We start from the raw sequence: 52,676 nt of genomic DNA, 5'->3' as shown, positions 1-52,676 counted from the left end.
TGTTCAAATGTGGAGCCACATTCCAGGACAAACCCTGCGACACCGAGATCCAGAAAAAGTATTCCTCCTTAACTGGCTCCTTTAGCAAGGAACAGGTCAATGCCGCTGCCGACACGCAGTGCGCAGATTTGGGAGCCCGTGCCATGCCCATTATTCAGGCCAGAGCCCACAAGGAAACCCTTGAGGGCTTGCATGCCCAAATTGATGCCAAAACTATTGGTCGGTTGGAAAAAATTCAGCAAAAAGAACTGGTTTCTTCCGTGTTTGCCAAGAAAGGCAATCCTGCAGAGATTAGGGGAGCCATTGAGGCCGAGTGCATGGACAGCAAACGGACAAGCAAAGCTCGTCTTGCTATATCGACACCGAGCGTCTATCCAGAAAATTCCCGACTTACAGGTGTCGATGCCGGAGCTGAAGCACATACAGCAAGAAGAATCACAGTAACTGTAAGTACGTCAAGCCGGCGCTAGGCTCCGTCGCGGATAACCACTAACAATATCTACCTCACAGGGATTTCATGAAGTCAGCCTATCTGGTTCTGGGAGTACCCGGAAACGCCAACAAAGAAGACATTGAAGTGGCCTTTAACAAGGCAAATATCCATTACTCCCCGGCCAGGCTGGCGGCTGACCCACAAGCCGTTGACAGATTCCTGGAAGTCAAAACCGCCTACCAGGTACTGCGAGACGACGAGTCCAGGGCTGCGCATGATCGCAAGCTCAGCAGTACGCTAACGAGGCCCGCGGCCGCACGTCTGGACAGAACAATCAAAGTCGAGCAGGAATCGTCGGGACTCACACGTGTTGTGGTCATTCTGGCTGTGGGAGTTGCAATGCTGTTCGCAGGGAGTTTTTACATCAGCTCCAAGCGTGAAGCTGCGCGCAAGGAACAGGCCGCACAAGAACTTCGGCTGAAGGTACAAGCGGAAGAGGATGCCAGGAAGGAAGAACTCCGTCTGGCTGCGGAAGAAGCGAACAGACAGCAGATTGCCAAGCAGGCAGCACAGCAAGAGCGGCAATTCCGCCAGGAAAGCGAGCGCGCAATCAACAATGTCCGTTCAGCGGAAGCGCAGCGCAGCTATCTGGAATCACAAAGAGCCAGTGCTGAACAGCGTGAAGCGCAGCGCAAGGAGTACGAAGCCCAATCACGTGAACAAAACAAGGTAAGGGAAGCGCAAAACCAGCTGGCCAGAGACAAAGCCCGTATTCGCGAGTTGTGCTACCAGAACTACCGGCGCTGGGACTGCTAAAAGACCGCGCTGCCTTTTGTGGCTGCCCGGTCAGGCACTTCGTGTCGGATGCCTGATGGCCGGCGCGAAGCCAGCACCTCGGTTCGAGCCTTAAGTCTAATATGCGCTTATCGCTCAAGCGCATGACATGCCAAATGCTTTGCTATTGATTTAGGAGCTGCTTGCGCTTGTCTCCAAAGGGCTGCAGGCCATTTTCGTTCAAATTTACTGATCAAGGGCCCAGGCCACATGTTCCCGCACCAGCTCGCTGGGAGAAGCGGCATGCATTTGCAGGGCCTCGCGCAGGGGCTGTCCCGCCTCAGGATCGAGCACCCGCAGGGCATTGCCCATGGCCACCGCAAGGTTGCGCAGCCAGCGCTCATGGCCAATACGGCGTATCGGGCTGCCTTCAGTGAATCGCAAAAACGCCGCTTCCGTCCAGCCAAGCAGGGTGACGAGCTGCTGCCCCGTCAAGCCGCTGCGCTCGTCAAAATCGGGCAAGGCACTGCGCTGGGCGAATTTATTCCACGGGCAGACCAGCTGGCAGTCGTCGCAACCATAAATCCGGTTACCCATCAGCGGGCGAAGCTCCAGGGGAATCGGGCCCGCGTGTTCGATGGTGAGGTAAGAGATGCAACGCCGTGCATCGAGCTTGTGGGGTGCGATGATCGCCCGCGTCGGGCACACGTCAATGCAGGCCTGGCAGGTGCCGCAGTGCGGCGTCACCGGCTCGCTGGGCGGCAGGGCAATGTCAACGTAGATTTCCCCCAGGAAGAACATGGAGCCCGCTTCCCGGTTGAGCAGCAAGGTGTGTTTGCCGCGCCAGCCCTGGCCGCTGCGGGCTGCCAGTTCGGCCTCCAGCACGGGCGCGGAGTCGGTGAAAGCCCGATGGCCGAGCTGGCCGACGTGGCCGGAGATGCGTTCGCTGAGCTTTTGCAGGCGGGTGCGCATGATCTTGTGATAGTCGCGGCCACGTGCATACACCGACACGATCCCTTCCGCAGGCCGCTCGAGCCGGCTGAACTCCAGGGCCTGCCATTCGCCTGGGACGGCAGCCGTCGATGCGGGCAGATAGTCCATGCGTGCCGTGATGACGCTGACGGTGCCCGGAATCAGTTCGGCCGGCCGGGCCCGTTTGAGCCCGTGCGCTGCCATGTAATGCATGTCACCATGGAAGCCTGCGGCCAGCCAGGCTGATAATCCAGGCTCGGCCGAGGATAAATCCACACCGGCCACGCCAATTTGCGAAAATCCAAGCTCGCGCGCCCAAGTTTGAATTTGAGAAACGAATTGATGACTGTTCAAAGAATTGCTGGCGGGCACCCGCTGATTGTAAAAAACATTGCCTGGCAGGACGAAGCGGCCACGGCAGCCTTCGCGCAGGCACTGGCGGGTCATCCCGCCATTGGCCGCGCGCTCATTGAGCTTCAGGGCGACCTTGGCGCCGGCAAGACCACCTTTGTGCGCCACCTGCTCAAGAGTTTGGGCGTCGAAGGCCGCATCAAAAGTCCCACGTATGCGGTGGTCGAGCCCTACACTTTGCCGAAGATGAATATCTGGCATTTTGACTTCTACCGCTTTAACGATCCGCGCGAGTGGGAAGAGGCGGGGTTACGCGACATCTTTGCCAGCACCGGGCTCAAGCTGGTCGAATGGCCGGAAAAAGCAGGACCGCATCTGCCGCAACCTGATCTGCTGCTCCACCTGGAAGTCCTGCCGGACGATACCCGCACAGTTACCCTGACGGCTCACACGCCCACAGGCGCGGAATTGCTGGCATGAAGCGGCAGCCCGTCACCCGCCGCAGCGCCCTGCAACTGGGCAGCGTGGTGCTTCTGCTGGGCGTGCAGCACATCGCGCGCGGCGCGACCATCGTGGCCGTGCGTGTCTGGCCGTCCAAAGACTACACGCGGCTCACCATCGAATCCGACGGCGAGATCAAGGCAAAACAATTTTTCATCGCCGACCCGCCGCGCCTTGCCGTCGACATGGAAGGCATAGACCTGATTCCCGCGCTGCGCGAACTGGTCGCCAAGGTGAAATCCGACGACCCGAATATCTCGGGCATACGCGTGGGGCAAAACGCCCCTGGCGTGGTGCGGCTCGTAATAGACCTCAAGCAGCCCATCCAGCCGCAGGTATTCACCCTGCCGCCTGTAGCGGCTTACCAGTACCGGCTGGTGTTCGACTTGTACCCGACGCAGGTCGCCGACCCGCTCGAAGCCCTGATTGCCGAGAAGCTCGCCGACAGGCAACCGGGCGCCACACCCGCCCCCGCCAATGACCCTATCGCCGACCTGATCGCGCGGCAGTCGGGCAAGCAGGCCGACGGCAAGCCACCGCCGGCAGTCGTCGCGGAAAAAGACAAGGACAAGGCCCACGGGCCAACGACCGGCCCTGCCACCCCCGGCGGCGCCAAGACCTCGCCCGAAGCGGCCGTCATTGCGAAGAACAAGACCGACCGTCTCGTCATCGTCGCGCTGGACCCGGGCCATGGAGGGGAAGATCCCGGCGCCGTCGGCCCCGGCGGCACGCGCGAGAAAGACGTGGTGCTGCAGATCGCGCACCGCCTGCGCGACCGTATCAACCAGCAGCCCAATATGCGCGCCTACCTCACGCGCGATGCCGACTTCTTTGTGCCGCTGCATGTGCGCGTGCAAAAAGCGCGGCGCGTGCAGGCCGACCTTTTCATCAGCATCCATGCCGACGCATTTTTTACGGCACGACCGCAAGGCGCCAGCGTCTTCGCGCTCAGCGAAAAAGGGGCCTCCAGCAGCGCCGCGCGCTGGATCGCCGATAAAGAAAACTCCGCCGACCTGGTGGGTGGCATCAACGTCAAGGCCAAGGACGCCCAGGTACAGAAAGCCCTGCTCGACATGAGCACCACGGCGCAGATCAACGACAGCCTCAAGCTCGGCAGTGCCATGCTGGGCGAGATCGGCAATGTCGGCAAGCTGCACAAACCGAAGGTCGAGCAAGCCGGCTTCGCTGTCCTCAAAGCGCCCGACATCCCCAGCGTGCTGGTGGAGACCGCCTTCATCAGCAACCCCGACGAAGAAGCCAAACTGCGCAGCGACGAATACCAGGTACAGCTGGCCGACGCCTTGATGCGCGGCATCACGCGCTACTTCGCGCGCAACCCGCCGCTGGCGCGCAACCGCGCTGTTTAAGTACCGCATCGGCGCGCATTGATGCGCCGAAAATTACCACCAAAGACCGCAGCAAGCCGACACGCCGCGGCAACCTTCTCCTACAACCTCCACATACCCGTCCCCCTACAGTGAAATTACAGGCAAGGTCAGGACTTCACGATGTGAATACCCCAGCAAGAGCCTGAAACTCTGAGCAAAGGTGGACAAGATGAATACGAAATTGATGATGTCAGCGGTAGCAGCGGCGGCACTGATCGGCCTGGGTGGTTGCAGCACCAGCCCGACCAATGCACAGATAGGCACCGGTGTTGGTGCCGTGGCCGGTGGCCTGGTCGGTAATGCCGTATTCGGCAGCACCCTGGGCACCGTGGGCGGCGCGGCAGCCGGAGCGGTGATCGGTAACGAAGTCGGTAAAAGGCGCTAAAAGAAACGCCAGGCAACGCGGCCCCGGCACCTGCCGGGTTGGTGCTGCCTGCACCAGTATCCCTGCTACACCGGATAGATCAGCGAGTTGAGGATCATCTCGCTGTCATACACACAAAGACGGCTCCTGAATTTCAGGACGCCGTCTTTTTTGATGAGCTCGTCGATATAACGCCCGACGTTGTAGACCTCGCTCACGCCGCCCGGCTTGGTGCGGAACACCGCGTAGTTGGCCTCGGCCTTGACGACATCGCCTTCCTCCGAGAGGATGCGCGCCGGGCTGACGATGTGGCGCATGTAATAAGGCCCGTGATAAATCGTCTGCGTGACGCCATACACCCGATCCTTCATCATGCCCCGGCTTTCCAGCGCCATGAGGGCCAGCGGCAGGCCGCGGTCAAAATTCTCGCGGGCCTGCACCTTGTAGTTGCCCTCTTCCACAAAGAATTCCGGCCACGCATCAAACCGCTTTTCGTCCAGCGCCGCCGCGTAGGCTGCGTTGAGCTGGTCCACCTCCAGTTGCAGCATCAGGCGCTGCAGTCCCTGTTCACTCGCCGTCATAGACCCATGACTTTCTTCCAGTAGGCATACATGCTGCGGATCAGGGTTTCGGTGACCATGTGCTCCGTCATCTCGGTGCCGGTGCCACCCAGCTCGCACAGTGTTGAGCCGGTGTCGCCAGCCTGTGCAAAGCCGGCCTGGCTGAACTCGATCACTTCACCGTCATCCGCACTGACAAAACCGGCCGGGCCGAACAGGTTGGCCTGGCGCAGGCGGCGCTGCGTCATTTCGGGTGTGTCGTCGGCAAAGCCGAAGTGCGTCCAGATGAAATCAAACTCACCCTGCCCACGCGGCACGATATGGCGTGTGCTCAGCGAATTGACCTGCTGCTGGATGATCAGGCTGGGAAACAGCGTGATCATGGTCACGGTGGGCGTGATGTCGCTGCCCGGGCTGGATGGGTCGGGCATCTTCCACCAGGGCTCGGGCACCACGTCCAGCAGGCGGTCGTCATGCAGGGCCATGTTGGCCTTGAACGAGGTCACGCCTTCGGTCACAGCGTCGTTCTGCCCACCCTCGTTGCGGCGGGAAATCATCACGGCATGGCGGCCCTCGCCGTCCATCACCATGCGGCTTTTCTGGTCGGCACGCCAAAGGCCGAAGGTCACAAACCACGTGTGCAGCAAGCCGGGATGGTAAGGGTCCTTGATGTTTTCCATCATCAGCTTCCAGTTGCCCGGAATGCGCTGGCGGTTGTAGCCCAGCAGCGTCAGCTTGCGCGCTCCGTCAGGGCCTTTGAAGATGCGGTCCAGCCACGGCATGATCTGCGGGCCGAGGTAGTCTTCCAGCGGTTCGGTGTCGTCGCTGAAAGTGGCAAACACCAGGCCGTGCAGCACTGCAACACGCAACTTGGTCAGCCCATGATCCTTGAGATCGAACCCTTCGGGCATGCCGCCGTTGACGCAATCACCCTCTTTCACGCCGTCCTTGAAGGGCAACCCCGCCAGGTCGCCGTTGAGTTTGTAGGTCCACTGGTGATACGGGCAGACAAAGCTGCGCGCATTGCCCTGCGGGTTCTGGCAAAAGCGCACACCACGGTGGGCGCAACGGTTTTCAACAACGCGTATGCCGTGGTCGGTGGCACGGTCTTTGGGCGCGATACGGTCCCGCACCATCAGCACCTGGCGTTCGCCGACATGGCTGAGTTTGTAGTCGCCCACATTGGGAATCTCGGCTTCCAGGCCCACATAGCACCAGTGCGCGCCGTAAAAGATTTTCTCCAGCTCGCGCTGGTATAGCTGCGCATCGGTGTAGGCCCAGAAGGGCACGCGACTGGAGCCGGGGTCGCTCCAGCGTGACAGGGTATGGGGTGCGTTCATCTGAGTGTCTCCGGGTCCTGCAGCGTACCTGCGCACAGGATTTCGGACAGATAATACGCTTACTTACGATCTCTGACTTCTTTCCCTGATCTTTTCAGTAAGGCATCGGTAGCGGCCGTCAGTCAAATACGCAGGTTGCCTGTTCAATCCTGGCCTGCACTTGCGCCCCGGTCGGAGGCACACAGCCACGCTGCATGACACACAAGCTGGCGCTGGCCACAGCATGGGCCAGCAAACTGCGCCCCGCGTCATCGCCGACCAACGCCACCAAAGCGCCAGTACCGCTCGCAGCGGTTTTCCGCGCGAGCAAGGCAACCATGAAGCCGGCGAGGAAACAGTCACCCGCCCCCACGGTATCCACCACCGCCAACGGCCGGGATTCGCGGGCGCGCCACTGCCGGCCATCGCGTGTCAACAGACAGGCTCCGTGCGGCCCCAGGGTCAGAACCAGCAAGCCGGCACCGCTCGTGCCGAGCAGATGCTGCGCCCGCGCAAATACATCGGTGCCAGGTATCTCCAGGCTTTCCAGGTCTTCATCGCTGACCTTGACGACGTCGGCGTGTTGCAGCGCAGCGTGCACATTGCGCCTGTAGGCCTGCAGGTCCGGCATGACCGACGGCCGCAGGTTGGCATCCACCACCACCACGCTGCCCGCCTGATGCTGGGCTCGCAGCCATGGCAGGTAGCGGCCCGCATCCTCGGGCGCGAGCGCCAGGGCGCCGGTGTACACCATCTCGAGCCCGGGGACGCGCTGACACGACTGGATCAGGCTGTCCGCCGTGACTGCACGGTCCGCCACTTCCTGCCGGTAAAAAACATAGTCAGGATGGCCTGCGTCATCCAGCCCCACCACGGCCAGTGAGGTGCTTTGTGCCACGGGCTGTGGACAGGCCAGCCGCACACCATCTCCGGTCAGCGCTGCGGCCAGCTGGCGGCCAAAGCGATCGCGCGACAGAGGGTTGAGGTACAGGGTGTTGACGCCCTGCCGGGCCAGCGCGCGCGTCAGGTTGAAAACAGCGCCACCCGGGCAGGGTTCATAACGTCCGTCCGATTGAACGATCAGGTCAATCAACGCTTCACCAGCGGTTGCAACTTGCAGCACTTTTTCAGGGTTTTTCTCAGGGTAATCCATAACTAAAACAACTTGATTTAATAACTCAAGCGCCACTATAGTTCACCAACGCCCAGCACTCATGGGTATTTTCCCGCGAACTCCAGTGCCTGGCGGCCTGGAATGTCGATTCAACAAGGAGACAATTTGATGAAAAAGACCACCACTCTCTTGACACTGTCCAGCCTCGCGCTGGCCGCCACATCGGCCTTTGCAGCGGGCGAACCTGTGATCGGCCTGATTACCAAAACCGAAACCAACCCCTTCTTCGTCAAGATGAAGGAAGGCGCTGAAGCCGAGGCCAAAAAACTCGGCGCCAAGCTGCTGACCGCCGCCGGCAAATCGGACGGCGACACCGCTGGACAGATCACGGCCCTCGAAAACATGGCTGCCGCCGGCGCCAAGACCATTTTGATCACCGCCAGCGGAGATGCCATCGCACCCACCGTCAAAAAACTGCAGGCCAAGGGCGTGCAGGTCATTGCACTGGACAGCCCTTTTGCGGGAGCTGACGCGCTGTTTGCCACCGACAACTACAAGGCCGGTGTGCTGATTGGCCAGTACGCCAAAGCGGCCATGGCCGGCAAGCCAGCCAAAATCGCCACGCTCGATTTGTTCCCCGGTCACCCCGTGGGCGCACAGCGTCACAACGGTTTCATGAAGGGTTTCGGCCTGGCAGCGGCAGACGCGAAATCCAACGAGCTGTCCAAAGACCCAGCCGTGGTCTGCATGGCTGACAGTTTTGGTGACCAGGCCAAAGGCCAGACCGCCATGGAAAACTGCCTGCAAAAAAATCCCGATATCAACGTGGTCTACACCATCAACGAACCGGCCGCCGCCGGCGCATTCAATGCACTGAAAAAGGCCGGCAAGGAAAAAGGCGTGACCATCCTCTCGGTCGACGGCGGCTGCCAGGGCATCAAGGACACGGGAGCCGGCGTCATCACCGCGACTTCACAGCAATACCCCCTGACCATGGCGGCACTGGGCGTGGCAGCAGGCGTCAGTTACGCCAAGGGCGGCAAAAAAGCGTCGGGTTACACCGACACCGGCGTGACCCTGATCTCGGCCAAAGCTCTCCCGGGCGTAGACAGCAAAGACGTCAAAACCGGCATGGACCTTTGCTGGGGCACCAAGTAATCGACCTGCTGCTTGCCAGCTGTCATCCCGGACCGAACCCGGTGCGGGATGACAAAATCATTTTCCTCATCCTGGGCCCTTACCGATGAACCTGTCTTCGCGCCACATCCCGTGGGGGGCCCTCGGCCCCTGGCTGGCCCTGCTGGCCACTTGCATCTTTTTTACCACCCAGTCAGACCGCTTCCTGACGGGCGCAAACCTGTCCCTGGTGCTGCAGCAGGTGATGGTCGTCGGCGTGCTGGCCATTGGGCAGACCCTGATCATCCTGACGGCCGGCATCGACCTGTCCTGCGGCATGGTGATGGCATTGGGCGGCATGGTGATGACCAAGTTCGCCGTGAATTACGGCATCGACCCCTACCTGGCCATTGCTTGCGGCCTGGCGGTCACGACCGGCTTCGGCCTCCTCAATGGCCTGCTGGTCACCCGCATCAAATTGCCCCCTTTCATCGTGACGCTGGGCACACTGAACATCGCATTTGCGATCACCCAGATTTACTCCAACGCGCAAATCGTTCCCAACCTCCCGACGGAATTGACGGCGCTGGGCAACACCTTCGATCTGGGCAGTACGGAGGTCAGCCTGGGCACCGTCGCCATGATCGGCCTCTACCTGCTGGCGTGGTTTGTCTTGCGTGACACCGCACCGGGCCGGCACCTGTATGCAGTGGGCAATAACGCCGAAGCCGCACGGCTGACCGGCATCCGGGTCGACCGCGTGCTGGTGGCCGTCTATGCACTGGCCGGCCTCTTTTACGGCATCGCCGCGCTCCTGTCGGTGGCGCGCACCGGCGTCGGCGATCCGAATGCCGGGCAAACCGAAAACCTGGATGCCATCACCGCCGTGGTGCTGGGTGGCACCAGCCTGTTTGGCGGACGCGGCATCATTCTGGGCACACTCGTCGGCGCGGTGATTGTGGGCGTGTTTCGCAACGGTCTCACCCTGATGGGCGTTGCCTCCGTCTACCAGACACTGATTACCGGCATTCTGGTGATCCTGGCGGTCGCGGCCGACCAGATGTCGCGCAAAGGGCCTCGCTGATGAACACCCCAACGCCCCTCCAAACTCCTGCGCCTTTGATCATGCAGGCCAAAGGGCTGGTCAAACGCTACGGTCAGGTCACCGCACTGGACGGTACCGACTTCGAACTACGCGCCGGCGAAATCCTGGCCGTGATCGGTGACAACGGCGCCGGCAAATCCTCGCTGATCAAGGCACTGTCGGGCGCCACTGTGCCCGACGAAGGTGAATTGCTGCTCGACGGCAAGCCGATGCGTTTCAAGTCCCCCATCGATGCGCGCCGTGCCGGGATCGAAACCGTCTACCAGGACCTGGCCGTGGCCCCTGCCATGAGCATTGCGGAGAACCTGTTCCTGGGCCGCGAACTCCTCAGGCCCGGTCCCCTGGGCCGCTGGCTGCGTGTGCTCGACAAGAAGAAGATGCTGGAGCAGGCCATTGCCCGCATGCAGGAGCTCAAGGTCGGGATTCGTTCGATGACGCAGGCCGTGGAAACACTCTCCGGCGGCCAGCGCCAGTGCGTGGCCGTGGCGCGCGCCGCTGCCTTTGCGCAGCATGTGGTCATCATGGATGAACCCACGGCCGCCCTGGGCGTGAAAGAAGGCAACATGGTGCTGGAGCTGATTCGCCGGGTGCGCGACAAAGGCCTGCCCGTCATTTTGATCAGCCACAACATGCCGCATGTGTTTGAAATCGCCGACCGCATCCACATCCAGCGCCTGGGCCGCCGTGCGGCGGTCGTCAATCCCAAGACCATCAGCATGAGCGACACCGTGGCCGTGATGACAGGCGCCAAGACGGCCGAAGAACTTCCGGAGTCTGCGCTTGCCTGAAACAGCCCCCACGCTCGGCACTGACGTGTCCTCGCTGCCCCCCGAGGGGGCGCTGCGCCTGCGGCCCGGCGAAGCCGGTTCCGCGGCCCCGGCTGGTGAAGAAGAAGCTTCCACGCTTGTCACACCGCAACGCATGAGGCCCGCTCATGCTTAAAGGCATTGACCCCCTGCTCACGCCCGAGTTGCTCAAGGTATTGGCCGAGATGGGTCATGACGACGCGCTGCTGCTGGCCGATGCCAATTTCACGGCCATGAGTGTGGGCGCGGGCAAACCCGTGCTGCGCCTGCCTGGCCACGGCATGGCGCGAACAGCACGGGCCGTGGCTTCGCTGCTGCCTCTGGCTGAAGATGTGGATCACCCGGTGGCTTACATGCAGGTCAGCGGTACCGAGGCACCCTACCGTTCGGAGCTACAGCGCGAGGTACTGGCGCTGCTGGCCCCGGGGTGGCTGCCGCATCAGCAGGCCGAGGCCGTTGAGCGCTACGCGTTTTATGAGCGGGTACGCCAGGCCTATGCGATTGTGGTGACGGGTGAATTGCAGCCTTTTGGCAACTTCATCCTGCGCAAAGGGGTCATCGGCGAAAATCTGCGTCCATGACCGAATCTCCTGTCACTGCGGCCACTCCCGCTACCCCCGCGGAATCCGAAGCAGCCACGCCTGTGTGGCTGCGCCAGCGCGGCTCCAACCACGTGGGCATGCGCCAGTTCAATGAACGCGTGGTGCTGCAGGCCATCCGCCTGCACGGTAGCGTACCCAAAGCCGAACTGGCCCGCCTGACCAACCTGACCGCACAGACCATCGGGCTGATCACTGCCCGGCTGGAAGAAGACGACCTGCTGATCCGGCACGACCGCGTGCGCGGGCGCATTGGCCAACCCTCGGTGCCGCTGGCGCTGAACCCCGACGGCGCCTTCTCAGTGGGCATCAAGATTGGCCGGCGCAGCACCGACTGGTTGCTGGTCGACTTCACCGGGCAGGTCCGCCAACGCCTGTCGCTGGCCTATGCCTTCCCCGATGCCGACACCCTGCTCCCCGTGATCGGCCAGAACCTGCGCACCCTGCGTGAGCAACTCGGTGCACTGGCTCCGCGGCTGGTCGGTGTGGGGGTGGCCGCGCCCTTCCAGCTCGGTGGCTGGCACCGGATGCTGGGGCTGTCGGCGCAGCAGTCGGACCGTTGGAACCACATCGACCTCAGCGCCGAAGTGCAAGCCATGACCGACCTGCCCGTGAGTTTTGCCAAAGACACCTCGGCGGCCTGCGTGGCCGAACTGGTGTCGGGCCGCGGACGCGACCTCAAGAGCTTTCTCTACTTGTTTGTCGACACCTTTGTGGGCGGCGGCCTGGTCATCAATTCACAACTTCACGCAGGCATCCACAACAACGCCGGCGCCGTGGCGTCGCTGCCATTGCAGGCGGCCCAGCCACCCGGCGCGCCGCCACAGCTGGTCAGCCAGGCTTCGCTGTGGGAACTGGAGCAGTGTTTCAAGGCGCGCGGGCTTGACCCGGCTGCAGCCTACGACGAACGCGCCCTGCAGCCGCCGTTCGAGTCCGACACCCAGGCCTGGGTGGCCAGCGCCGCCAATGCACTGGCCCACAGCGTGGTCAGCGCAACGGCCCTGCTGGATATCGATGCCGTGGTGATGGATGGCTCCTTTTGCCGCCCGCTGCTGCAGCGCCTGATTGAAGCCACGGGCGCAGCACTCGGCCGCTACAACTGGGAAGGTCTCTGGCCCGCCCAGGTGATGGCCGGCAGCATTGGCTCCGACGCTCGCGCACTGGGCGGTGCCATGCTGCCTCTGCATGCCAACTTCGCACCCGACCGCGACCTGTTTCTCAAGGGTGGCCGCTGATCCGCGCTTCGGGACGGTACATCGCCTCGATTTCGCGCGCATAACGAGCCATCAGGTTGTTGCGCTTGAGCTTGAGCGTCGGCGTCATCAGGGTGTTTTCGGGCGTCCACGGCTCCCGCGTGAGGTACACGGCACGCGGCGTCGCGTAGCGTGCGAAGTCCTTCGCCTGGGCGGCCATGCGCTCCAGCGCGAGCTTGTGCACAGCCGGCAGGTGCAGGCTGGCCGGGTCCTCGGGGTCCACCGCCAGCGCCGCAGCCACACGCCGCCATTCCGCCGGGTTGACCACTGCCACACAGGCGATGAAGGGGCGGTTTTCACCGACCACAAAGACCTGGTCGAACAGGGAGTCGGCGGCAATCGCCACCTCGAGGTCGCCCGGCGGTACTTTTTCGCCGGTCGACGTCACGATGATTTCCTTCAGGCGTCCCATGATGCGGATACGCCCGCCATCGATCACGGCCTGGTCTCCGGTACACAGCCAGCCGTCGTCCGTCAGCACGCGGGCCGTGTCTTCGGGGCGTTTCCAGTAGCCCTTCATTACCAGCGGGCCGCGCACCTGCAGTTCCTGGTTGGCGCTGATGCGCACCTCGACACCCGGCAAGGCCCTGCCCACTGTGGCCGGGTCGTTGTCGTCCACACCATTGCCCGACACCACGGGCGATGTCTCCGTCATGCCGTAGCCCTGCAGCAGCGGCAGGCCTAGCCCGAGGAAACAGCGTGCCACCGCATGCGACAAGGGCGCACCACCGCTCACCGCCACCCGCACGCGTCCACCAAACTGCGCCCGCAAGGTTCCGGCCACCAGCCGCTCCAGCAGGGGCCAAACCAGGGGATCCAGCCATGCCCACGGACTTTTTTCGCTTTCCGCCAAAAGCAATCCCTGTGCGCGGCAAAACCGCCGCCAGCCGACAGACTGCGCCGTCAGAAACAGGCGTGTTTTAAGCGGCGACTGCGTCAGTGTCTCCTGCAGTTTGGCAAATACGCGCTCGTAAATACGCGGCACCGAAATCAGCACGGTGGGACGCACGGTTTTCAGGTCCTCGGCCAGCAAGGGCACGGAACGCGCATAAGCCACGCAGCTTCCGGCGGCAATGGGCAGGTAATAACCGGCGGTCCGTTCAAACGTGTGCGACAGCGGCAGGAACGACAGGAACACATCGTCCACCATCGGTACCACCAGCGACAGGATGGCCCGTACATTGGACACGATGTTTCGGTGCGTCAGCATCACACCCTTGGGTTTGCCCGTGGTGCCTGAGGTATAGACGATGGCCGCAAGGTCGTCCTCCTGCGGTGCGGGCAGCAAGCCGGCGTACCCTTCCCCCGCCGCCAGCCAGTCGGCCAGGGGCACAACTGCCACCGCCCCACCCGCCCCGCTCAACGGCGCTTCAGGCACGGCGACCACCACGCAGCGCAGCGCCGGCAAGGGCGTTCCGACAGCCTCAACGGCCTGCCACTGTGAAAGCGACGACACCATCAGCAGGGAAGCTTCGCAGTCCGCCAGGATGTAGGCAATGCTGCCGGCATTGTCAATGGCATGCAACGGTACAGGCACCAGCGCCAACGACAGGGCCGCCTGGTCGATGCTCACGGCATTGAGGCCGTTGGGCAGCAGGATCGCAACACTCGCATGGGCCGGCAGCTGCGTGGCCGCCAGCGCGCGCCGCCACTGCGCGACCCGCTCGCTGGCCTCAGCCCAGCAGGTGCTGTGCCATTGCCCGGTGAGGGCATCAAATTCACGGTAAGCCTCAGCCTCGGGACTGTGTGCCACGCGAAAGGCCAGTAATTCCGGCAGCGTGTGCACTGCGGCAATATCCAGGGGAGTGATGTTCATTCAGGTTTTCCTGCCAGCCAGAAAGGCGGCACTGTCATTTTTTATCACGTGCGCAGTTGCGCGTGACTGCGTTGCATCAAGCCCGTTCAACAACAGGCCTCTTGGGCGGATGCGTATCAGCGCACCTTCAGGCGCCGGCGTTGCCTGCTTTGCGCCTGGCCTTCCAGGCGCCGAAAATAACAATCAGGCCGGGAATAAAAATCATGGCCCAGATGATCTTGTCGAGATGGGTTTTGACGAACGGGATGTTGCCGAAAAAATAACCAGCCGTCACGATGCCGCCGACCCACAGTGCACCGCCCACAAGGTTGTACAGCGTGAACTTGCTGCGCGTCATGTCCGACACGCCCGCCACAAAGGGGGCAAAAGTACGAAGAAACGGCATGAAACGCGCCGCGATGATGGTGATACCGCCGTACCGCTCGTAAAACGCATGGGCCTGGTCAAAAGCCTTTTTGTTGAACCAACGCGAGTTTTCCCACTGAAACACCTTGGGACCCAACGCTCGCCCTATGCCGTAGTTGCACTGGTCGCCCAGCACAGCTGCCACAAACAGCAACGCCACCGCCACCGGAAAACTCATGAGGCCGACGCCGCACATCGCGCCCACCACAAACAGCAGTGAATCACCCGGCAAAAATGGCATGACGACCACGCCGGTTTCCACAAAAATAATCAGGAATAACAGGGCATACACCCACGCGCCGTAGCTGGTGACAAAGGCTTCCAGGTGCTTGTCGACATGAAGAATGAAATCAATGAGAAAGGTGGCAAATTCCATACCGGTGATTTTGACAGGTATGAAACCCGCGCCCGCCGCGTACCGGCCTCAGCGGCCACTGTTGCCGCTGACCCGCGTCATGACATGTACCAGACCCTTGCCAGGCGCATAGATATAGCCGTAGCTCGTCCCCGAACCGGTTTTCCAGCCATACTGCACGGCACCGGGTGTGCCGTCATACACGCATGAAAGCTTTTCAATCTCGACGGACGTCACTTCGTTGCGCGTGCCTCTCGGTGAAAAATAAGTGGTGTTGTAGCGGCGTACCTGGCCCTGCGACCACATGCCCACCGGAAACTTCCCCTCGTTGGTCGCGTTGCCAAAACGCTGGTCATACACCCGGCCAATGGCGGTACGGTCGGGCGTCAGCGCAAAACGCTCGTGCGCACGCGGGACCTTGCGTTCGTAGATTTCGTAGACAGTACCGCCCTGGCCTTCCCACTGCATGGGTCCTTTGAGTGTCACGTCTGCCTTGCCCACAGAACCATCGGGTAACTCGTCGACAAACGGATACACCCGATCAACCGCTGCAAATACCAGTTCCCGGCTATCTGTCATGGGGTTGCCGGTGAGAAGTTCGACTGGCAAAAACCGCTCCTTGATGCTTTCATCCTGTATGCACACGGGCACCTTGGGTGTTTGCACCTGCGCTTGCGCCATACCGGCAAGAAAAAGGGCGAAGATCAAGGAAGAAGCTTGGGCTTTCAATCGCATGGGATTCCCTTACATCAATAAAATAAATCGGAACCATGATGGTTGTCGCAACAAAATCTTACAAGATCCGGAAAAGGGGCAGTTGCCGGACTTGTTGCTTCCTCACTCCAAAAAGCCCAACCCGTAAAATCAGTAGCAATGACCCCTCTTCCTGCCCGCCGCCCGATCCGCGAACTTCCCGATGAATTGATCAGCCAGATCGCGGCCGGCGAAGTGGTGGAGCGCCCAGCGTCCGTCGTGCGCGAGCTGGTGGACAACGCGCTGGACGCCGGCGCCACGCAAGTGACTGTGCGGCTGCTGGCCGGCGGCGTACGGCTCATCGTGGTCGAAGACGACGGCTTCGGCATCCCGCGCGAAGAACTTCCCGTCGCCCTGAGGCGCCATGCCACCAGCAAGATTGCCTCATTGCAAGACCTGGAAGCCGTCGGCACCATGGGTTTTCGGGGCGAGGCGCTGGCGGCGATCAATTCGATCGCCGACATGAGCCTGCTGTCCAGAACCGCCGCGGATGAACACGCATGGCAGCTTGACGGCCGCACCGGCGAACTGAAGCCCGCCGCGCGCAACCGTGGCACCAGCGTGGAAGTGCGGGAGCTGTTTTACGCCACGCCCGCGCGCCGCAAATTCCTGAAGACCGATGCCACCGAACTGGCCCACTGCATCGAAGCCGTACGCCGCCATGCACTGGTGCGGCCCGATGTGGGTTTTGCGATCTGGCACGAAGGCAAGCTGGTCGAACAATGGCGCGCGGCGACAGGCGACAACGCCCACCAGCAGCGCCTGGCCGATGTGCTGGGCAGCGAATTTGTCGAGCAGTCCGTGACCGTCAGCTATGAGAGTTCAGCGCGCCGCGCCGACGGCCTGCCCGCCGTGCGCGTCTGGGGCGTCGCCGGCATTCCGGATGCCGCCCGCTCGCGCGCCGACCAGCAGTTCGCGTATGTCAACGGCCGTTACGTACGCGACAAGGTGCTGACCCACGCCGCGCGCAGCGCCTATGAAGACGTGCTGCATGGCCACCGCCAGCCGGTCTATGCGCTGTATGTCGAGATCGATCCGTCCCGCGTGGACGTGAACGTGCACCCGACCAAGATCGAAGTGCGTTTTCGCGACAGCCGTGAGGTGCACCAGGCGGTGCGCCACGCCACCGAAAACGCGCTGGCCATCCCGCGCTCCACGGCAGCTGCCCAGGCAGGCGCGGAAGACGCTGCTGTCACGCCCACCGGATTTCTTGAGCAAAACAAGGCTTTTGCGCAACAGGGATGGGCGCAACCAGCTATCAATTTTGTAGCAAACGGCGGTCACAGGGCCTCCGACTTTGACGCCATGTGGCCGTCATCGCAAGCCGTCGCGCCCAGCCAGCGGGAATCTGGCGAGGATGCCCTGTACGTCACCATTCCCCCGGTCGGAAATGGCATGGCGGGCGTGCCTGAAGGCGCAAGCGCCCTGCCCTCCGGCGACTGGCCGCTGGGCCGCGCCATCGCCCAGCTGCAGGGCATCTACGTGCTGGCCGAAAACACCCAGGGCCTTGTCATTGTGGACATGCACGCTGCCCACGAGCGCATCGTCTATGAACGCCTGAAAACCCAGATGGACGGTGCCGATGGCGCCAGCATCATCAGCCAGCCGCTGCTGATTCCGGCCACCTTTGCCGCCAGCCCCCAGGAAGTGGCCACGGCCGAGGCCAACGCCCAGGCATTGGCAACGCTGGGCCTGGAAATCACGCCTTTTTCGCCCAAAACCCTGGCGGTGCGCGCCGTGCCCACCAGCCTGGCGCAGGGCGATGCGGTGGAACTGGCCCGCAGCGTGCTGGCCGAACTGGCCCAGCACGACGCCAGCACCGTCATACAGCGGGCCCGGAACGAGTTGCTGTCCACCATGGCCTGCCACGGCGCCGTGCGCGCCAACCGCAAGCTCACGCTCGACGAAATGAACGCCCTGCTGCGCCAGATGGAAGCCACTGAGCGCTCCGACCAGTGCAACCACGGGCGGCCCACCTGGCGGCAGGTCAGCATCCGGGAGCTTGACACGCTCTTCATGCGCGGACGCTGAACTTTCCGGCGCCCGGCGAATCATTCACTTGCATGAAACGCTGGCACCTCTTTACTTCCTTCCTGATGACGCTGGCGTTGCTGGCGGGCTGTGCCACCCTTGACGAAAAGCAGCGAGCCTGGATCTTTCAGCCCAGCGACCGCACCTGGGGCGGGGCTGCAGCCGCCGCGGTGGGAATGGAAGACGTCTGGATTGACTTCAACGCCGCCAGCGGCAGTGGCGGCGACCACCCCGTCCGCCTGCACGGCCTGTGGCTGCCGGCAGACGAGTCGGATGCCGCAAGCAAAACCCCCGTGCTGCTGTACCTGCATGGCGCGCGTTACAACGTCACCGGCTCCGCGCCGCGCATGCGCCGCATGCAGGAGCTCGGCTTCTCGGTCCTGGGGATCGACTACCGCGGTTTTGGTAAAAGCACCTACGAACTGCCGTCGGAAACATCGGCCTACGAAGACGCCCGCGCCGCCTGGGACTGGCTGGCCAAAAAGTACCCCGACCGTCCCCGTTACATCTTCGGACACTCGCTGGGCGGGCCGATTGCCATCAACCTGGCCACGGAGGTGGCCGATGAAAGCGGCACGATTGTCGAAAGCACATTCACTTCCATCGCCGATGTCGTGAGTACGTCCCAGTGGGGCTGGATGCCGGTGTCGCTGCTCATCACCCAGCGTTTCGAGGCCGTCCGAAAAGTCGGCAAGATCGGCTCCCCCCTGCTGGTGGTGCATGGCGGCGAAGACCGCCTGATCCTGCCGGACCTGGGGCGCAAGCTTTATGACGCTGCAGCGCAGCCCAAGCTCTTCTTGCTGGTGCCGGGTGGCTCGCACCACGACACCAACCTGGTCGGCCAGCCCCAGTACCGACAAGCGCTGGCACAGCTGTTTCGGATGGACAGGAGCCTTGCTGACGGTGCGCACAATGAGGCATTGCAGGTGGCTGGCGGCAAACGCGCCCCAAAACAAGCCGAAATGCTACAGAACAAGGAATAATGCCCAAAAACGGGTATTTTTTACTTACCCAATACATGTAGCCGGATGTAACATTCCCCGTACCGCATAGCAGCTGATAACAGCTGAAACAACGAGAGGGGAATGTATGAGCCAAGTCCTGGTTACCCGCAGGTCGTCTGCCTTCACTTTGCTGGCCCCTGCGCTGGCGCTGCTGGCATCTACCCCTCTCCACGCCCAGACCGCCGCCGCTGCCGCGGCGCCTGCCGTTGCGAAATTCAATGGCGCGGACACCGCCTGGATGCTCATCTCGACCGTGCTGGTGCTTTTGATGACCATTCCCGGCATCATGCTGTTCTACAGCGGCATGATGCGGGCCAAAAATGCGCTCTCCATCGTGGCGCACACTTTTGCGGCCACCACGGTTGTCACGCTGGTTTGGGCGGGCATTGCCTATTCACTGGCCTTCACGCCCGGCAACCCCTGGATCGGCGACATGAGCCGCGCGCTAAGCGAAGGACTATTGGGCGCAAAAGTCGGCGCGCACGTTTCAGCGCCTTCCGTGCCGGAATCCGCTTTCTTCCTGTTCCAGCTGGCATTCGCCATCATCACCTTCGCACTGATCATCGGCGCCACCGTGGAGCGCATGCGCCTGAGCGCCACCATTTTCTTTGCGGCCTTCTGGACCATCCTGGTATACGCCCCTGTGGCGCACTGGATCTGGCAACCCACCGGCTGGCTCGCCAGCATGGGGCATATGGACTTTGCGGGCGGCACGGTGGTGCACATCGCGGCCGGCTTCAGCGGCCTGGTGGCGGCCAAGGTCGTGGGTCCGCGCAAAGGCTTCGGAACCGAACCCATGGTGCCGCACAACCTCTTGATATCCATCATCGGCGCCGGGCTCTTGTGGGCGGGCTGGTTCGGCTTCAATGCCGGTTCGGCCTTTGAGGCGAGTTCACGCGCCGTGGGCGCCCTGCTGGCCACCCAGGTGGCAGCTTGCGTCGGCGCGTTCATGTGGGGCATTTGCGAATATGTCCAGCGCGGCAAGTTCAGCGTGCTGGGCATGGCAACAGGCGCCATTGCCGGCCTCGTCGCCATCACGCCGGCGTCCGGTTTTGTCGGCGTCATGGGCGCATCGGTCTTGGGCTTTGCGGGCGGCGTCGGCTGCTTCCTGGCCGTGACCCGCTTCAAGCGTGCCACAGGAATTGACGACTCGCTTGACGTATTTGCCCTGCATGGCGTGGGCGGCATCATCGGCACGGTCCTGACCCCGGTCTTTGCGCTCAAGGAAATTGCACCCGTGACCGCCACCGTGTTTACCAACCTCGTGGGAGCCTGCGCCGTTGCAGCTTACGCAGGCGTCGCGACCTGGCTGATTTTGCTGGTGGTCAAACCCCTGGCAGGCCTTCGCGTCACCGCGGCAGAGGAAGAACTGGGCCTTGACCTTGCCCAGCACGGCGAGATGATTTCAGGTGCTTGAGTTCCCACCCATCAAGACACGTAAACCATGCTGTTAACCATGACACCGCCTGACGACTCCGATCTCATGGCCTACGCGGTGCGGATGGTCATTCCCATGAAGCGGGAGTTCGGCCGTTCACTGAATGTCCATCAATTCCTGCACGACCTGCCGTACGCCACTGAGGTAATTCAGGAAGCGCTCAACAGCAAGGACGAGCGCCTGCGCAGCTACGCGGCCTATGCGCAGACCAAGATTTTCGGACCCCGCAGCGGCAGCGAACCGTTGCTGTCAGCGTCCGCAGCATCGCCCGCCGTAGTGGCTGCCGCTCCCGCCGCAAGCGAAACAGAAATCAGCGAAGACCTGCGGGCCAAGGCCATCGCCCGGTACAAGTCGGGCCTGCGCTGAACAGCCTGGCCGCCCCGACAGCGCCCTGATACCCCAGGCTTGATCAGCCGGCCCTCACCACGCGCACGCCGGCACGTCTGGCGCTGCTGATCCACGCTGCTTGCGTGCCCCTGTGAACCACCACCGCCGACACATCGGCCAACGCCATGATGCGGCAGGCCGAGGCCGCGCCAAGTTTTTCGCCCGATGCCAGCAGCACTGTCTCCGAGGCACAGCGGTGCAGTGCCCGCTTGACGGCGGCTTCTTCGGAATCTCCCGTGGTCACGCCCGCCGACGCATGCACGCCGGTCGCCCCCATGAAAAACACATCCGCCCGCAAGCGCGAGAGCTGCTCCATCAACTCGGCCCCCATGGCCACCATGGAGTGCCGGAAAAGCCGCCCGCCAAGCAGCTGAATCACGATGTGGGGACAACGCGCCAGTTCTAGGGCAACCGCCGGGCTGTGGGTAAACACCGTCGCATGGAGGTCTTCACTCAGGTGCCGCGCCATCTGCAACGCTGTGGTGCCGCCGTCAATGATCACCACCTGCCCGGGCAGGACCATGGCCGCCGCCACCTGGCCGATGGCCTGCTTGTCCAGCGGCGCAATCTGCTCACGCACAGCCACATTACCGACGGCCGGCGAAGCAGGCAAGGCCCCGCCATGGACACGCTGGAGCTTGCCTGCCTGGGCCAGCTCGCGAAGGTCGCGCCGGATGGTGTCTTCCGAAATACCCAATTCCTGGCTGACGGCTTTGGCAACCAGTTGCCCGTCACGGTCAAGGCGCGTCAGCAGCAGGTGTTTGCGTTGGCTGGTCAGCATCGGGTTTCGGCTCCGGTCTCTTGTGCGGTCTGGAACTGGACATTGCACGAAATTTCATGATAATGCACGATATTACACGAAATCAACCAACCCGAATGCGCCCTTCCTTCCTGACTCCACCGCCCGCACAACACGTGCGCGTGCTCGGCGATGAACGCCTGTCCGACAACTGGTATGTGTTGCGCAAACTCACCATCGAGTTGCGCCGCCGCGGCGGCACGTGGCAGCAGCAGACACGCGAGGTCTACGACCGCGGCAACGGCGCAGCGATCCTTCTTGTCAACGTCCGGCGGCAAACCGTGGTGCTGACAAGGCAGTTCCGGCTGCCGGCCTGGGTCAATGGTTGCGCCGACGGCATGCTCATTGAGGCCTGCGCCGGACTGCTCGATGGCGACGACCCCGAGACCTGCATCCGCCGCGAAGCAGCCGAAGAAACCGGGTTCCGCATCCAGGCACCGCACAAGGTGTTCGAGGCTTACATGAGCCCGGGCTCGGTCACTGAAAAGCTGCACTTCTTCGTGGTCTCCTACGAAAGCTCGGACCGCACCGGGGAAGGCGGCGGCATCGTCAATGAAGGCGAAGACATTGAGGTGATCGAGCTGTTGCTGGAAGACGCGCTGGCCATGGTGCGCAGCGGCGCCATTGAAGACGCCAAGACCATCATGCTGCTGCAGCATGCAAAAATCACCGGCCTGGACCGCCTGCTCCCCCTGCGCCCTCCGTTCTCTTCTTCCGGGTCCTGAGCCATTCTGGAGACGGCCGCTCCGCGGAGCCACGCCAGCGTTTGTCTGATACGCTCAGCTCAATGGATGTTCCTGTTTCGAAGACCGCGGCGCCTGCCATGTCGCCCGGCATGGTCGTGCTGGTGCTGTCGATGCTGCTGGGCATCCAGCCGGTCACGACCGACCTCTACCTGCCCGCCCTGCCCGCATTGACCGAAGGCTTCGGCGCGCCGATGTCGCAGGCCCAACTCACGCTCAGCGCCCTGCTGCTGGCCTTCGGCACCTCCCAGCTGATCTGGGGCCCGCTGTCTGACCGCTTCGGCCGCCGTCCCATCCTGCTCTGGGGTCTGTGCGCCTACACCCTCGCCTCCGTCGGCAGCACGCTCGCATCGTCGATGACGCTGCTGATCACCTGGCGCATCGTGCAGGGCGCCGCCATGGGCGCAGCAGTGATGTGCGCGCGCGCCATTGTGCGCGACCTGTACCAGCCGCTTGAAGGCGCCCGCGCCATGTCCAAGGGCTTGAGCGGCCTGGGCGTGCTGGCCTGCATCAGTGCACCGCTGGGTGGCTTGCTGTCGGAGCTTTTCGGCTGGCGCATGGCCCTGATGGCACTGGCCGTGTTCGGCGCGGCCACGCTGGCCCTCATCTCACTGCGGTTTGAAGAAACCCTGGCACAGAAAAACCCGCGTGCGCTGCAGCCGGCCACACTGCTGCGCACCTGGGTCCATATTCTTCGCAACCCCACGTTTCTGGCGTTTTCGGTGTTGACCGCGGCGTCCTACGGCGGCCTGTTTACCTTTCTGGCCACCTCGTCATTCGTGTTTATCAAGGTGCTGGGCCTGACCAAAACACATTACGGCCTCATCATGTTTTCGATGTGTTTTTGCTACCTCACCGGCACTTTCATCTGCCGTCGGCTGCTGCCACGCTTTGGCGTGCGGCGCTCGGTGGCTGTGGCCGCGTGCCTCACGCTGGTCGGCGGAACCTTGATGGGCGTGCTGGCCTGGGCCGGCATCCAGAACGTCTGGGCCATCATGCTGCCCTACTACCTGTTCATGCTGGGGCATGGCGTGCACCAGCCCTGCGGGCAGAGCGGCGCGGTAGGCCCCTTCCCCCAGGCGGCGGGCGCTGCCTCGGCCCTCAACGGTTTTCTGATGATGGTCGTAGCCTTCGGCATGGGCGGCTGGCTGGGAACCCACATGGACGGCACGGTGCGGCCGCTGACCAACGGCGTCTGGTTCTGGAGCGTACTGATCGCCGCCACGGCCTGGACCGTGATCCAGAAATACGGAGAGCCTGCCCATGAGGCCGCAGCCAGGGCCTGACATGCGCGGCATCGCGCTGGCCGGGCCGACGGCCTCCGGCAAAACCGCCGCCGCCATGGCCATCGCGCAGCGCCACGCAGTGGAAATCATCAGCGTCGATTCCGCCCTGGTCTATCGCGGCATGGACATCGGCACCGCCAAGCCCACACCGGCCGAGCTGGCCGCTGTGCCGCACCACCTGATCGACATCCGCGATCCGCTGCACGCCTACAGCGCGGCCGAGTTTGTGGCCGACGCCAACCGGCTGATGGAAGACATTCGCGGGCGCGGCAAACTGCCGCTGCTGGTGGGCGGCACCATGCTGTACTTCAAGGCGTTGTTCGACGGGCTGGACGACATGCCGAGGGCCGACCCCGCCACGCGCGCCCTGATTGCCGAAGAAGCAGCCGCCAAGGGCTGGCCGGCGCTGCATGCCGAACTTGCCCGCGTGGACCCGGTCACGGCCGCCCGGCTCGCACCGAACGATTCGCAGCGCATCTCGCGTGCGCTGGAGGTTTTCCGCGTGTCAGGCCAGCCGCTGTCATTCTTTCATCAGCAAACCGCTACAAAAAACATAGCTGCTGGCGCAAAGCCATCAACGGCTACAGCCCTTATTTCCCTTGAACCGCAAGACCGAAGCTGGCTGCACGAGCGCATTGCCCAACGCTTCGACGCCATGCTGGCCGGCGGGTTGATGGACGAAGTGAAAGCCCTGCGCGCACGCGGCGACCTCAACCCAGACTTGCCTTCGATGCGCTGCGTCGGCTACCGCCAGGCGTGGGAAGCAATGGATGGCAACTACCCGCTGGCCGAGCTGCGCGATAAAGGCATTTTCGCCACGCGCCAGCTGGCCAAGCGCCAGATCACCTGGCTGCGCTCCATGCCGCAGCGCCAGGTCGTGGCCTGCGATGCGGCCGATGCGTTGCAGCAGGTGCTTGCGCTGGTTGACGCTTCCGTGGGGCAGATAACGTGAGCCTTCAACTCAGGGACCTCGCCAAACGCTACGGCGCAACCGCCGTGTTCGGCCATGTCTCGCTGGATGTTGAGCCCGGCGAGTTCGTCGCCATCATCGGCGAGTCGGGTGTCGGTAAATCAACGCTGCTCAACTGCATGGCCGGGCTTGATACCTGGGACGAAGGCACGGTACTGCTGAACGGCCAGGACCTCGGTGCCATGACCGATGACCAGCGAGCACTGCTGCGGCGCCGCCATGTCGGTTTTGTGTTTCAGGCCTTTCATGTGTTGCCGCACCTGGATGTCGCGCAGAACGTGGCCCTGCCATTGCTGCTGCTCGGCGAGCCGGACGATGCGCGCGTTCAGTCGCTGCTGGATGCAGTCGGCCTGTCGGGCATGGGCGGCCGGCTGCCCCAGCAGCTCAGCGGCGGCCAGCTGCAGCGCGTGGCGATTGCCCGCGCCCTGGTGCACCGGCCCAGCCTGCTGCTGGCCGATGAACCCACCGGCAACCTGGACCCAACGACAGCGGCAAAAGTGATGGATGCGCTGATTGCCCAGACCCGTGAACACGGCGCCTCGCTGGTGTTGGTTACCCATTCGGAAGCCGCCGCAGCACGCGCCGACCGCCGGCTGCATCTGAGCGCCGACGGCATTCTTCCGTAAGCTGCGCCTCCTCGCAGGGGACGTAGGCTTCAGGCCTGGCCGAGCAGCTCCGCGTAGCGCTTCAAATCAACATTTCCGCCGCTGATGATCACGCCCATCTTTTCACCAGGTGCGGCAGGGTTGGCCTGCAGCGCGGCGCACGCCCCGGCAAACGCCAGGGAGCCTGTCGGCTCCACCACCATCTTCATGCGCTCGGCAAAAAAGCGCATGGACTCGACCAGCTGCGCATCGCTGACGGTGAGGATGTCGTCCACATCGCGCCGGATGATGCCGAAGGTGTAATCGCCCAGGTACTGGGTTTGTGCGCCGTCCGCAATGGTTTTTGGCGTTTCAATATGCACGATGCGGCCTGCGCGCAGCGACTGCTGGCCGTCGTTCCCCGCTTCAGGCTCTACGCCATAGACCTTGCACTGCGGCGACAGGGCGCGGGCTGCAAGCGCCGAGCCGCTGGTAAGCCCGCCACCGCCCAGACATATGTAGAGACGGTCCAGCGGGCCGGTTTCTTCGATCAGCTCTTTCGCTGCCGTACCCTGGCCGGCAATCACGTCTGGGTGGTCATAAGGCGGGATCAACGTCATGCCGCGTTCGGTGGCGAGCCGTTTCGTCAGCGCCTCGCGGTCTTCGGTGAAGCGGTCGTACAGCACCACTTCCGCGCCATAGCCCTGCGTGGCGGCCAGCTTGGCAGCGGGTGCATCTTTGGGCATCACGATGACCACGGGCATACCGAGCAGCCTCGCCGAAAGCGCCATCGCCTGCGCATGGTTGCCTGACGAAAACGCGATAGCACCGGCCCGGCGCTGCGCCGCGTCGAACTTTGACAGCGCATTGAAGGCGCCGCGAAACTTGAAAGCGCCCATGCGCTGGAAGTTTTCACATTTGAAAAAGAAATTCGCGCCCCAGCGGGCATCGGCCGTACTGGACCGCAACACGGGCGTGCGGTGCGCATGGCCTTCAAGCCGCGCGGCAGCGGCGGTGACGTCGTCGTAAGTAGGAAGTTGCATGGTGAATACGCTTTCATTCCGGGGTAGAAACTCAGAAAGATCCGGGGAGGCATCCAAAAGAGACTGCAAGCTTAAATGACGAGGCATTTTCTGGGCAGAGCCAGAAAGCCCGATTCTGTACCGATACAGATGGCTGATTCGTTCAATTGCTGCGAGCAGGTTTCGCCGCGGCGCTGAAAGGCACAATGAGCGCATGCGCGCCCTGCTTTCAAGTTTCTCCTGGCGGGAACTGCAACACCACCCCTGGCGCAACGCCGCCGCCGTGGTGGCTGTGATGCTGGGCGTGGCATTGGCGTTTTCCGTACAGCTCATCAATGCGTCGGCACTCAGTGAGTTCTCACAGGCGGTGCGCGCGGTCAACGGTCAACCCGACCTGGAGCTGCGTGCCGTGCAGGGCAGCTTTGACGAGGCGGTGTACGCGCGCGTGGCCAACCATCCGCAAGTCGCGCTGGCCAGCCCGGTGCTTGAAATCAGCACGTATGCGCTGGACGACACCTCCCCCACCGGCCGCCTGCCGCTGCGCATCATCGGCGTCGACGCGCTGGCGGTGGCCGCCATCGCGCCGTCGCTGATGCCGGTGCCGTCTTCCGACGCGGGACGCTTCGCCCTGTTTGCGCCTGGCAAGGTGTTCTTGAACCCCGCCGCGCAGCAAGCATTGCACTCGCCGGAGTTGCGCCTGCAAAGCGGCCTTGAACTGCGCAGGGTTTCTGTGGCCGGCAGCGTCGGCGCCGGTGGCGGGCCCCTGGCCGTGATGGACATTGCCGCCGCGCAAGAACTCTTCGGCAAGGCCGGACAACTCTCGCGCATCGACCTCAGGCTCAGCGCCGGCGCCGATGCGCGCCGTGTGATCGAGTCGCTGCAGCTGCCGTCCAACATCACCGCCACGGCGCCGGGCGATGCGGCCGAACGCGTCAGCAACCTGTCGCGCGCCTACCGCGTCAACCTGACGGTGCTGGCATTGGTGGCCTTGTTCACAGGCGCCTTCCTGGTGTTTTCGGTGCTCTCGCTGAGTGTGGCCAAACGCGCGCAGCAATTCGCGCTGCTGGGCGTGCTGGGCCTGACCGGCCGTGAACGCCTGCAGCTGGTGCTGGCCGAGTCGCTGCTGCTGGGCGTGGCCGGCAGCGTGCTGGGCATCGCGCTGGGCTCCGGCCTGGCTGCGCTGGCGCTGCGGCTGCTGGGCGGGGACCTGGGGGGCGGCTACTTTTCCGGCGTCGCACCTACCCTGCAATGGAACGGCTGGGCCGCACTCACTTACGGTGCGCTGGGAATTGCTGCCGCCGGGGTGGGAGGATGGTGGCCGGCTCGTGCGGCGCAAAAACTGCCGCCCGCGCAAACCCTCAAGGGCCTCGGCGCTGCGGCAGGCACCGGCGGCGGCCACTGGTTCAGTATCATTTTGATAGCTGCTGGCGCTCTACTGGCGCTGGTTCCACCGCTATTTGGCATTCCATTGGCGGCTTACGTGTCGGTAGGCCTGCTGCTGGTCGGCGGCATCACCGCCTTGCCCTGGCTGATTTCGCTGATCTACAACCGGCTCAGCCCCCGGGTGGCTCACCGGCTGCTACCGCTGCTGGCTGTGGAGCGCGCGCGCCGCGTGCGCGAAAGCGCCGCGGTGGCCGTGAGCGGCGTGGTGGCATCGCTGAGCCTGGCCGTGGCGCTCACGGTGATGGTGACCAGCTTTCGCGAGTCGGTCACGCACTGGCTGGACGTGGTGCTGCCGGCCGACCTGTATGTGCGCACGGCGCTGGGAACCTCCGCCAGCGACACGGCGTACTTCTCTCCGGAGTTTGTCGACGCGCTGGGCCGCCTGCCCGGCGTGGCGCGGGTGGGCAGCCTGCGCACCACGCAGCTGCTGCTGGATACCGCCAGGCCCAGCGTCACCCTGATCGCCCGCCCGCTGGACAACCCGGCCACCGCACTGCCGCTGGTGGGCCAGGCGCTGCCGGTGCCGCCCGGGCACATTGGCATCTATGTGAGCGAGCCGATGGTGGACCTGTACGGGGCACGCCCAGGCACCGTTTTTCGCCCACTTTCACAAGCTTTTATGGCTCTAGCCCAATCAGGACGAGCGCGAGCAGCTCCTGATTTGATAGCAAGCAAGGTGGGATCCGGGACGCCCGTGTTTTATGTGGCGGGCGTCTGGCGCGACTACGCACGCCAGTTCGGCGCCATCGCCATCGCCCACACGGACTTCGAACGCCTGACCGGCGACCAGCGCACCAACGACCTCGCGCTGTGGCTGACGGAGGGCGCCAGCGACAGCCAGGTGCAGCAGGCCGTGCGCGGCCTGGCCGAGCAGCAGTCCGGCGCCGGCGCGCTGCTGGAGCTGGCCTCCGTCAGCCAGCTGCGCGCCACATCGCTCCGGATTTTTGACCGCAGTTTTGCCGTCACCTACTGGCTGCAGGGCGTGGCAATCGCCATCGGCCTTTTCGGCGTGGCCGCCAGCTTCAGCGCCCAGGTGCTGGCACGCCGCAAGGAGTTTGGCCTGCTGGCGCACCTCGGGCTGACACGCCGGCAAATCCTGGCCGTGGTGGCCGGCGAAGGCGCGGCCTGGACGGTGATAGGCGCGCTTGCGGGGCTGGCCCTGGGACTCGCGGTGTCGACCGTGCTGGTGTACGTGGTGAACCCGCAAAGCTTTCACTGGACCATGGACCTGATGGTGCCCTGGTTGCGCCTGGCCCTGCTGTGCGCCGCGGTGGTGGTGGCCGGCACCGTGACGGCCTGGCTGGCGGGCCGCGCGGCCGCAGGCCGGGACGCCGTGCTGGCGGTGAAAGAAGACTGGTAAGCCTTGCCCCTTTGCGGCATTGCCGCGAAAGCATGCGCCGCGGGCAAGGGGCAGCCCCCCGTGCACCGTCCTACAGGCGTGGAGGCCGGTTTCCGACGCCATCCGGCCGCTCCCGGCATCACACTGTGACTCATGCGGTGGCGGTCAAGTGCGCAGGTGTTTTGCCAGCCCTTGTCACCCACGCCCTTTTTTCTCTTTCAAATGCCTGCGGAGAACGCGATGACCACCAACACCAGCCCCCTGACCGGCGCCAACGCGAACCCGACAGGCAAGTTCGCACGGCATGCCTCCTCCCGGCCGTCCCACGGCTTGCAGCTCACCCGCAATGACGACGGCAGCGTGACCCTGGCACTCAACCAGCCCCTGAGGCTGCAGGCCGAAGAACTCGAAGAACTCGTCGCCAGCCTTGCCGGCTTGCGCGCGGACATGGACCCGCCCTATCCGCTGGACTGCCCGCCATTGAGTGCGCTGGAGCCCAGCTACAGCCCGCGGCACTGGGTTGCCTGCGATCCGCTGACCGGCAAGATCCTGCTGTTCCTGCGCCACCACCTGTTCGGCTGGCTGGGCATTGTGCAAACCCCTGAAACCGCACTTGACATGCTGAAGTCCATAGCCGTCGAGATGAAAAACCTCGAGCTTTCAGAGCGCGATCCGCGGCACGAACTGCACTGAACATTTCTACCCGCCAGACAATGGCCGCGTCCCCGCGCGAGCCTCGTCTCATCGTCTTTATCGTGCTGTACATCTTGATACGAGGCGCTCCGCGGGTTGGCTAATGAATGCAGGGCCAGCGCGCTGCATGGTGCAGCTGCTGCTGCCTTCCCATCTTTAGCTTTTTCCAATGCACGCGGCCACGCCGAAAGGCGTTTTCGTTTGCTTACTCATGGTCACGTTTCTGACGCGCGATTGTCATCACAGCGCCGGGATGAACTCCTACCATGGAGGCATTCACCAGAGAGGTTGCATCATGAGACCTGCTAAAGCACCGCCGCACGACTACCGCATTGAAAACGTCGATCCGGCCGAGGGCAGCCTGCTGCCGTCGAGCTCGAATCACCTTTTTGCAGACTACTCGCTGGCTGTGGCGGTGGCCGTGAAAAGTGTGGCCGACCCCACGCGGCAGGAAGTGCGCGTCGTGCACATTCCCAGCGGGGAAGTCGTCTTCCGGACTTCAGCATTTTGAAGTCGAAGTCCATCGCATCAGTCCAGCCTGATGCTGTTTGCAAAGTGGTCATACACCACGGAAATTCTCCGCAGGTGGCGCGATTCCGCGTGCGCCAGCAGCCACAGGTCTGACTCGCAGTCGGCCAGGGTGTCCCCCAGCGGCACCAGCCCGGGCTCTCCCGCCAGCATGAAGCGCGGCACAATGCCCACCCCCAACCCCGCCTTGATCGCATCCATCACCGCCACAATGCCGTCCGCATAATGCCGCGGCGTGACCTTGGGCAGCTGCTTGCGCCGCCACAGCACCGAGGGATGCTCCGGAAGCGATTCGTCAGGCGCTATCCAGTCCAGTTTCGCCAGCGCATCAAGCAAAGGGATTTTTTTGGACGACACCGTCTTCGCTTGCGCTTTGGATCCGCACAGCACAAAGCGCACGGTGCCAAGCTTGCGACCCACCAGGTGGTCGGGCGGCTTGCGCGTTGCGCGCAGCGCCAGGTCCGCATCGCGCCGGCTCAGGCTCACGAGTTCATTGCCGGTGCGCATGTCCAGCTGCAGCAACGGATGCTGTGCCAGCAGCGGCTTGAGCGAAGGCAGCACCAGCCCGCGCAACACCGCGTCAGTCGTGGTCAGGCGCACCAGGCCTGAAACGCCTTCATGCGGCCGCTGCATGCTGGCGCGCACTGCTTCAAGCTCGGCCTCCACGCGCTCCGCATGCGGCACCAGGCCCAGCATGGGCTCTGTGGGCAGGTAGCCCAGGCGCGACCTTTCGAACAGCCGCTGGCCGAGGTTTTTTTCGATGCGCTGCACCGAGCGGAACACCGTGGACGCATCCGCGCCCAGCCGCCGCGCGGCCTCGGCCAGCGTCATGCCGCGCACCATGGCCAGCAAAATTTCCAGATCAGAGGCCGTCAGCGCGTATTGCGTTTTTGCAATAGATGTTTTCATGACTGCCAATTTACATTGTATTTTTGCAATCGTAAAGTGGCGACTCCTTCAACGCTACGCCCTTTGCCGGGCTTTACATCATGACCACCGACACTTCTGAAAACTTCAGCGCCAGCCATGGCGCCACCTTGCTGCGCCTGGCCCTTGGCACCATGTGGGTCACCCACGCGCTGCTCAAAATCTTCGTCTTCACCCTGCCCGGCACGGCACAGTTCTTTGAATCGGTCGGCCTGCCCGGCTTCATGGCTTACGTCGTCGTGGCGGTCGAATTGCTCGGCGGTGCGGCGCTGCTGCTGGGCTTTTATGGCCGCCAGGCATCGCTGCTGCTGGCGCCAGTGCTGCTGGTGGTCGTCTGGGTGCACTGGCCCAACGGCTGGGTGTTTACCAGTCCCAAGGGCGGCTGGGAATACCCGCTGTTCCTGTTGGTAGCCTCGCTCGCCCAATGGCTGCTGGGTGACGGCGCCTGGGCCGCGCGCCGCAGCCGCCTGCTGGTGCCGCGCTGATCTGCGCAGAAAGACATCACCATGAAGCTCACCCTCATCAGCCACACACTGTGCCCCTACGTGCAGCGCGCAGCCATCGTGCTGACCGAAAAAGGCGTCGCCTTCGAGCGCATCAACGTCGACCTCGCCAACAAGCCCGACTGGTTCAAGGCCATCTCGCCGCTGGGCAAGACGCCGGTGCTGCAAGTAGATGACGACGCAATCTTTGAATCCGCCGTGATCTGCGAATACCTGGACGACACCCTGCTGCCGCGCCTGCACCCGGCGGATGCCCTGAAGCGGGCCCAGCACCGCGCCTGGATGGAGTTCGGCTCTGCCCTGCTCAATGCCATCGGAGCGTTCTACAACGCTGCCGATGCGGCGTCCCTCGCGCGGCACCGCGAAGACATTGGGCGCCGGTTTGCCCAGCTTGAGGCCGTGTTGCCGGATCAGGGGCCTTATTTCGCCGGTGCATCTTTCAGCATGGTCGATGCCGTGTTCGGGCCCGTGTTCCGTTATTTCGATGTGCTGGACGACGTGGGTGAGATTGGGTTCTTTGAGCAATTGCCAAAGGTGCAGGCCTGGCGCGCCGCTCTCGCTGCGCGTCCCTCAGTCCAGCAAGCGGTGGGCAGCGGCTATGCTCGCGAGCTGCATCGCTTCTTCTTGGCCCGCGGCTCCGAACTCTCGCGCCGCATCGCGGAGCGTGAAGTAGCCTGATGCTATAAAGCGGATGGCCGCTTTTGGCCAGAAGTCGAAATTCGTCATCTCAATCGATGCCATCCAAAACACCTTCCTCCGGCCCCGCCGATTGGTTGCTGGGCCGTTGGCGCTCTGACAAAGGGTTGACCGTTGACGGATGGGGTAAGCATCCCCCAGGCTCTACAGAGTTTCAGGCGATTATGCTTCGGACACTCGGCAAGACAGAGGTGCTATTCACTCCAAAACGCTTCACCTCGATGTTCGAGGACGCCAGGTCCGTCACACCGTATCGGGTTATTTGGAAGTCAGAAACAAGCGTGGTTGTTGTGTTTGGCCGCATCGGTGAAGAAACAGCGCAACACCTGCATTTTTTAAGCCCAACGCTCTACTGGGTCCACACCGGAAGATTCTGGGAATACTTTTCCAAGATGAAATGAGCTTGTTGCAGTGTCGGCAATGACCCAAACGGAAGCGCTTTTTCCCATCAGCCCGTAAAACAACCGGCCCCCAAGGCTGCCCCTCCTCAGGCGGCCGATGACCCGCTAGTGAAAACTGCCAATTGCGCATCAAAAGCACGCTGGTAGGCAGGCCGCGCTTCACCACGGGCCACATAAGCCGAAAGATTCGGGTATTTCTCCAGCAGCCCCGATACGCCCGCCCTGCGCAGCACCGTCACCATCAGCAGGTCACCGGCGCTGAAGGCACCGTCAAGCCAGTCGGCATTGCCCAGCCGGCTGGAAAGGTCGCCCAGCCGCGCATGGACGCTGTCCTCGAGCGCGGGCAGGCGATCCGCATACCAGGGCTTGTCCCGCTCGAAGAGCACGGCCATTGAGCGGTCAATGATGGGCGGCTCTACCGTGTTGAGCGCGGCAAACATCCAGGTGACGGCGCGCGCACGGGCATTCACATCGGCTGGCAGCAGACCTCGATGGCGTTCTGCGATATGGAACACGATGGCCCCTGACTCGAACAGCGCAAGATCACCCTCTTCATAGGTTGGAATCTGCCCGAAAGGATGAAGCGCACGGTGGGCGGGTTCCTTCATCGCCGCGAACGAAACAAGGCGAACCTCGTAAGGCTGGCCCACTTCTTCAAGCGCCCAGCGAACGCGCATGTCACGCGCCAGCCCCCGGCCGCGGTCGGGTGAGCGTTCAAAGGCCGTCATGGTGGGAGTCGTCGGAAGGGTCATGGTGGTTTCTCCTTTTGCTGAGATGCCTGGTTGAGTGTTTTGTTGATGCCGGACATGCGATTGACCGGTCACCTACCTCACGACGTTCGGGATAGAGCCCAATCGACATCCCGGCGCCACTTTTTTTGCAAATTCTGAGAAAAAAAGGAAATTGGGTGCCGTCAGCAGCGTACCCGTCGTCGCAGATCACGCCCCTGCTCAGGTCTGCCGAAAACTCGCCAGCGTCTTGAGCAGGTTACGGGTGGCGCCGTCGAGCACATCCAGCGGCCTGTGGACCATGGCCGTGTGGCGCGTCAGCGCGGGCTTGAGCGGCACCAGTTGCACGTCATGCCGCACGTTGGACTCCTCCAGCGACTGCTCCCTCGGCAGCACCGCAGCGCCGTACCCAGCGGCCACCAGGCTCTTGATGGCCTCGGAATAGTTGAGCTCGATGCGCGCGCGCGGCGTGAAACCCGCATCGGCAAACCAGGCCATGGTCATGCGGTACATATGGGTCGGGGTTTCGTTGAAGATCAGCGGGCGGGTGGCCAGCCATGCGGGCGTGGCATGTTTGGGCGCCTTCCAGCGCTTGGGTACAAACGCCATCATCGGGTCGCTACGCCAGTGGGTGATCACCATGCCGCGCTGCGCAGGTGGCGGTGTGGCGACCAGGCCGACATCGAGCGTGCCGTCCAGCAAGCGCTGCAGCGTGTCGGCGGAACCAAGAATACTGACCTCGACATCGATGTCGGGGTGGGCTTGTTCCATGGCCTTGAGCACCTGCGGCAAAAAGTACACCAGCACGCCGGTAGTGGTGCCCAGGCGCACGCGGCCGGTGCGGCCCTCGACGTGGCGCTTCACCGCATCGACCGCATCGTCGGCGTCGCGCAGCAGGCGGCGGGCCCGCTCGACCAGCACGGCGCCCGCCGGCGTGGGCTCAACGCGCCGACCGCCGCGCACCACCAGCGGCGTGCCCAGCCGGCTTTCAAGCTCGCTCACATGCAGGCTCACGGTGGGCTGCGCCAGATGCAGGCCCTGCGCCGCGGCAGAGAAAGTGCCCAAATCAGTGATGGCGACCAGGGTGCGTAGCTGGTCCAGGTTCAGTTCGCGCATGGCAGGTGGCTTGTTAGTTGATATCAGTAATTCTGATAGTTTCGATCAGAAAATTCAACTTCCACAATATCATGATTTTCAGCACCATAGGGCACTTCCTACCAGGAGCGCGCGAAATGCTGACGAAGACGATGAGAATTTTTCCGGGAGCCCTGCCCGGCTTTCCAGCCAGAGAGCTAAGCCAAAGGCTTCTGGCCGGCCTGCGCAAAAACGCGCAGAGGCGACGGAACCTGAATGAGCTGCGGCTGATGAGCGACCACCAGCTCAATGACCTCGGCATAGGCCGCGGTGAAATCCCCGGCCTGATGGATGACCTCGGGCCCCGCCGCTGGGAATGGCGCTGAAACCCCTGCGCCGGACCGGCAAGCCGGCAGAAGACGTTTTACGCCAACAGGTCTTGCTGCGAGAATCGGGCAATGACTTCCCTCCAGACCTCCAGCAGTTCCTGGCTCAGCGCCGCCATCGCCCGCATTGAAGCCGACTACCTGCGCAGTGCCGACACCCACCTGATCCCGCTGCCGCTGCCGGCATTCGCTGCGCGCGGCATTGATTTTTACCTTAAAGACGAATCCACCCATCCCACCGGCAGCCTCAAGCACCGGCTGGCACGCTCATTGTTCTTGTACGCGCTGTGCAACGGGTTGATCCACGAGAACTCCACCGTCGTTGAAGCGTCCAGCGGCTCCACCGCAGTCAGCGAAGCCTACTTCGCGCGGCTGCTGGGCCTGCCCTTTGTCGCGGTCATGCCGCGCAGCACCTCGCCCGAGAAGGTGGCGCAGATTGAGTTCTATGGCGGGCGCTGCCACTGGGTGGAAAGCGCGGTGCAGGTGTACGACGAAGCGCGCAAAGTGGCGCTTGAAACCGGCGGCCACTACATGGACCAGTTCACCTATGCCGAGCGCGCCACCGACTGGCGCGGCAACAACAACATCGCCGAAAGCATGTTCAGCCAGATGGCCCGCGAGCGGCACCCAGTGCCGCGCTGGATTGTAGTGGGTGCCGGCACGGGCGGCACCAGCGCCACCATCGGGCGTTATGTGCGCTACCAGCGCCACGGCAGCCAGCTGTGCGTGGCTGACCCGATGGGGTCTGTTTTCAGCGCCTATCACCGCACCGGCGATGCCGGCCTCACCGGCGCAGGCTCGCGCATTGAAGGCATTGGCCGCCCGCGCGTGGAAGCCAGCTTTATCCGCACGGTGATAGACCGCATGGTGGAAGTGGCCGACGTGGACTCGCTGGCCGCCATGCAGGCCTTGTCGCAACTGCTGGGCCGCAGGGTCGGGCCTTCGACCGGCACCAACCTGGTGGGCATGCTTACGCTGGCGCATGAGATGCTGGCGCGCGGCGAACAGGGCTCTATCCTGTCGCTGCTGTGCGACTCCGGCGAGCGCTACCTGCCCACGTACTACAACGCCAACTGGGTCGCTGAAAAAATGGGCGACTGCACGGCAGCGAACGAGCAGATCAACCGGTTGATGCGGCCTGCGCAGGCCTGAAGAGCCCGATGCGCCTGCCACTGTTGCCCGCCGGTTTGCCAAGGCGCCAGCTGTTGCTGGGCGGCGCGGCGGGCCTGGCCAGTCTGGCAGGCTTTGAAAAAGCCCACGCCCTGCCCGCCAAAACACTGGCGTTCCCGCGCGACCGCGGCGCCCACCCCGGCTTTCGCAACGAGTGGTGGTACATCACCGGCCAGGCCACGGCCGCGGATAGTCGCCTCTTCGGCTTTCAGCTGACCTTTTTCCGTTCACGCGTGGACGATACGCAGGGCATGTCGTCAAAATTCGCCGCGAGGCAACTGGTTTTTGCGCATGCCGCCATCACCGATGTGCAGGGCAACAAACTCTGGCACGACCAGCGCATCGCACGGGAAGGTTTTGGCGTTGCAATGGCCAGCGAGCAGGACATGGCTGTCAAACTGCGCGACTGGTCCCTGAAAGCCGAAGGCGCAAGGTACACCGCAGAACTCCCGGCCAGCGACTTTGCGCTCAAGCTGCAGTTTGAAGAAACACAGGGTGTGCTGCTGCAAGGCAACAAGGGCTTGTCGCGCAAAGGGCCTGACGAAAAACAGGCCAGTTACTACTACAGCCAGCCGCAGCTTGCTGCGCGCGGCACCCTGCAAGTCAAAGGAAAAAACTTTGCCGTTACCGGAACAGCCTGGCTGGACCACGAGTGGAGCGAAGAGATCCTGCATTCAGACGCCACGGGCTGGGACTGGATAGGCATGAACCTGCTGGACGGCAGCGCCCTCACCGCTTTCAGGCTGCGGGGCAAAGACGGCAACACGCTGTGGGATGGCGGCTCGTTCCGCTCAACCAAAGGAGGGCTGTACACCTTCAGCCGCGGCGAGGTGATTTTTAAACCCGTACGCCACTGGAAAAGCCCGCTGACGCAAGCGACTTATCCGGTCGAGTGGATCGTCCGCACGCCCGCCGACTTTTATACGGTCAGGGCCGTCATCGACAACCAGGAGCTGGACAGCCGCCAGTCGACAGGTGCGATTTATTGGGAAGGCTTGAGCGAGCTGATCGACAGCAACGGCAAGCGCGTGGGGATGGGGTACCTGGAGATGACGGGGTATGCGCAGCGCCTGAAGATGTAGCGCCCCAGGCCGCCGCCGGCCGCAGTTGCGACGCAGCGCCCAGAGGGATCAATAGTCGGCGCGGATCAGGCGCTGGGCACGAGGGCTCATGTTGCGGCGGATATTTGCCGTCAGCCATGGGTAGGGCTGGCCAGGCGCAGCGGCGACAGACGGTGCACCGGGCAGCAGAAATTGCGCAGCATCCATCACCTTGCGCAGCAAGGAAGACAACGAGGAAGAAGCCTGCAACGAACGGCCACCGACAGAGGCGTTGGCGGAAGCGGGCTCAGTGAAAAATGCGGTGCGTGTCATGGAAGGTCCTTTCGAAGTGACGTGAGCGGCAACGATTGCCGAAACAGAGGTCATGACGAGAATATAGGGTTTACGAGTATAAAAGTAAAACGACTTATATTGCGTTTGAATGCAGAAAAATTGCATTTAGAGCACGGCCTCTAAGGCCGGACAAATGGGAGACACGCCATGGATATCAACCTCGCCCGCACCTTCCTCGAAATCGTGTCCTGCCACAGCTTTGTCCAGGCCGCAGAACGGCTGCATGTCACCCAGACCGCGGTCAGCGCTCGTGTGAAAACGCTGGAAGAACTGCTGGGACGCACGCTCTTCGTCAGGAACAAGGCCGGCGCATCGCTCACGCCCGCAGGCGAGCAGTTTGTACGGCACGCCATGACGCTGGTGCAAGTCTGGGAGCGCGCCCGCCATCAGATGGCCGTGCCACCCGGTCGCCGCGCGCTGGTGACCGTTGGCTGTGAAATCAGCCTCTGGCAACCGCTGATGCTCGACTGGCTGTTCTGGATGCGAAAAAACGCACCCGATCTGGCGCTTCGCACCGAGGTGGGCGTTGCAGAAGACCTGCTGGAACGCGTGGCCCACGGAACACTGGACATCGTCATTGCCTATGCACCGCGGCAGCGCCCCGGCCTCAGGATCGAACTGCTGATCGAAGAAAAACTGGTGCTGGTCACCACCTCGCCCAGGCTCGAGATGCCGCAGCCCGCCGACTACGTCTACGTGGACTGGGGGCGCGAATTCTCGGCACAGCACAGCCTGGCGTTCCCGGAGCTTTCCAGTGTCGGGGTCTCCTCCAGCTTGGGGCCGTTGGGGCTGGAGTACCTGCTTGCGGTGGGCGGTGCCGGTTATTTCCGGCAAAACGTGGTGCGCAACCACATCAAGGAAGGCCGCCTGTTTCGCGTGCCAGGCAAGCCGGAGTTTTTGTACCCCGCTTATGCCGTCTACGCAGCCAACGCAGACATGAAAGTACTGGAACCCGCCCTGGCAGGCTTAAGGCAAGCCGCGGCGGGAAGCCAGGGCGGCAAGGTGCGCACTGCCAAGCCGGCAAAGGCTCCCGGCAAGGGCAAACAACCCTCATCGTGAATCTCACAGCCCCAAGTCCCTCACCTTCATCACTTCATTCATCACTTCAATCAGGATGGCCCAATGCGCTGGATAGCCCTATTTGACGACACACCTGCCATGCTGGCGATCCGGCAGGAGCGTGAACCCCTTCATCTTGCCTACCTTCGGCAACACCAGGACGAAATCCTCATCGCAGGCGGTTTGCGTGAAACGCCCGGCGACAGCTTTGTAGGGGGCCTCTGGGTCATGGAGGTTGCGTCCAGGGCGCGTGCCGCGGAGCTGGTCGAGAACGACCCCTACTACGTGCCGGCTCATCGCAGCTACCGGCTGCTGGCCTGGGGCAAGGCATTGGCTGACAGGCAGGTGATTTTGTAAGCAAACCCCAACATCGTCGCACCCATGTCACCGTTCAGCGATAGAAAGGGACCAAGAGCAAGGGGTGTTCCGTGACGCAAGCGCGGGAAAAGGCTGCGTGACTACACTCGACCCGTGCTGGTAAGCCTCTTGCCAGCCTTTTCCTCATGCAACCGGAACTGAAATGGACTTTTTTCTCCTGGTGACCTTTGTCGCCATCGGCACCTACCTCCTGAAAGCCAGGGAAGAACGCCAACGCATAGCGCTGCTGGGCAGCCATCTGGGCAATTACCAGATTGAAAAACTCATGGAAACGCTGGCTGACGGTTACCTGCGGGCACTCGGCGAAAAAGAGCCCGAGCGGCGCGAACAGGTCTGGCAACAATTGGCCAACTCTGAAGCGCAGCTGGCCGTGCAGTTCAGCAAATTTGCGACAGAGTTTGCCAGGGTGCCTGAACCCGAGGCCCGCGTCAGCCGGCTGCCCATCAGTTTTCCCTTTGCGACGCTGATCCTGCCGGCCATGAGCTTCGACATGCGCATTGCCCTGGCGATCCACGCCGCCGGTATTGCGCGCGTGGCCCAAAATACCGCCGGGCTCAGCCCCAAGGCCAAGGCCTTCACGATGTCGGCCGAACTCTTCCTGATGCAGCACACCTGCCACTGGTTTTGCAAATCAAAGGCCATCGCCTCGGCCCGCGTGCTGGTGCGGCACAAGACACCCCATGCGCAGCTGGTGGATTCGGTGTCGCCGGAGACGCGTGAGGCTTATAGCGTGCTGATCGGCGGCGGCAGATAAATAAGCGTGTGAGGTACTTTCACGCGCGACGCCTCACGGCCTTGCAACCATTGCTTTCACTTCCTCGCTGAGGCGAAGAACTTCCGGGCTTGTTGTCACCCCGACTGATATCGCGTCCAGGCCATCGACCATCGTGCATTTGAAAGTCGCATCCGCCTGTTTGTTGCATTCCATGACACCACGAGACTTGCCATCCACCTTGAAACGCGCAGGATGAAAGATGTAGGTGAGATCCGAGGGATCTTTTGAATAGACAGTGCGATCCAAAAGATCGTCCGGAAACTTCTTCTCGGTCATTTCCCTGATGAGATAGGCCATCCGGGCCCCAAGTTGCGGCATCGCCTGTTTGGTTTCCCTGTTGTGCGCGCCGTGCAGGCCAATCATGGTTTTCGCCAGAGGAGCGCCGTCGCTGTAGTAGCGGTGGACCCCTCCGAGAAAAACAAGGCCGCATGCGGACTCGCATTTTCCTGAGACTGCAGTGTCGAGGCCTGCATCCCGAATACGCCTTGCAAGTTCTTGCCCGTTCCAGAGATCGCCCCCGGGGCTGTTGTGCAGCAAAACGAGCTTCACTTGATTCGTGGCAAGCTGGTCCTTGAGCTGGGCAACATCACCGCCAACAACCGGTCCGGACATGATCAGCGTTTCCCCAATGAGATTGAAGTCCATGGCCAGGGCCGGCGTGACGGCGAGCTGGAACGCGACCAGGACGAGCCATCTTCTATGGTGAAACGGCATTTGTGGCGCCTTAAAGGTTTGCCAAGCCACTCAGCGACAGGCAAACACTATTCATCAAGGAAATCACCTCGGTAAAAGCTCCAGGCAGTTCCGTCGTGAAGATAGAAGTACCCATCAGCGCAGAAATCTTTACCGGGGAAAAATTCGCGATACGCCTTGGGAACAAGCCGTGACAGCTGCGCGTCCGTGAGTTCGTCGAACTGTTCGGGCGTAATCGGTTGGCCGACTCTGAGTTTGGGAGATTCCATGGGTGAACGGGGTAGTTGGAGGCGTATGGATGATGAGCGTCATTGTGCGGTGAAATCCTGCCCTTGGCTCTGGCGCAGAAGGTGCGGAAACCTCGGAAGCAGAAAATCAACCCAAAGACCCAGGTCAGCCACCGCGTAATACGGCAGCCAGACATCGACATCCGGCTTCCATGCGTCAGGATTCACTGTCTGAAGATCAGCGATTCTCTTGCGCCACATCTCGCCCTGATAGCCCGGAAGTTTTGCCCATTCGTGTACTGGATCCGATGCCGCGGGCTCTGGAATGCGTTTGGCCAGCTCCGCTGCGATGGAAAAACCGAGCTCTATATCGGCTGCACTCAGAGTACGCAGCACGCGGGCATTTGGCCCACCGCAGAGTGACGATTCCGCAGACTCCTGATGAACCAGATTCAGTGTGAACGAACTTCCCGAGAGTTGACCTCCCCAGGAATTGACCTGAAACCACAGACACCAATAACCCGGCCCGGCAGGTCGAATAAACGCACAGGAGTAACCGGGCCGCCGCTTCCAGCCGTTCGCCGTAAACCATGGACTGAGCGCGCGCCTCAGCGCAGCGTGTACGACCTTGCTGGTTGCATAAATGGTCATCATGACGCCTGACGTTTGAGATAAGAAGGCCAGGCGGCTTCAGGAGAGCCATTGAATGGCCAGCATCACAAAGAGCAATAACCAGACCGTTGAGCTCAATACAGCTGTAAGCCAGTTTGTCCATTTAATGCTCCCTGGGTACATGCGGCCCAGAACGACAGGGCTTGACGCTGCATCGTAGAGCGACCAGCCACCTATGGCGGTAAAAACGGCCAGGGCCCACAGGCTTCCCTTTGATGCCGAACTGAAAGAAACCGCCGCAATGGTTGTGGCCAGGACGAACCAGACAACGCTGATCCAGAGGAATCCTCTGGCCATGTCACCTTTTTCCGCCGGCGCCATCGAAGGCTCGACTTTCTCTACAGCTGCGAGCAATTCCGGCAAGGGTTGCCTGGAACGCAGCGACGCAAGAAGCAATACGGCCTGGACACCAGACCACGCGAGAAAAATGAACAGGGCTTGAGTTGTTGATGGCATATGCGAAGAACTTAAGGTTTGTGTGCCCACCCGAAGCAAGGCTCAGGCCTGTGATGCGAGAAGACCGAGGTCATTAGAGAAAAAACTTGAGCACGTTAAAGCTCATCGTCTTCCCATACCGCTGGGTCGTCGGCCCATTCCAGCAGTAACCCGGCCCTCGATGCGAGCATGGGGGCGAGTTCTTCCATGTTCTCTCCCGTACCAATGACAAACGTTGGGTGCCGCTCCCCACGCGCCATGCATCGAGCCGCGTCCTGCCAGAGAGAAGCGATGGCATGCACCGCCTCCCGTGGAGTTCCAGCCTTGCTTGAGGAAACATAGTCGTTCGGCATATCGCCAGAGATAGCCCACCAGCCCACCGAACCAGGGCTCTCAAGGCTTTCGACGGTCCAAACTGAGACATAGGGGGCAAGGTGCCACGCAGGCTCAACGCCGATCCGGCCATGCACCAGGCCTTCTCGCTGCAAGTATTCGGATACTTCAGCACGGCGCTCTGCACACCACTGGGCTTCAACTTCGGGGTTGTCGTAATCGGGCATTGTTAAGGCCTAACATTTGGGCTGAGTGGACTGTAGCAGCAGGCCGCGCGGAACCGGAACTAACAGCACGGTGTCACGTGGCCTGCTGTTGCGGTCCGCTCAGATGATGGGTTACTCCCGGCGAGATACCCTAAGGTTGCAGGAACGCTTGCTCCCAGCTGGAACCAATGCGGGAATAGGTCGTGCGCGCATGCAGGCGGCTCTCTTTGAATTCCAGGAATTCAATATGCTCGGCCCGGAGCCTGAATCCGCCCCAGTTCGCGGGGCGAGCGATTGGCTTGCCATAGTACGCAGCTACGGCGCGTCCGTATTGATCCGAAAGCGACTCCAGGCTCGCGAGCGGACGGCTCTGCTGAAATGTCGCTGTGGCAATTTGGGCATCCCGCAGACGGCCAGCCCAATGTACTTCGGCCTCCTGTTCCGGTATTACCGTACAAACGCCTTTGATGCGTACTTGCGTGGCGATATGCTCCCACCACAGCGTAATGCCGGTCTTGGGGTTGCGAGCGATGTCCAGGGCCTTGCCAGAGTCAAGGTGCGTGCAGAAGACGAAACCCGTCTCTTCCGCTTCCTTCAGATCGACGAACCGCGAACTGGGGTATCCATCCGCATCGATGGTGGAAACACAAACAGCGTTCCTGTGTTTGGACGACCCACGGCTCCTGGCGTCGAGCCATACGGTTTTGAAACGCTCAATGGGACTGCGCATATTCCCCCAAGGGTCTGATGTTTGACATGAGAAACCCGACCTGGCTTGCCGTGCGAGTTCATTTTTTGATGGGAAGATTAGACATCTACCCTGCGCTTTGTGCCGGGCATCTACTTCTTTTTCAACCTCTCAAGGAGTTCCGAAGTCACCTGTTGGGATTCTATTTTGATCGCCCTGCGCCTCTTGAAGTCAAAGACACGGCGAGCGCTACGCATCGCCCTTTTTGCAGGAAACAGAAAAGCGTTCCAGGCAAGCGGCAATGCGCGCCATGCTTTGTGGCCGTCCAGCGGTGCAACGGGAATCAGGTTGACGGCCCCTATCACTATGTTGACGTCTATGAAGACGAACAGGATGGGGGCGAGAAATTGCTCCCAAGCAGGGTAAAGAGACCTCAACGAATACTTCAGTGCGAGCGCCAGGGCGAGTACGCAGAGTTGCGCAAGAACCCCGCCCCAGGCAATGAAGAGATCGCTTCTCTCGTAGTAGGGTTCTTCGTGCTCACACTGACCGTGTAGTGCATAGAGCCGAATCGTGTACACCTTGACGTGCTGCGAACGGGCCACGATGGCATGGCCAAGCTCATGCGCAAGGAGGAGCGCCAGGTAAGCCACGAGCGTTACTGCGGCCCAAAGGAGGCTCCCGCGTACCCACCAGTACCACGGTAGCCAAAGTAGAACCGTCCAGTGAAAGTAGAACGGAATACGCTTCCACTTGCCGAATTTCCAGAATGCCGAGAGCATCAAGTTCAAAGCCTAACGAATGAAAGGGACGCGCCCGCTAGTGACGCAATGCCTGCCATTGCCGTACAGGCGCTGCATCTGCGAATACGAAGCGAGCGCCGCTGCGCAGGCGTAAGCGCAGTTGTTCGTCTTCATCGAAGGATCTGTATATGACGCGCTTGCCAATGTCATTTGGGACCAGCTACTTTTCCTTCGGCCGCAGTGGCAATTCTGGCAAGCAGGCTATTCTGAGCTTCAAGAATTGCGTTTTGCCGTTCGAACATTGCAAGCGTCCTGCTCTGCGGCGAATCCTTCCGCTTCATGCGTTGCATGAAGAAAATCCACACGCCAATGAGCAAAAACATCGGACCCCAGCTAACAAGAAAGTCAACGAAGGGTGAACTCGCGGGCTGCTTGGTATTACGGCTGCCACGAACTTCCGCAGAAACTACGCGGACACTTTGCGTTGCGTAAGCGTCTTTCGACTGTGCAGCGTCATCCCGAACGCGAAATGCCGCCTCCTGCTTGGCGGGAACGACAACGCCGTATAGCGGTTGAGTCACCGTGTCTATCAGCGTCCGCTTTGTGTCGAAGTACTTGATCTCGACGACAACTTTTTCCAGGCAATCAGCCGAAGAATTCTTCAATGCACCAAGAGTGGTGACCATCCGTCGACCTTCTGAGTCTGAAATACTGAAAGAGGGAGCGACTACCTTCAAGTCTTCGACGGATCCCGGAGGGCCATCTGCTTTCGTGCAAGCGAGGACGGAGGCAGTCAAAAGTTGAAGAAGAAGCAAGACAAGAAAGTTAACGTGTTTCAATTTGACTCCTGGCTTCAATGGCTCTGCGACGCCCGACATACGAATGACCGGCAACAAAGTATAGGTGCGAACGAACGGAACGGATGCAATTGGAAGTCCATGTTGATTGGACTGTTAGTCTGCATGTTCATCGTGCCTTAGCGAGGAATTTTTTTGATGGACGAAACAATGGCGGCAATCTCAGGCTGAATTTGATTGGCGGCGTCTTTGGGGTAGAAGAAGGAAATATCGACGAATTTGTCCTCAACAATTGCATGAGCGGAAAGGACGAACATCTTTCCGAATGAGGCATCTTTTTCGAACCTGTGTGCCCATGACGGCTCCAGGCCAAGGTTGATTTTGTTTTCCAGTTGATAAACGCAATCTGCTTCAACGCCTGGTTTATATTCAGTGCACTTGGGTGGAACATCAGGAGAAATAGATGTCGCAACCCCACCGTTTAATTTGAGCTTAAATGTCACGCATTTGATGCATTGCGTCTCGGCGGCCAACTTTACGTTATGGGGTGCTTTGCCAAGCACACTTTGAGAAATGAGCGCCAAATTTGCATTCTTCGGAACCGGAGTGGCAAGAGCAACCAGTCCTGGAGATGCCGTAAATTCACCTACGGCAACGGGGCTCCTTAACCATCGTTGCATTGACTGGCCGGTAGGGATTTTTGTCTTTTCGTATTTGGTAGCCCAAGCCGCAGGTAATGTCATCGACAAGCCCGCCTCTTCAATGAGAACTTCATCGGCTCGGGCCATGTTTGCAAACGCCAACAGAACGCAAGCGATGGCTATTGTGTAGCGGTAAAGAAGCATAGATTCCTCGTTAACGTTTGACTCAAGTGGGAAGCGACAGACGCAGCCGGTTGGCTGTCCTCTTGAAGAAGTAGTAGTTAGGCGTCACTGCATATGTTGCCATGCGCCCGTTCCACTAGCCCTCGGCTCCGAGCCGGCGTTTCCGTTCATGCCTGTGCAGAAACTCTGTCTGGGAGTCGGGAGGCTTAGGCGTCACTTTTGAAAGCACTCAAGGCACATCGTGCGGATTGTATTTTCCGGCGACAAGAAAGTAGAGAGCTACGGGCAAGCAGGCAATCCCGATAACCACTCCGATGGCACCGAACAAAGAGGTAACCAGGCTCATGGCGATCAGGCCAAGGCCTACGGTGAAGATTGCGACTGCCAGAACAACCCTGATCAACAGCGGCATAGGCCGCCAGTGGGATTCTTCGGCTTCATCCTGAGCTTCGGTTGACGGCCGCAGAAGGACTGAGCTGACGTATCCGGCAACAACGGCAGCGACTGCCATCTTGACGAATGGCCACACGGAGATGCCGGCTCTCAGATCGGTCTTGACGGTCGCGACGACATAAATTAGCCAGAAGGCCCAGCACGCACCGACGAGTAGAAGTTTTTGCATGGCCGGTGACGACTAAGGTTTGAGATACCCGGTACAACCCTGCTTGGCGAGGCGGCCAAGGCCAACAATGGCGGCTACACCATTGAATGGAGGGTTCCCGGCGCCGCGCCGGCTCATGTGGGCAGTCCGCATGCGGCGATAAACGCTTCCAGAAAGCCAACCATCGGCGTGCCGCGCTCGCGGTAGCGAGACAGCTTGCCGGATGCCCGGGCGGCAAAGTCAGGCGCATTTGCCGCCTTGGCGATGGCGAGGTCGGCATGGTAGTTCATGGGTGTCCATGTGGTGGGGCGGCGCAAGAACCGAAACGGGCAGTCGGCATCCGGTACGCGGTTAGCCCAATGGTCCAGCGCTTGCCAACTGTCGATCCCTGCCAGCAACGGCAGTGCATGCGCCAGTACAGAGGCAAGCTCAGCCGCGGCACGCTCTGCTGCCGGGCCGTTGTTCACCAGCATGGTGTATTGGTTTTCACCACCAGGCAGCACGCCCTTTAGGCTCAATGGCAGGTTGTGCGCGTCGGCCAATCGCTTGAGGTCGATCTCCAGATCGAAGCTCGCCATCGACGAGACAGCGGCTTTCATATGGGACGGATATTTGGGGCAGAGATTCAATGCGAACTCGAACGACCAACTCGGCACACGCCCGTAGAACTCAAGCTTGAACAGCTTGGTGGAGCTTGTGAACCAGCTGTGGCCACGGCCGCTCTTCCAGCCCTGAAGGGGTCCGAAGGTCGGTGTCAGCAAATTCCGCAGCGTGCTCGCCGCGAACTGGGGAGAAATGGGCTCGGCGATAAGACTCATGGGGTTGGGGTGGCTGTTTTGAGTAGCAGAAATACCGTGCCCCCGTTTGAGCTGCGCGGCCCCTGGCAAGACACAGCACTTCTGGTCAACTCGCTGCCACCTTACGGCCAAACCAGAAGCCAAGAACGCCCAACGCCACCGCGATCCAGCCGATGGTGTAGCCGCCGCTGTTGCCCTCGACAAGCCTGGCCTTGAACGCGGCTGTATCGCGGTACGCGATCACCTGGCGGCTTGGGGTGCTCAGGCTGAACACCGACTTTTCGTCCTTCGGATCGAACCTGACTGTCACGGTTTCACCACCCAGCCCGTCCAGCGAACGCTCAGAGTTCGGCTCGCCCACGCGCACAGTCTCGATGCCTGCGGAGGTTTGTATGTCCAGCTCCGCGTAACGGCTCGCAAGTACACCTTTTTTTGTCTTGCGCTCAACAACGCGGGCGCTCAGGGCTTTGCCGGTGGCAGTGCTCAATTCAGCCTCAGAAGGGACCTTGTGGCGCGACGGGCGCTTGCGGTCCTCCGCATACTCGGCACCGAGCCATACCAGGCCCCCAATGAACAGCACAAGTGAAATCTTTGTCAGGCTCAAAACCAATTCCCCCCAATATTTGAAGTACATCAGTGACGAACGCACGGGGTCCTTATCCAGTGCTCGCCGCTTGTCTCGCATGAATGCGAGGATCCCCATCCCAGGCGGGCCTCCGGTCGTGAGACCTGCGGCTTCATCAGTTCACCTGGGGAGGCAAATCACGGCGATTATCACCATGAGAATCGACCTCGCCAAGAACGCTTTGGAACCTATGGCGTGGATGCGACAGACAAGCACAGGCGTGCGCACGAGTCCGGTCGTCAGATAGGCCCCCTTCCCGCTCGAAATGCTATTGATTTAATAGCTGTTTGTGCCCGTCCACATTGGTCTGCAGCCAGTTTTCATGCATAAAAAGAGGTCAAAACCGCTCTTTGGAGGCCACTACAGGGTCTTTTGCGAGGTATGGCAGCGCCAGAATCAACTGTTTTTGGGTATTTTCATATACGAAACAGGCCCCAAGACCAATGCGGATGAGCGCAAGCAGCTACTGATTTGATAGCAAAACAAGGGGCGCGCAAAAAAGCGCCGTCTTCGTTTCAGCCCTATGCAGAGGCAGGCCTCAGTGCGCGCATGCCGCAGCGTCGGCGCTGCCCCCTGCCCCACCTGCGGCAAAGAGAACTCCAGGAAGCAACGAAAGGTCAGGGACCACGCTCGCCGTTCACTTGCGGCCGTACTCTTGCGACAGCGCCAGGGCAACCCGGCCAATAAGCTCGATAGGAAGCTCCTCCTTCAGCGGGAAGGACAAATTGCCCTTTTCGCCACGGTATGGCGCGAGTTCCTGTATGAGGCGCGCATCTTGCGTGACAGGCGGATAGACGCCAATGTGCTTCTTGAATGCAGCGAAGTAGAAGAACACCCGACCGCGCTTGAATGCGGGCATGTTGTAGCTTACGCAGCGCGAGGCGCCAGGCACCAAGGCCTCAACTTTTTCCTGAATGGATTGGAGCTGAAGGCGCGACTCGGCGGGCACGCTCGCGAAGTACTCTTCATGTGAAGCGAAAGCCATGGCGTAATTCGTGCTGTCTAACGTTTGAGATGTGAGGCGTGACCCGGCTTGCCGGGACGCGTCCTCTCAATTAAAAGGCTGGGCACCACTGCAAGTCAAGTGCGTTAGCTACCAGCGCGCTCAGGCCTTGCGTCAGTGACAAGTCGCAAGATTGACATGAGGGCTTCTTCCGCCAGTGTTCCGTGTTGCTTTCCGTTGTACTCAACATCCAGCAGGCTCGCAGGCCGATACTTGCCAGAGAGGTAGGCGTGAATACGTTGAACGCGTTGGGTGTTTTCGGGCGTCCCAGGCTTCAGGTTATCGGGGGCTATGTGCATTGCGACGAGCGACAGGAACTCCTCGTCAGTGAGTTCCGCAAAGCTCTTGCCGAAATATGCCTGTGCGGCGGCCGCATAGCCATGAACAGGCTGGCCATTCTTGCTGCCCAGATAGCAGATATTCAGGAACAATTGCATTTGATCGTTCTTGGAAACCAGCGAATCCAGGGCGTATTGCGCAATCAGTGTCTGGCGAACTTTAGCGATACCTTGCTTGAACCCGTCCGGGAAGTAAATGAGCTTGACCAGACCTTGCGTGATGGTCGTCATTCCTGCGCCGGGAGTTTGAAGATCGACGCCGTGATGCCGGGTGAACGCCGGGTCTTCGACTGCCAACAACATGGCTTGCCTGTCCTTCGACAAGTCTGTGGGTTTCAGCCGGGCTCCAAAGCGCTTCCAGGTTTCGGAAATCAGAGACGGTGTTGCAACTCTGGCAGCCCTCACTTCGTTGGCGTAATAGCCGGCTGCGAGAACCAGGGCAAGTGCACTTGCACCTGAGAGCCCCAGGATCGTGCGAATGACTGCTTGACCGATCTTCATGTTGTGGCTGATCTCGGAAAGTGATGTGCGAGGGAATTCGTGACGCCTAACGCGACGTTGACTGGCGACCCGGCAAAGTTGGGAACGAAGGGGGCGAACGCCGCTGGACGTCCGTTTCGAACGACAGGTTATGTCGCAACAGCCTCAAAGAATGCTCTCCGGCCGATCCGCGTATCGGCTCATGAATAGACGGAATGTCGGAGCCATCTGTTCCCCACCCTCGTCCGAGGCTGTGACGCGGTACACCGGGGCGAGTTGATTCCGGTCGCTCGTCAGTCGGACTGCGTAAAGCCAACTGTTCATAAGATGATCAGCGAACACGAAGCAGTCGGGATACGCGAAGCGATCCGGATAGATGACACCGCCTGAATCATCCAGTTCGTCTTTCACGGGCCTGATCTCTGCCAACGGCCAAAAGCGGAAATACACATCATCCATCTCATGGCCGGTTCCGTTTTCAGCAACGAGATAGGCCCGGACATCCTCAGGCAAAACTACTTCGTACCGGCGCTCAAATTCCGCAATCGCTTCCTCAGTTGCGCCAGCGCTTACGCCCACTCCAGCGTCGCGCCATTGCTTGTGCACGCGCTGCCAGAGATTGCCGACGTCAGGAGGCGGTGGCGTTTGCGACATAACGTAAAGGTGACCGGACCATCAACACTTGCGGCGAAGCCCCATCCTGTCGTTGTGGGTGCGCGTCGATGGATATGTTATCCGGCCTACTCGTCGTCACAACGCCTCCCGAATTGCAGAGGCCAAGTCCTCAGCGAAACGCCGAGCACCCTCCTCACCCAGTTCCACAGGATCACCGAATGCAGAAATTGCCTTGACCATAACGGCGCCACTGTCGGCCCACGCTCTCGCGACTTCGACTTCGGTGTCCGGCGCATCGATAGCAGCAATGATTCGGGCGAGCAGCTCAAGCCCCTCGCTTCGACTTGCACCGACCCGGGTCTCGAACTCGGCTTCGGTGATATTGATACCGTTGCAAACCTCATTCAAAGAGTTCGACAAAGTGACCAGCTCCGAGCGCGTAAGCGACAAGAGAATGCGTCCGGACGACTTGAATGCAAGGTTCATCAACACACCACACAATTACCAGCTGGATAACGTTTGACATGAAAGGCAGGTCGAAGGGCGCGAAGCGGCCTCTGAAGTGTCCGCCTGACGGAAGAGTCAGGCCTCATTTCGGCTCCCCTTCCTCTTGAGCAATGACCTTGGCGACGAGAGGAAGCACCAGCATTCGCGCCCTGTGATCGAGGATTCGGGGAAGGCGGGCGAGGTCCACCCCGTCGGCCTCCAGCCAACGGGCGAGGGTTAGAAGATACAGATCTGACACAGAGAACTCTTCACCCAGAACCCACGGTCCACGCAGATACTCGTCTTCAATAAGCGAGAAGGCGTCACCCACGGATTGAGGAACCTTCCTTCGCATGGCGTCCCACGCTTCAGGTTCGTCTGCCCATCTGTGGCCGCGCATTCGGTGGGCATGGGCGACATGAACCGTGGAGCACAAATAGCTGTTGAAAGCGTTCATCTCCGCAAGTCGAAACGTGTCACCAAGCGGAGCCAGATGCGCGTCCGGGTACGTCTGGGCGATGAACATGAGCATGGCCGGTGTTTCCGTCAGGACCCCGCGCCCCGTCACAAGCGCTGGAACCCGGCCCTTCGGATTGACCTTCAGGTAGTCTGCCGCCCGTTGTTCATTCTTCGAGAAGTCGATCCGGACCAGTTCGTACTCTGCATTTGCATGAGCCAGCGCCAGATGCGTTGCCAGCGCACAAGTATTGGGGGTGTAGTAAAGCGTGAGCATGTGACCTCAATTCTGAACTGACGATGCAAGGAAGTGCTTCAAGTGACGCCTAACGTTGAAGTTGACCGGTTTCAGCCAACAACTCGATTGCCCCCGTGTGCCCTTGGCTTGCCGCCGCCGTCAACCACCGGAGAGCCTCGGTTGTGTTCTCCGGGAACTGCAGAAGATGCTGGCCGAGTTTCCACTGGGATGAATCCAGCCCCGCCTCTGCACATTCACGGAGAAGGCGGACGGCAGCCAAGACGTCCTGACTTGTGCCCATGCCGTGATAGGTGAAGCTCGCAACCCAGTGCTTTGCCTCCAGCAGGCCGCCGGCGGCAGCTTTCTTGTACCAGACCAGCGCTTCGACCGGGTTCCTGGGCGAGCTCTCGTCCGCCAAGTGACCAAGATAGAACTCGGCCTCGTGGTCCCCATCTCCGGCGAGTTCGTGCAGCCGTTCCCGCGCCTCTTCGGGCGCCAGATCGTAATAAATGTCCTCGGCGGCCGTCACGTGACGCCTAACGTAGAGGGTGACCGGACCGCAACATTTGCGGCGGAGCCACCTTGCAGTTGTGGATCCGCGTTGACCGACCAGTTAGACCGCATTGGGATCTCCCAGCGTTTGATACATGACATGAGTTAGCTCAAACTGGTTGCAGCCACGCGACGCAATGCCGCCCTCGTCATCTGGGCGTTCGAGCTCCCACCCCTCTTCTACGTCGGACCAGTACAGCAGCTTATCGCCAAAGGCAGCGACGGCAACGACATACTCACCCGGTGAATCCGCGACCGACAGCTCACGCGGAGCTATGCATGCCTTCTCTAAAGCTGCCCGATGCTCCGGATGCAACCCGCGAAGGCCGTCTTCCAAAAGGTCGGCGACTTCAGCGATGGTGGCAGAGCGAAACATTGAGGTGCGGTCTAACGGTTGACTTAACCGGACCGCCGCAGGCGGGTCCGCTTGAAGGAAGGGCTTGGCATCATTTCGCACGGCCTGAAAAGAAGAAGCGGATGACCAACATGGCCAGTCCCCCAAGCAACATATAGCGACCAACGCCCTTCTGGGCATCAGAGGAGTCGTCCTGGTTGATGTCTTGAAGCGTGCTGGGTGCTTCAGGTAGATAGCGAACCGTCATGGTGGATGGGACAGAGTTGCTGCGCAAGGCACGGCCAAGCTCCGCAGCAACGCCGACTTCAGTCCGAATTTCGCGACCATCCTCCGTAGTGAAGCGAACATGCGCTGTGTAAAGGCTGTCAGCATGGGTATTCTTCTTCTCCTTCCACTCCAGCCTGGTTACCTCGGCCTTGGTCGTCTTGCCGTGATCGCGCAATGCCGAAAACTTGGTGGCGTTCTTGTGACCGGCATACATAAAAAAGATGCCAAACACAACAAGACAGATCGCGACGACTCGGCTACCTAAGATTCGAAACATCGGTGGCTCCTTAGGCCTAACGTAAAAATGATCGGACCACCAACAAATGCGGCGGAACCACATCCTGCTGTTGTGGCTCCGCGCCGGTTGATATGTTATGTGGCGTAGCGTATCGCGACTTCATATGCGATTCAAACAAGAATGTAGCCACGACGACGCCGAAAGACAAGATACCGGCTTGCCGGGGTACGTCTGGTTGATTGAGGGGTTAGACGCCATTGCTAAA

Annotated in this window: 64 protein-coding genes (2 of these 64 only partly in view); 30 read left to right on the top strand and 34 right to left on the bottom strand. The window is 61.4% G+C overall.

From position 1 onward, the window contains the following. Both AC1DVV_RS03610 and AC1DVV_RS03605 read left to right on the top strand, forming a co-directional pair. On the top strand, positions 1–470 hold the 3' portion of the coding sequence (locus AC1DVV_RS03610) for a hypothetical protein (protein ID WP_457278951.1). The gene continues 55 nt to the left of window position 1, outside the view; only the last 470 of its 525 coding nucleotides appear in the window; the start codon falls outside the window, past its left edge; the stop codon is at positions 468–470. Between the two features lie 47 nt (positions 471–517). Then, entirely contained in the window at positions 518–1,249 is a 732-nt protein-coding gene (locus AC1DVV_RS03605) for a DnaJ domain-containing protein (RefSeq protein WP_457278952.1), read from the top strand. Between the two features lie 204 nt (positions 1,250–1,453). On the opposite strand, the gene queG is transcribed toward AC1DVV_RS03605, so the two are convergent. Further along, the gene (queG, locus tag AC1DVV_RS03600) at positions 1,454–2,506 is read right to left on the bottom strand and encodes a tRNA epoxyqueuosine(34) reductase QueG (protein WP_457279777.1); all 1,053 of its coding nucleotides are present in this window, start codon (positions 2,504–2,506) and stop codon (positions 1,454–1,456) included. Between the two features lie 15 nt (positions 2,507–2,521). Between queG and tsaE the strand changes: the two genes are divergently transcribed. From tsaE to AC1DVV_RS03585, 3 genes are all read left to right on the top strand, one after another. Next, positions 2,522–3,010: a tRNA (adenosine(37)-N6)-threonylcarbamoyltransferase complex ATPase subunit type 1 TsaE gene (gene tsaE, locus AC1DVV_RS03595; RefSeq protein ID WP_477667478.1), complete on the top strand. Its 489-nt coding sequence runs from the start codon at positions 2,522–2,524 to the stop codon at positions 3,008–3,010. Further along, entirely contained in the window at positions 3,007–4,398 is a 1,392-nt protein-coding gene (locus AC1DVV_RS03590) for an N-acetylmuramoyl-L-alanine amidase (protein ID WP_477688909.1), read from the top strand. The genes tsaE and AC1DVV_RS03590 overlap by 4 nt, the downstream gene beginning before the upstream one ends. Positions 4,399–4,588: 190 nt before the next feature. Continuing rightward, positions 4,589–4,804, top strand: coding sequence for a glycine zipper 2TM domain-containing protein (locus tag AC1DVV_RS03585; protein ID WP_457278955.1), 216 nt, complete (start codon positions 4,589–4,591; stop codon positions 4,802–4,804). A gap of 65 nt (positions 4,805–4,869) precedes the next feature. Here the strand turns inward: AC1DVV_RS03585 and AC1DVV_RS03580 are convergent, their stop codons facing one another. The 3 genes from AC1DVV_RS03580 to AC1DVV_RS03570 all read right to left on the bottom strand — a co-directional run bounded on the left by AC1DVV_RS03580 (position 4,870) and on the right by AC1DVV_RS03570 (position 7,815). Next, positions 4,870–5,331 carry an aromatic-ring-hydroxylating dioxygenase subunit beta gene (locus AC1DVV_RS03580; RefSeq protein WP_457279778.1) on the bottom strand — a complete coding sequence of 154 codons (462 nt, stop codon included), beginning with the start codon at positions 5,329–5,331 and terminating at the stop codon, positions 4,870–4,872. Positions 5,332–5,360: 29 nt separating this feature from the next. Then, complete coding sequence (locus tag AC1DVV_RS03575) at positions 5,361–6,683, bottom strand: SRPBCC family protein (RefSeq protein WP_477701715.1); 1,323 nt, start codon at positions 6,681–6,683, stop codon at positions 5,361–5,363. Positions 6,684–6,801: 118 nt separating this feature from the next. Beyond that, positions 6,802–7,815 carry a PfkB family carbohydrate kinase gene (locus tag AC1DVV_RS03570; RefSeq protein WP_457278957.1) on the bottom strand — a complete coding sequence of 338 codons (1,014 nt, stop codon included), beginning with the start codon at positions 7,813–7,815 and terminating at the stop codon, positions 6,802–6,804. A gap of 129 nt (positions 7,816–7,944) precedes the next feature. Here AC1DVV_RS03570 and AC1DVV_RS03565 point away from each other — a divergent pair, with 129 nt between their 5' ends. The 5 genes from AC1DVV_RS03565 to AC1DVV_RS03545 all read left to right on the top strand — a co-directional run bounded on the left by AC1DVV_RS03565 (position 7,945) and on the right by AC1DVV_RS03545 (position 12,637). Further along, on the top strand, positions 7,945–8,934 hold the full coding sequence (locus AC1DVV_RS03565) for a substrate-binding domain-containing protein (RefSeq protein WP_477667482.1): 990 nt from the start codon (positions 7,945–7,947) through the stop codon (positions 8,932–8,934). A gap of 85 nt (positions 8,935–9,019) precedes the next feature. Further along, positions 9,020–9,976 (top strand): ABC transporter permease, encoded by a 957-nt coding sequence (locus AC1DVV_RS03560; RefSeq protein ID WP_457278959.1) that lies wholly within the window; start codon positions 9,020–9,022, stop codon positions 9,974–9,976. Then, entirely contained in the window at positions 9,976–10,785 is an 810-nt protein-coding gene (locus AC1DVV_RS03555) for an ATP-binding cassette domain-containing protein (RefSeq protein ID WP_477688906.1), read from the top strand. Before AC1DVV_RS03560 ends, AC1DVV_RS03555 begins: the two co-directional genes overlap by 1 nt. Positions 10,786–10,931: 146 nt before the next feature. Beyond that, positions 10,932–11,384 (top strand): RbsD/FucU family protein, encoded by a 453-nt coding sequence (locus tag AC1DVV_RS03550; RefSeq protein WP_457278961.1) that lies wholly within the window; start codon positions 10,932–10,934, stop codon positions 11,382–11,384. Next, on the top strand, positions 11,381–12,637 hold the full coding sequence (locus AC1DVV_RS03545) for an ROK family transcriptional regulator (RefSeq protein WP_457278962.1): 1,257 nt from the start codon (positions 11,381–11,383) through the stop codon (positions 12,635–12,637). The genes AC1DVV_RS03550 and AC1DVV_RS03545 overlap by 4 nt, the downstream gene beginning before the upstream one ends. Here the strand turns inward: AC1DVV_RS03545 and AC1DVV_RS03540 are convergent. The 3 genes from AC1DVV_RS03540 to AC1DVV_RS03530 form a co-directional block, all read right to left on the bottom strand. Then, complete coding sequence (locus AC1DVV_RS03540) at positions 12,621–14,471, bottom strand: AMP-dependent synthetase/ligase (RefSeq protein WP_477667484.1); 1,851 nt, start codon at positions 14,469–14,471, stop codon at positions 12,621–12,623. The two genes, AC1DVV_RS03545 and AC1DVV_RS03540, sit on opposite strands and share 17 nt — an antisense overlap. A gap of 127 nt (positions 14,472–14,598) precedes the next feature. Continuing rightward, entirely contained in the window at positions 14,599–15,252 is a 654-nt protein-coding gene (locus AC1DVV_RS03535) for a DedA family protein (protein WP_477667485.1), read from the bottom strand. 48 nt (positions 15,253–15,300) lie between these two features. Continuing rightward, entirely contained in the window at positions 15,301–15,966 is a 666-nt protein-coding gene (locus AC1DVV_RS03530; protein WP_477667486.1) for a hypothetical protein, read from the bottom strand. 138 nt (positions 15,967–16,104) lie between these two features. On the opposite strand from AC1DVV_RS03530, the gene mutL reads away from it, so the two are divergent. From mutL to AC1DVV_RS03510, 4 genes are all read left to right on the top strand, one after another. Beyond that, positions 16,105–18,015 (top strand): DNA mismatch repair endonuclease MutL, encoded by a 1,911-nt coding sequence (gene mutL, locus AC1DVV_RS03525; RefSeq protein ID WP_477667487.1) that lies wholly within the window; start codon positions 16,105–16,107, stop codon positions 18,013–18,015. Positions 18,016–18,047: 32 nt separating this feature from the next. After that, positions 18,048–18,998: an alpha/beta hydrolase gene (locus AC1DVV_RS03520; protein ID WP_457278967.1), complete on the top strand. Its 951-nt coding sequence runs from the start codon at positions 18,048–18,050 to the stop codon at positions 18,996–18,998. Positions 18,999–19,104: 106 nt separating this feature from the next. Beyond that, positions 19,105–20,436 (top strand): ammonium transporter, encoded by a 1,332-nt coding sequence (locus AC1DVV_RS03515; protein WP_457278968.1) that lies wholly within the window; start codon positions 19,105–19,107, stop codon positions 20,434–20,436. Positions 20,437–20,463: 27 nt separating this feature from the next. After that, on the top strand, positions 20,464–20,823 hold the full coding sequence (locus tag AC1DVV_RS03510) for a hypothetical protein (protein WP_457278969.1): 360 nt from the start codon (positions 20,464–20,466) through the stop codon (positions 20,821–20,823). 43 nt (positions 20,824–20,866) lie between these two features. On the opposite strand, the gene AC1DVV_RS03505 is transcribed toward AC1DVV_RS03510, so the two are convergent. Next, positions 20,867–21,625 (bottom strand): DeoR/GlpR family DNA-binding transcription regulator, encoded by a 759-nt coding sequence (locus AC1DVV_RS03505; protein ID WP_477667488.1) that lies wholly within the window; start codon positions 21,623–21,625, stop codon positions 20,867–20,869. A 95-nt stretch (positions 21,626–21,720) separates the two neighbouring features. Between AC1DVV_RS03505 and AC1DVV_RS03500 the strand changes: the two genes are divergently transcribed. From AC1DVV_RS03500 to AC1DVV_RS03485, 4 genes are all read left to right on the top strand, one after another. Then, positions 21,721–22,368 (top strand): NUDIX domain-containing protein, encoded by a 648-nt coding sequence (locus AC1DVV_RS03500; RefSeq protein ID WP_477701717.1) that lies wholly within the window; start codon positions 21,721–21,723, stop codon positions 22,366–22,368. 62 nt (positions 22,369–22,430) lie between these two features. Further along, entirely contained in the window at positions 22,431–23,672 is a 1,242-nt protein-coding gene (locus tag AC1DVV_RS03495) for a multidrug effflux MFS transporter (RefSeq protein ID WP_477701718.1), read from the top strand. After that, entirely contained in the window at positions 23,650–24,624 is a 975-nt protein-coding gene (gene miaA / locus AC1DVV_RS03490; protein ID WP_457278973.1) for a tRNA (adenosine(37)-N6)-dimethylallyltransferase MiaA, read from the top strand. The genes AC1DVV_RS03495 and miaA overlap by 23 nt, the downstream gene beginning before the upstream one ends. Next, entirely contained in the window at positions 24,621–25,268 is a 648-nt protein-coding gene (locus AC1DVV_RS03485) for an ABC transporter ATP-binding protein (protein ID WP_477701719.1), read from the top strand. Before miaA ends, AC1DVV_RS03485 begins: the two co-directional genes overlap by 4 nt. A 29-nt stretch (positions 25,269–25,297) precedes the next feature. Here AC1DVV_RS03485 and AC1DVV_RS03480 read toward each other — a convergent pair whose 3' ends face one another. Continuing rightward, the gene (locus tag AC1DVV_RS03480; protein WP_477701720.1) at positions 25,298–26,269 is read right to left on the bottom strand and encodes a threo-3-hydroxy-L-aspartate ammonia-lyase; all 972 of its coding nucleotides are present in this window, start codon (positions 26,267–26,269) and stop codon (positions 25,298–25,300) included. A gap of 193 nt (positions 26,270–26,462) precedes the next feature. Here AC1DVV_RS03480 and AC1DVV_RS03475 point away from each other — a divergent pair, with 193 nt between their 5' ends. From AC1DVV_RS03475 to AC1DVV_RS03465, 3 genes are all read left to right on the top strand, one after another. Beyond that, on the top strand, positions 26,463–29,051 hold the full coding sequence (locus AC1DVV_RS03475; RefSeq protein WP_477701721.1) for an ABC transporter permease: 2,589 nt from the start codon (positions 26,463–26,465) through the stop codon (positions 29,049–29,051). Positions 29,052–29,270: 219 nt separating this feature from the next. Continuing rightward, entirely contained in the window at positions 29,271–29,723 is a 453-nt protein-coding gene (locus AC1DVV_RS03470; RefSeq protein WP_477701722.1) for a hypothetical protein, read from the top strand. Positions 29,724–30,018: 295 nt separating this feature from the next. Beyond that, positions 30,019–30,234: a hypothetical protein gene (locus AC1DVV_RS03465; protein WP_477646876.1), complete on the top strand. Its 216-nt coding sequence runs from the start codon at positions 30,019–30,021 to the stop codon at positions 30,232–30,234. 17 nt (positions 30,235–30,251) lie between these two features. Here AC1DVV_RS03465 and AC1DVV_RS03460 read toward each other — a convergent pair whose 3' ends face one another. Further along, a complete protein-coding gene (locus AC1DVV_RS03460) occupies positions 30,252–31,160 on the bottom strand; it encodes a LysR family transcriptional regulator (protein WP_477701723.1) in 909 nt (302 codons plus the stop codon). A gap of 80 nt (positions 31,161–31,240) precedes the next feature. Between AC1DVV_RS03460 and AC1DVV_RS03455 the strand changes: the two genes are divergently transcribed. Genes AC1DVV_RS03455 through AC1DVV_RS03445 form a run of 3 tightly spaced genes read left to right on the top strand, consistent with a single transcriptional unit; the run spans position 31,241 to position 32,778 of the window. After that, positions 31,241–31,663, top strand: coding sequence for a DoxX family protein (locus AC1DVV_RS03455; RefSeq protein WP_477667497.1), 423 nt, complete (start codon positions 31,241–31,243; stop codon positions 31,661–31,663). Between the two features lie 21 nt (positions 31,664–31,684). Next, complete coding sequence (locus AC1DVV_RS03450; protein ID WP_477667498.1) at positions 31,685–32,359, top strand: glutathione S-transferase family protein; 675 nt, start codon at positions 31,685–31,687, stop codon at positions 32,357–32,359. Between the two features lie 56 nt (positions 32,360–32,415). Further along, entirely contained in the window at positions 32,416–32,778 is a 363-nt protein-coding gene (locus AC1DVV_RS03445) for a hypothetical protein (RefSeq protein WP_477667499.1), read from the top strand. A gap of 86 nt (positions 32,779–32,864) precedes the next feature. Here AC1DVV_RS03445 and AC1DVV_RS03440 read toward each other — a convergent pair whose 3' ends face one another. Together AC1DVV_RS03440 and AC1DVV_RS03435 are read right to left on the bottom strand one after the other, a co-directional pair. Further along, on the bottom strand, positions 32,865–33,530 hold the full coding sequence (locus tag AC1DVV_RS03440; RefSeq protein WP_477667500.1) for a glutathione S-transferase family protein: 666 nt from the start codon (positions 33,528–33,530) through the stop codon (positions 32,865–32,867). 198 nt (positions 33,531–33,728) lie between these two features. After that, positions 33,729–34,622 carry a LysR family transcriptional regulator gene (locus AC1DVV_RS03435; RefSeq protein ID WP_477667501.1) on the bottom strand — a complete coding sequence of 298 codons (894 nt, stop codon included), beginning with the start codon at positions 34,620–34,622 and terminating at the stop codon, positions 33,729–33,731. Between the two features lie 71 nt (positions 34,623–34,693). Here AC1DVV_RS03435 and AC1DVV_RS03430 point away from each other — a divergent pair, with 71 nt between their 5' ends. The 3 genes from AC1DVV_RS03430 to AC1DVV_RS03420 all read left to right on the top strand — a co-directional run bounded on the left by AC1DVV_RS03430 (position 34,694) and on the right by AC1DVV_RS03420 (position 37,218). After that, on the top strand, positions 34,694–34,966 hold the full coding sequence (locus AC1DVV_RS03430; RefSeq protein WP_477667502.1) for a DUF1127 domain-containing protein: 273 nt from the start codon (positions 34,694–34,696) through the stop codon (positions 34,964–34,966). A gap of 72 nt (positions 34,967–35,038) precedes the next feature. Then, positions 35,039–36,118 carry a PLP-dependent cysteine synthase family protein gene (locus AC1DVV_RS03425; protein ID WP_477667503.1) on the top strand — a complete coding sequence of 360 codons (1,080 nt, stop codon included), beginning with the start codon at positions 35,039–35,041 and terminating at the stop codon, positions 36,116–36,118. Positions 36,119–36,126: 8 nt separating this feature from the next. After that, positions 36,127–37,218, top strand: coding sequence for a lipocalin-like domain-containing protein (locus tag AC1DVV_RS03420; protein WP_477701725.1), 1,092 nt, complete (start codon positions 36,127–36,129; stop codon positions 37,216–37,218). Positions 37,219–37,266: 48 nt separating this feature from the next. Here the strand turns inward: AC1DVV_RS03420 and AC1DVV_RS03415 are convergent, their stop codons facing one another. Beyond that, positions 37,267–37,509 carry a hypothetical protein gene (locus AC1DVV_RS03415; RefSeq protein ID WP_457278989.1) on the bottom strand — a complete coding sequence of 81 codons (243 nt, stop codon included), beginning with the start codon at positions 37,507–37,509 and terminating at the stop codon, positions 37,267–37,269. Between the two features lie 168 nt (positions 37,510–37,677). On the opposite strand from AC1DVV_RS03415, the gene AC1DVV_RS03410 reads away from it, so the two are divergent. The 3 genes from AC1DVV_RS03410 to AC1DVV_RS03400 all read left to right on the top strand — a co-directional run bounded on the left by AC1DVV_RS03410 (position 37,678) and on the right by AC1DVV_RS03400 (position 39,721). Continuing rightward, on the top strand, positions 37,678–38,589 hold the full coding sequence (locus tag AC1DVV_RS03410) for a LysR family transcriptional regulator (protein ID WP_457278990.1): 912 nt from the start codon (positions 37,678–37,680) through the stop codon (positions 38,587–38,589). A 63-nt stretch (positions 38,590–38,652) separates the two neighbouring features. After that, entirely contained in the window at positions 38,653–38,946 is a 294-nt protein-coding gene (locus tag AC1DVV_RS03405) for a YciI family protein (RefSeq protein WP_477667505.1), read from the top strand. Between the two features lie 163 nt (positions 38,947–39,109). Next, on the top strand, positions 39,110–39,721 hold the full coding sequence (locus AC1DVV_RS03400) for a hypothetical protein (protein ID WP_457278992.1): 612 nt from the start codon (positions 39,110–39,112) through the stop codon (positions 39,719–39,721). A 33-nt stretch (positions 39,722–39,754) separates the two neighbouring features. On the opposite strand, the gene AC1DVV_RS03395 is transcribed toward AC1DVV_RS03400, so the two are convergent. From AC1DVV_RS03395 to pyrF, 21 genes are all read right to left on the bottom strand, one after another. Beyond that, entirely contained in the window at positions 39,755–40,456 is a 702-nt protein-coding gene (locus AC1DVV_RS03395) for a hypothetical protein (RefSeq protein ID WP_477701726.1), read from the bottom strand. Positions 40,457–40,503: 47 nt separating this feature from the next. Beyond that, entirely contained in the window at positions 40,504–40,704 is a 201-nt protein-coding gene (locus AC1DVV_RS03390; RefSeq protein WP_477646891.1) for a hypothetical protein, read from the bottom strand. Between the two features lie 39 nt (positions 40,705–40,743). Then, complete coding sequence (locus AC1DVV_RS03385) at positions 40,744–41,316, bottom strand: hypothetical protein (protein ID WP_477707111.1); 573 nt, start codon at positions 41,314–41,316, stop codon at positions 40,744–40,746. Positions 41,317–41,352: 36 nt separating this feature from the next. After that, positions 41,353–41,790, bottom strand: coding sequence for a hypothetical protein (locus AC1DVV_RS03380; RefSeq protein ID WP_457278996.1), 438 nt, complete (start codon positions 41,788–41,790; stop codon positions 41,353–41,355). Positions 41,791–41,885: 95 nt separating this feature from the next. After that, positions 41,886–42,329, bottom strand: a complete 444-nt coding sequence (locus tag AC1DVV_RS03375) for a DUF4826 family protein (RefSeq protein ID WP_457278997.1) — start codon at positions 42,327–42,329, stop codon at positions 41,886–41,888. A 130-nt stretch (positions 42,330–42,459) separates the two neighbouring features. After that, positions 42,460–43,038 carry a pyridoxine/pyridoxamine 5'-phosphate oxidase gene (locus AC1DVV_RS03370; RefSeq protein WP_477707110.1) on the bottom strand — a complete coding sequence of 193 codons (579 nt, stop codon included), beginning with the start codon at positions 43,036–43,038 and terminating at the stop codon, positions 42,460–42,462. 110 nt (positions 43,039–43,148) lie between these two features. Further along, positions 43,149–43,778: a zinc metalloprotease gene (locus AC1DVV_RS03365; protein ID WP_477702842.1), complete on the bottom strand. Its 630-nt coding sequence runs from the start codon at positions 43,776–43,778 to the stop codon at positions 43,149–43,151. A gap of 167 nt (positions 43,779–43,945) precedes the next feature. After that, positions 43,946–44,425, bottom strand: coding sequence for a hypothetical protein (locus tag AC1DVV_RS03360; RefSeq protein ID WP_477707109.1), 480 nt, complete (start codon positions 44,423–44,425; stop codon positions 43,946–43,948). A gap of 290 nt (positions 44,426–44,715) precedes the next feature. Further along, positions 44,716–45,381, bottom strand: coding sequence for a hypothetical protein (locus AC1DVV_RS03355; protein ID WP_477702779.1), 666 nt, complete (start codon positions 45,379–45,381; stop codon positions 44,716–44,718). A 208-nt stretch (positions 45,382–45,589) separates the two neighbouring features. Next, positions 45,590–45,982: a hypothetical protein gene (locus tag AC1DVV_RS03350; protein WP_477702778.1), complete on the bottom strand. Its 393-nt coding sequence runs from the start codon at positions 45,980–45,982 to the stop codon at positions 45,590–45,592. Between the two features lie 113 nt (positions 45,983–46,095). After that, the gene (locus AC1DVV_RS03345) at positions 46,096–46,779 is read right to left on the bottom strand and encodes a hypothetical protein (RefSeq protein WP_477702777.1); all 684 of its coding nucleotides are present in this window, start codon (positions 46,777–46,779) and stop codon (positions 46,096–46,098) included. 85 nt (positions 46,780–46,864) lie between these two features. Continuing rightward, positions 46,865–47,461 (bottom strand): hypothetical protein, encoded by a 597-nt coding sequence (locus AC1DVV_RS03340; protein ID WP_477667519.1) that lies wholly within the window; start codon positions 47,459–47,461, stop codon positions 46,865–46,867. A gap of 559 nt (positions 47,462–48,020) precedes the next feature. Then, a complete protein-coding gene (locus AC1DVV_RS03335; RefSeq protein ID WP_477688885.1) occupies positions 48,021–48,368 on the bottom strand; it encodes an iron chaperone in 348 nt (115 codons plus the stop codon). Between the two features lie 104 nt (positions 48,369–48,472). Then, entirely contained in the window at positions 48,473–49,225 is a 753-nt protein-coding gene (locus tag AC1DVV_RS03330) for a transglycosylase domain-containing protein (protein WP_457279009.1), read from the bottom strand. 144 nt (positions 49,226–49,369) lie between these two features. Next, on the bottom strand, positions 49,370–49,858 hold the full coding sequence (locus AC1DVV_RS03325) for an SMI1/KNR4 family protein (RefSeq protein WP_477702776.1): 489 nt from the start codon (positions 49,856–49,858) through the stop codon (positions 49,370–49,372). A 96-nt stretch (positions 49,859–49,954) separates the two neighbouring features. After that, positions 49,955–50,305 carry a hypothetical protein gene (locus tag AC1DVV_RS03320; RefSeq protein ID WP_477702775.1) on the bottom strand — a complete coding sequence of 117 codons (351 nt, stop codon included), beginning with the start codon at positions 50,303–50,305 and terminating at the stop codon, positions 49,955–49,957. Positions 50,306–50,408: 103 nt separating this feature from the next. Further along, positions 50,409–51,038 carry a glutathione S-transferase family protein gene (locus AC1DVV_RS03315; protein WP_477702774.1) on the bottom strand — a complete coding sequence of 210 codons (630 nt, stop codon included), beginning with the start codon at positions 51,036–51,038 and terminating at the stop codon, positions 50,409–50,411. Positions 51,039–51,087: 49 nt separating this feature from the next. Next, the gene (locus tag AC1DVV_RS03310) at positions 51,088–51,528 is read right to left on the bottom strand and encodes a tetratricopeptide repeat protein (RefSeq protein WP_457279012.1); all 441 of its coding nucleotides are present in this window, start codon (positions 51,526–51,528) and stop codon (positions 51,088–51,090) included. 84 nt (positions 51,529–51,612) lie between these two features. Further along, positions 51,613–51,927 (bottom strand): hypothetical protein, encoded by a 315-nt coding sequence (locus AC1DVV_RS03305; protein WP_457279013.1) that lies wholly within the window; start codon positions 51,925–51,927, stop codon positions 51,613–51,615. Positions 51,928–51,997: 70 nt separating this feature from the next. After that, positions 51,998–52,450, bottom strand: coding sequence for a DUF3592 domain-containing protein (locus AC1DVV_RS03300; protein ID WP_457279014.1), 453 nt, complete (start codon positions 52,448–52,450; stop codon positions 51,998–52,000). Positions 52,451–52,658: 208 nt separating this feature from the next. After that, positions 52,659–52,676: the 3' portion of an orotidine-5'-phosphate decarboxylase gene (pyrF, locus tag AC1DVV_RS03295; RefSeq protein WP_457279015.1), read on the bottom strand. It continues 678 nt past the right edge of the window; 18 of the gene's 696 nt are visible here — the last part of the coding sequence; the start codon falls outside the window, past its right edge; the stop codon is at positions 52,659–52,661.

The organism is Polaromonas sp. P3_B4, from assembly GCF_056402835.1.
Note: the sequence above shows the minus strand (reverse complement) of the source record. Positions and strands in the feature narration are given on the sequence as shown.

What these genes read in the sequence shown, in the direction of transcription:
- AC1DVV_RS03605 (WP_457278952.1), top strand. Translation starts at nt 518, where the DNA reads ATGAAGTCAGCCTATCTGGTTCTGGGAGTACCCGGAAACGCCAACAAA.
- tsaE (WP_477667478.1), top strand. Translation starts at nt 2,522, where the DNA reads ATGACTGTTCAAAGAATTGCTGGCGGGCACCCGCTGATTGTAAAAAAC.
- AC1DVV_RS03590 (WP_477688909.1), top strand. Translation starts at nt 3,007, where the DNA reads ATGAAGCGGCAGCCCGTCACCCGCCGCAGCGCCCTGCAACTGGGCAGC.
- AC1DVV_RS03585 (WP_457278955.1), top strand. Translation starts at nt 4,589, where the DNA reads ATGAATACGAAATTGATGATGTCAGCGGTAGCAGCGGCGGCACTGATC.
- AC1DVV_RS03580 (WP_457279778.1), bottom strand. Translation starts at nt 5,331, where the DNA reads ATGCTGCAACTGGAGGTGGACCAGCTCAACGCAGCCTACGCGGCGGCG.
- AC1DVV_RS03575 (WP_477701715.1), bottom strand. Translation starts at nt 6,683, where the DNA reads ATGAACGCACCCCATACCCTGTCACGCTGGAGCGACCCCGGCTCCAGT.
- AC1DVV_RS03570 (WP_457278957.1), bottom strand. Translation starts at nt 7,815, where the DNA reads ATGGATTACCCTGAGAAAAACCCTGAAAAAGTGCTGCAAGTTGCAACC.
- AC1DVV_RS03565 (WP_477667482.1), top strand. Translation starts at nt 7,945, where the DNA reads ATGAAAAAGACCACCACTCTCTTGACACTGTCCAGCCTCGCGCTGGCC.
- AC1DVV_RS03560 (WP_457278959.1), top strand. Translation starts at nt 9,020, where the DNA reads ATGAACCTGTCTTCGCGCCACATCCCGTGGGGGGCCCTCGGCCCCTGG.
- AC1DVV_RS03555 (WP_477688906.1), top strand. Translation starts at nt 9,976, where the DNA reads ATGAACACCCCAACGCCCCTCCAAACTCCTGCGCCTTTGATCATGCAG.
- AC1DVV_RS03550 (WP_457278961.1), top strand. Translation starts at nt 10,932, where the DNA reads ATGCTTAAAGGCATTGACCCCCTGCTCACGCCCGAGTTGCTCAAGGTA.
- AC1DVV_RS03545 (WP_457278962.1), top strand. Translation starts at nt 11,381, where the DNA reads ATGACCGAATCTCCTGTCACTGCGGCCACTCCCGCTACCCCCGCGGAA.
- AC1DVV_RS03540 (WP_477667484.1), bottom strand. Translation starts at nt 14,471, where the DNA reads ATGAACATCACTCCCCTGGATATTGCCGCAGTGCACACGCTGCCGGAA.
- AC1DVV_RS03535 (WP_477667485.1), bottom strand. Translation starts at nt 15,252, where the DNA reads ATGGAATTTGCCACCTTTCTCATTGATTTCATTCTTCATGTCGACAAG.
- AC1DVV_RS03530 (WP_477667486.1), bottom strand. Translation starts at nt 15,966, where the DNA reads ATGCGATTGAAAGCCCAAGCTTCTTCCTTGATCTTCGCCCTTTTTCTT.
- mutL (WP_477667487.1), top strand. Translation starts at nt 16,105, where the DNA reads ATGACCCCTCTTCCTGCCCGCCGCCCGATCCGCGAACTTCCCGATGAA.
- AC1DVV_RS03520 (WP_457278967.1), top strand. Translation starts at nt 18,048, where the DNA reads ATGAAACGCTGGCACCTCTTTACTTCCTTCCTGATGACGCTGGCGTTG.
- AC1DVV_RS03515 (WP_457278968.1), top strand. Translation starts at nt 19,105, where the DNA reads ATGAGCCAAGTCCTGGTTACCCGCAGGTCGTCTGCCTTCACTTTGCTG.
- AC1DVV_RS03510 (WP_457278969.1), top strand. Translation starts at nt 20,464, where the DNA reads ATGCTGTTAACCATGACACCGCCTGACGACTCCGATCTCATGGCCTAC.
- AC1DVV_RS03505 (WP_477667488.1), bottom strand. Translation starts at nt 21,625, where the DNA reads ATGCTGACCAGCCAACGCAAACACCTGCTGCTGACGCGCCTTGACCGT.
- AC1DVV_RS03500 (WP_477701717.1), top strand. Translation starts at nt 21,721, where the DNA reads ATGCGCCCTTCCTTCCTGACTCCACCGCCCGCACAACACGTGCGCGTG.
- AC1DVV_RS03495 (WP_477701718.1), top strand. Translation starts at nt 22,431, where the DNA reads ATGGATGTTCCTGTTTCGAAGACCGCGGCGCCTGCCATGTCGCCCGGC.
- miaA (WP_457278973.1), top strand. Translation starts at nt 23,650, where the DNA reads ATGAGGCCGCAGCCAGGGCCTGACATGCGCGGCATCGCGCTGGCCGGG.
- AC1DVV_RS03480 (WP_477701720.1), bottom strand. Translation starts at nt 26,269, where the DNA reads ATGCAACTTCCTACTTACGACGACGTCACCGCCGCTGCCGCGCGGCTT.
- AC1DVV_RS03475 (WP_477701721.1), top strand. Translation starts at nt 26,463, where the DNA reads ATGCGCGCCCTGCTTTCAAGTTTCTCCTGGCGGGAACTGCAACACCAC.
- AC1DVV_RS03470 (WP_477701722.1), top strand. Translation starts at nt 29,271, where the DNA reads ATGACCACCAACACCAGCCCCCTGACCGGCGCCAACGCGAACCCGACA.
- AC1DVV_RS03465 (WP_477646876.1), top strand. Translation starts at nt 30,019, where the DNA reads ATGAGACCTGCTAAAGCACCGCCGCACGACTACCGCATTGAAAACGTC.
- AC1DVV_RS03460 (WP_477701723.1), bottom strand. Translation starts at nt 31,160, where the DNA reads ATGAAAACATCTATTGCAAAAACGCAATACGCGCTGACGGCCTCTGAT.
- AC1DVV_RS03455 (WP_477667497.1), top strand. Translation starts at nt 31,241, where the DNA reads ATGACCACCGACACTTCTGAAAACTTCAGCGCCAGCCATGGCGCCACC.
- AC1DVV_RS03450 (WP_477667498.1), top strand. Translation starts at nt 31,685, where the DNA reads ATGAAGCTCACCCTCATCAGCCACACACTGTGCCCCTACGTGCAGCGC.
- AC1DVV_RS03445 (WP_477667499.1), top strand. Translation starts at nt 32,416, where the DNA reads ATGCCATCCAAAACACCTTCCTCCGGCCCCGCCGATTGGTTGCTGGGC.
- AC1DVV_RS03440 (WP_477667500.1), bottom strand. Translation starts at nt 33,530, where the DNA reads ATGACCCTTCCGACGACTCCCACCATGACGGCCTTTGAACGCTCACCC.
- AC1DVV_RS03435 (WP_477667501.1), bottom strand. Translation starts at nt 34,622, where the DNA reads ATGCGCGAACTGAACCTGGACCAGCTACGCACCCTGGTCGCCATCACT.
- AC1DVV_RS03430 (WP_477667502.1), top strand. Translation starts at nt 34,694, where the DNA reads ATGATTTTCAGCACCATAGGGCACTTCCTACCAGGAGCGCGCGAAATG.
- AC1DVV_RS03425 (WP_477667503.1), top strand. Translation starts at nt 35,039, where the DNA reads ATGACTTCCCTCCAGACCTCCAGCAGTTCCTGGCTCAGCGCCGCCATC.
- AC1DVV_RS03420 (WP_477701725.1), top strand. Translation starts at nt 36,127, where the DNA reads ATGCGCCTGCCACTGTTGCCCGCCGGTTTGCCAAGGCGCCAGCTGTTG.
- AC1DVV_RS03415 (WP_457278989.1), bottom strand. Translation starts at nt 37,509, where the DNA reads ATGACACGCACCGCATTTTTCACTGAGCCCGCTTCCGCCAACGCCTCT.
- AC1DVV_RS03410 (WP_457278990.1), top strand. Translation starts at nt 37,678, where the DNA reads ATGGATATCAACCTCGCCCGCACCTTCCTCGAAATCGTGTCCTGCCAC.
- AC1DVV_RS03405 (WP_477667505.1), top strand. Translation starts at nt 38,653, where the DNA reads ATGCGCTGGATAGCCCTATTTGACGACACACCTGCCATGCTGGCGATC.
- AC1DVV_RS03400 (WP_457278992.1), top strand. Translation starts at nt 39,110, where the DNA reads ATGGACTTTTTTCTCCTGGTGACCTTTGTCGCCATCGGCACCTACCTC.
- AC1DVV_RS03395 (WP_477701726.1), bottom strand. Translation starts at nt 40,456, where the DNA reads ATGCCGTTTCACCATAGAAGATGGCTCGTCCTGGTCGCGTTCCAGCTC.
- AC1DVV_RS03390 (WP_477646891.1), bottom strand. Translation starts at nt 40,704, where the DNA reads ATGGAATCTCCCAAACTCAGAGTCGGCCAACCGATTACGCCCGAACAG.
- AC1DVV_RS03385 (WP_477707111.1), bottom strand. Translation starts at nt 41,316, where the DNA reads ATGATGACCATTTATGCAACCAGCAAGGTCGTACACGCTGCGCTGAGG.
- AC1DVV_RS03380 (WP_457278996.1), bottom strand. Translation starts at nt 41,790, where the DNA reads ATGCCATCAACAACTCAAGCCCTGTTCATTTTTCTCGCGTGGTCTGGT.
- AC1DVV_RS03375 (WP_457278997.1), bottom strand. Translation starts at nt 42,329, where the DNA reads ATGCCCGATTACGACAACCCCGAAGTTGAAGCCCAGTGGTGTGCAGAG.
- AC1DVV_RS03370 (WP_477707110.1), bottom strand. Translation starts at nt 43,038, where the DNA reads ATGCGCAGTCCCATTGAGCGTTTCAAAACCGTATGGCTCGACGCCAGG.
- AC1DVV_RS03365 (WP_477702842.1), bottom strand. Translation starts at nt 43,778, where the DNA reads ATGCTCTCGGCATTCTGGAAATTCGGCAAGTGGAAGCGTATTCCGTTC.
- AC1DVV_RS03360 (WP_477707109.1), bottom strand. Translation starts at nt 44,425, where the DNA reads ATGGTCACCACTCTTGGTGCATTGAAGAATTCTTCGGCTGATTGCCTG.
- AC1DVV_RS03355 (WP_477702779.1), bottom strand. Translation starts at nt 45,381, where the DNA reads ATGCTTCTTTACCGCTACACAATAGCCATCGCTTGCGTTCTGTTGGCG.
- AC1DVV_RS03350 (WP_477702778.1), bottom strand. Translation starts at nt 45,982, where the DNA reads ATGCAAAAACTTCTACTCGTCGGTGCGTGCTGGGCCTTCTGGCTAATT.
- AC1DVV_RS03345 (WP_477702777.1), bottom strand. Translation starts at nt 46,779, where the DNA reads ATGAGTCTTATCGCCGAGCCCATTTCTCCCCAGTTCGCGGCGAGCACG.
- AC1DVV_RS03340 (WP_477667519.1), bottom strand. Translation starts at nt 47,461, where the DNA reads ATGGGGATCCTCGCATTCATGCGAGACAAGCGGCGAGCACTGGATAAG.
- AC1DVV_RS03335 (WP_477688885.1), bottom strand. Translation starts at nt 48,368, where the DNA reads ATGGCTTTCGCTTCACATGAAGAGTACTTCGCGAGCGTGCCCGCCGAG.
- AC1DVV_RS03330 (WP_457279009.1), bottom strand. Translation starts at nt 49,225, where the DNA reads ATGAAGATCGGTCAAGCAGTCATTCGCACGATCCTGGGGCTCTCAGGT.
- AC1DVV_RS03325 (WP_477702776.1), bottom strand. Translation starts at nt 49,858, where the DNA reads ATGTCGCAAACGCCACCGCCTCCTGACGTCGGCAATCTCTGGCAGCGC.
- AC1DVV_RS03320 (WP_477702775.1), bottom strand. Translation starts at nt 50,305, where the DNA reads ATGAACCTTGCATTCAAGTCGTCCGGACGCATTCTCTTGTCGCTTACG.
- AC1DVV_RS03315 (WP_477702774.1), bottom strand. Translation starts at nt 51,038, where the DNA reads ATGCTCACGCTTTACTACACCCCCAATACTTGTGCGCTGGCAACGCAT.
- AC1DVV_RS03305 (WP_457279013.1), bottom strand. Translation starts at nt 51,927, where the DNA reads ATGTTTCGCTCTGCCACCATCGCTGAAGTCGCCGACCTTTTGGAAGAC.
- AC1DVV_RS03300 (WP_457279014.1), bottom strand. Translation starts at nt 52,450, where the DNA reads ATGTTTCGAATCTTAGGTAGCCGAGTCGTCGCGATCTGTCTTGTTGTG.